The following is a 57,671-nucleotide window of genomic DNA, read 5'->3' on the forward strand; positions in this document are numbered from 1 at the left end:
ATCATCTCAGGTCGGGGGCGTTCGGTAGGCGTTCGTTGGTGGACAGACTGCGATTGCCTGCTGGAGCGCGCGAGAGTCGACTCCGTGAGGTACTTGTCTCACAGAAAACAGCTGTTGCGTGGTTCGTAGTTTGTGAACCGGGTTGGACTGTCCCTACAGAGTGACGTGGTGTTACGAATGTAGGCGTGTAACGGGGTGGGGGTTCAGCTGAACGTCGGGAACTCGTCGTCCGACTCTTCCATATTGACGTTCACCTCGATGACGTTCGCGGTGTTGACGACGCTCTCGATGAGTTTCTCGTGGTACTCTGGCTGCTTCATCCGGCGAACAGGCCCGGAGACGCTGATAGACCCGAGCACGCGGCCGTGTCGGTTCGTCACCGGGGCGCCGATTGCTTGCAGGCCTTTTATTTCCTCTTCGTCGTTGAGTGAGTATCCACACTCACGAATCGTCTCTAACTCGTCGAAGAGTTCGTCTCGGTCGGTTATCGTCTCCTCTGTCTTTGCCGGAAGTCCGTACTGGTCGATAATCCAGTCGACGCGTTCGCGTGGGAGGTGTGCCAAGATGGCTTTGCCCGTCGCCGAGAAGTGCAGGTAGTCTGCTCGTTGGAGTTTGTTCACCTGATAGTCGCTCCCGACGGCCGTCTCACCGCTCACCTTGTACAGGTTGATACCCAAGCCGTGCTGTTCGGTGGCCAGATGAGCGTACTCACCGGTCTTCTCGGCGAGTTCTTCGATCTCTGGCTTTCCGATACGGTAGAGGATGTTCTGGTACCGGACGTACTCGCCCACGAGGAGGAACTGGAGCGAGAGTTGATACGTGTCGCCTTCTTTGACGACGAACTTCTCCGCACGGAGCGTACTCAGGTAGTTGTACACGACGCTCTTCGAGAGGTCGAGGTGATTTGCTAACTCGGTCACCCTCGCGCCGTCTAACTCTTCGAGCGCCCGAACTACGTCGAACGCGCGAGACACCGTCTTGAGGGTCCGCGGCGAACCGTTCGTGCGTTCGTCGGTCATAGTTTCGGTCGTCGCCCCGAAACCATAGTTGTTTGTATTTCACGAACTCTTTACTACAGCGATGTGGCCTCTTACCCGCTGATTTGGTCATCTACAGGCCCTCAGTGAAACCTACAGAAGTGAAAACGAGCAGCTTGTGTCTTCTGACTGGTGCATGTTCCCGATACAGCATTCTGTTTTCATTCTGTAAACGAAGCCTTCTGAGTGCTCTCGTTACGACGTGCACTCCGACTCGGTGGGGACACTCTCGGGGCCGACGAACTCACACACCTCTCGTTCAGACAGGTGTGTCGAACACGGTCGATTCACGAACAGTCGAATCGCGAATGAACAGAAAAGTGGCGTGTGACAATCGGCAGCAGATGGTTGTGAGCGGTGTCGACAGCGAGCCGAGACTATTCGACTGTTCAGCTTCGCCAGTTATCCGACTATTCGGTCGCCAGTTTGGCGAGCGCACCTGCGAGGACCTGTGTCGCCTCGGCGCAGTCCTCCCAGTCGGTCCACTCGCGTGGGTTGTGAGAGATTCCATCTCGTGACGGTGCGAAGAGGAGCGCCGCATCGGTGACTTCTGCGACGTGCATCGTGTCGTGGCCCGCACCAGAGTGGAGGTCGAGTGTTTCGAGATTTGCGTCTGCACCGGCGTCGTGGAGCGCATCGCGACAGCGGTCACTCATCTCGACTGGCTGTCGGTCCCACGGATGTTCGAGCGTCGTCTCGACGGGGCGTTCGTCTTCGATACGGTCGAGGCTTGCCTGGGCTTCCTCGATGATGTACTCGATGGAGTCGTAGTCGACGTCGCGGATGTCGACTGTCAGTGTCACCTTCCCCGAGATGACGTTGGGCGCGTTCGGCGACACGTTGAGCTTTCCGACGGTACCGACTGCCGTTTCGGAGCGTTCGGTGCGCTCGTTCGTCGCCTGCTCGACGTCCAGGACGAATTCGCTGGCTGCGGCGAGGGCATCGGAGCGGTCACCCATGAGTGTCGACCCGGCGTGGTCGGCCTCACCGGTTATCTCGACGGAACATCGGGAGAGGCCGACGATGCTCGTAACGACTCCAGCGGGGACGTTCGCGTCTTCGAGTCGCTCCGATTGCTCGATGTGAAGTTCTATCCACGAATCCCACTCGGCGGCGTCGATTCGGTCTTCGCCTCGATATCCGATGTCTGCGAGTGCGTCGCCGAGGGGGATTCCGTCTGTATCTTCGATCGAGAGCGCTTCGTCGCTGTCCATCTCGCCGACGGCCACGGCCGACCCGATGAGCCCACCACCGAACCGCTGCCCCTCTTCTTCGGTGAAGTTGACGACTTCGACGGGTCGAACGGGTTCGACGCCCGCATCCTGCATCGCTCGGATACTTTCGAGGCCTGCGTAGACCCCGAGTGGACCATCGAAGATTCCTCCCTCTGGGACGGAGTCGAGGTGGCTTCCGGTCGCAACTGGTGCTGCATCCGGGTCTGCGCTTTCGGGGACCCAGCGACCAGCGATGTTTCCGACTTCGTCGATGTAAATAGAGAGACCAGCGTCTCGAAGTCGCTCACAGAAGAACTCTCTCGCTCGTCGGTCCGCTTCACTCCCAGTGAGTACCGTCCGCCCACGTCCTTCGCCCGTGGGGATGGCACCGAACTCCGCGTTCGACTCGATGTCACTGCGGAGTCGCTGCTGATTGACTCGCATACTGGCCGAGTCGTAACTAACCCTATTTACATATTTGGGAACTGGAAAAATGTGCGCAGTTACTCGGCGGGCCGTCCTCGACGAATTGAGGGGCGACTCGTCGTGAAGAATGGGCGCTGATTGGGGAGCCAGAGAAGTGTGCTGGAATCGGACAGAATTCCACATCTCTTTGACAATTGGCTGGAATGTATTCTCACTGAACAGTTCTGGCCGGGAATGGTCGAATACACCGCAGCAACCAAAATTTTTATCACACATTAGTGGATTTGGGGTTCTATATGCAAGAGAATGACAAGGGGACCGAATCTCCCGATAGCAGCGGCGATGGTTCGATCCGTGGCCGTTTCGACCGCCGTACCTTCCTCGGCGCAGCAGCGACGACGGGCGCTGCAGCACTCGCAGGATGTACCGGTGGCAGCGACGATGGCGGCGAATCCGGTGGAGACTCTGGCAGTTCGGGCGGCAGCGGAGGTTCCAGCGACGACGACACCGAAACGGCCGAGGCAAGTGGCGGCAAGCAAGGTGGCACGCTCCAGTGGGGCGGTGCAGTTCCGGTTCAGGGTCTCGACCCTCACATCGACACCTCCGCGGCGTCGAAGCGCGTCCTCGAGAACATCTACGAGGAAGTCGTCGCGCTGCAGGACGACTACTCCATCAAGCCGCATCTCGCGAAGTCGTTCGACCAGTCGGACGACAACACGCTCCTGACGTTCGAACTCCGTGAGGGTGTCAAATTCCACAACGGCAAGGAGATGACCTCCGAAGACGTGCTCGCGAGTTACGAGCGCGTTCAGAACGGCGACTACCTCGCCACGGGATTCTTCGAGTTCGTCGAGGAACTCCGCGCCCCCGACGACTACACCTTCGAGATTCAGCTCACCGAACCCTTCGCACCCTTCCTCGCGAAGATGGCGACGGCGGAACTCTCTGTCATGCCGGCCGAGAACGCCGCGAAGGACATGGTCGAGACTCCCATCGGAACGGGCCCGTACAAGTTCGATAGCCGTGAAATCGAGACCTCGTTCACGATGGTTCGCAACGAGGACTACTGGGGGACCTCCGACGAGGACGGCCCGTTCATCGAGGAAATCGTCAAGAGCGAGATTCCGGACCCGAGCGTCCGTCTCCAGTCGTTCCTCGCCGGCGAGTACGACTTCATCAACGGCATCGCGCCGAAGGACGTCTCTCGCGTCGAACAGGCACCTGACGTGCGCTTCGAGAAGCAGTTCCCCAAGTCGCTCGTCTACCTGGGAATGAACTGTGACGTGGCACCTTTCGACAACAAGGACGCCCGCATCGCACTCGACTACGCCATCGACAAGGAGAAGGTCGCCGAAGCGGCTCTCTACGGCACCGGTGAGACCACTGCGTCCCCTGCAGCACCCGGAAGCCCATGGGTCAACCCTGACGTCGAACCGCGTCCACGTGACCTCGAAAAGGCACAGGAACACCTCGACGCCGCCGGCATGTCTGACGGTTACACGGCGACGTTCAAGATTCCGCAGTCCTACCCGACGCAGGTGCAGGCCGCAGAGGTCATCGCGGCCGACGCCGCCGAAGTGGGAATCAATCTCGAAATCCAGCAGATCACGTGGAGTACGTGGCTCTCGGACGTCTACTCGAAGCGTGACTTCCAGGCGACGACGAGTTCCTACCTCGCACTGTGGTACCCCGACGTGTCGTTCTACAAGTTCCTGCACCCCAACGGTGCGTTCTTCTTCACCAACTGGGTGAACGAGGACTACAACGCACTCGTCGAGGAAGCGCGTACCATCTACGACGAAGACGAGCGCGCGGAGCTCTACCACGAGGCGACGCAGATTCTCCACGACGAACGTGCCGGTCACATGTTCCTGTGGTGGCAACCGAGCCTGTACGGTGCAGCCTCGCAGTACAAGGGTGACATCGGTGCACCCGACGGGTCGACGCTGCAGTTCTCCGACAACTGGCTCGACCGCTAACCCCGGTTCGACCCCACAATTTCAATACATAATTTCATACAATGTCGATGTACAACTACGTCTTCCGGCGCGTTGGCTTCATGGCGGTGACGCTGTTCTTCGTCACGCTCATCGCCTTCGCCGTCACCAACATCCTCCCTGGTGACGTGGCCCTCCTCATCTTGGGCCCCAACGCGACCGAGCAGTCGCTCGAAGCGCTCCAAACTCAACTGGGACTCAACCGCCCGCTGTACGTGCAGTACATCGACTGGGTCCTCGGGCTTCTTCAGGGGAACATGGGCGAATCACTGCGATTCGGCGAACCCGTGTCGGCGCTCATCGCCGAGCGCCTGCCCCGTTCGCTGATGCTGGCAGTCGCGGCGACGTTCGTCGCCGTCGTGCTGTCGATTCCGCTCGGCGTCTACGCCGCAATCAACCAGAACGAGGCGCCCGACGTGACCGCGTCGATGTTCGCCTTCGTCGGCATCTCGATGCCCATCTTCCTCTGGGGGCTGGTGTTCATCTTGGTGTTCGCCGTTTGGCTCAATCTCTTCCCGACCGGCGGGTATGTTTCACCGAGTGAGGACCTCGTCGGGTCGCTCACTCGACTCGTCCTCCCCGCGGGAGCGATGGGCTTCGCACTCACCGCGTACATCATGCGGATGACCCGGTCGTCGATGCTCGAAGTGTTGAGCGAGGAGTACATCAACCTCGCGCGTGCGAAGGGGATGAGCCAACGCGTCATCGTCCTTCGGCACGCACTCAAGAACGCTGTCATCCCCGTCATAACGGTCATCGCGTTCCAGTTCAGTTACGCGTTCGGCGGGGTCGTCGTGCTGGAAGAGGTGTTCTTCTGGCCCGGAATCGGCCGGTTGACGTTGACCGCAATTCAGAGCCGCGACATCCCCCTCATTCAGGGGTGTATCGTCGTGGTCGCACTCATCTACATGTTCTCGAACTTTGCCGCAGACTTGCTGTACGCGTACTTCGACCCGCGTATCCGCTACGGAGGTGACGACTAATGGCAACCGAACAAGAGACCGACGAAAGCAAGCCACTCATCTCGCAGTCGCAACGCGAACGAATGGCGCGCTTCGTCCGGAAGTTCCGGAGCAACACGAAGGCGATGCTCGGCTTTACCATCGTGGTGATGCTCGTGCTCGTCGCCATCTTCGCGCCCGTCATCGCTCCGTACTCGATAGAAGCGACGAACATCGAAGACCGGTCACAGCCCCCGTCGGTCGAACACCCGTTCGGAACCGACGACCTCGGACGTGACATATTCAGCCGCGTCGTCATGGGAAGTCGCATCTCGCTGTACGTTGGCTTCGGTGCCATCTCCGGTGCGCTCGCCGTCGGTGCCGTCATCGGTGTCGTCGCCGGGTACGCCGGGGGGTTGACAGACGAGATTCTGATGCGCGTCATGGACGCGGCGATGGCGTTCCCGCCGGTGCTCCTCGCACTGACGTTGCTCGTCGTGCTAGGTCCGGAGTTGAGTAACGTCATCATCGCGCTCGCGTTCGTCTATACACCGTACATCGCTCGCGTGTCGCGGAGTGCGGCGCTGGCCGAGCGCAACGAGGCGTACGTCGAGGCGGCCGTCGCCCGTGGCGAGAGCGACTCGCGCATCGTCTTCAGCGAGGTGTTCCCGAACTGTACGGCACCCATGCTGGTGCAGGGGTCGCTCAACATCTCGTTCGCCATTCTCGCGGAGGCGAGTCTGTCGTTCCTCGGTCTCGGTGCACAGCCACCGAAGCCCTCGTGGGGACTGATGATTAACACGGGCCGCGGTTTCATGGAGACTGCACCGTGGATGCTGCTGTTCCCCGCGCTGGCTATCGGTATCGCCGTCGTCGGATTCAACATGCTCGGTGACGGCCTGCGCGACGTTCTCGACCCCAAGGTGGAGGCGATAGAATGAGCACACACGCGACGACGACCGACCGCGAGGGTGACGACGGTCCCCTCCTCGACGTTCGCGGACTCAGAACAGAGTTCCGCACCGAAGAGGGGCCAATCGTCGCCTCGAACGAAGTGTCGTTCTCGCTCGACCGCGGTGAGACCATGGGTCTCGTCGGTGAGTCGGGCGCAGGGAAGTCCGTCACGGCGCGCTCGATAATGCGCCTCATCGACTCGCCGGGCAGAATCACCGGTGGTGAGGTGGTCTTCGACGGTGAGGACCTCCTCGAAAAGACGGACGCGGAGATGCGCGACATCCGCGGCAACCGCATCGCGATGATTCCGCAAGACCCGATGTCGTCGCTCAATCCAGTGATGACCGTCGGTGAGCAGATTATCGAGACGATTCGGCGCCACCAAGACGTCTCGAAAGACGAGGCACGGCGGCTCGCCATCGAGTCGATGGACGAAGTCGGTATCCCCGACGCGGCCGAACGCATTGACGACTACCCACACGAATTCTCCGGCGGGATGCGCCAGCGTGTCCTCGTCGCGATTGGCTTCTCGTGTGAACCAGACCTCATCATTGCGGACGAACCGACCACCGCGCTCGACGTCACGACGCAGGCGAAGATTCTCGACCTGCTCAACGAGATGCAAGAGCGCGAAGGGACGGCCGTCCTGATGATTACGCACAACCTCGGCGTCGTCGCACAGACGTGTGACCACGTCGGCGTGATGTACGCCGGGAACCTCGTCGAGACGGCGAGACTCGCGGACCTGTTCGACAGGCCGCGTCACCCCTACACGCGGGCGCTCATCGACTCGATTCCGGAGGTCGACACCGACTACGACGAACTGCCGACGCTCGACGGTGCGATGCCCGACCTCGGTAACCTTCCGAGCGGGTGTAACTTCGCACCCCGCTGTCCGAACGCGACCGATGCGTGCCGGTCCGGCGGTGACCCGACACTCGATAGCGTCGATAACTCCTCGTCACGTGCAGCGTGTATCCACGCTGAAGACCTCGACCTCTCCGAGAGTACGGTTCCCGAAGCAGGAGTCGGCAGAACGGAAATCGACCGCAGCGGCGAACCGCTGTTCGAGGTCAGCAACCTGAAGAAATACTTCAGCGCGGGCGAAGGCGTCTTCGGCAACGTTCACCTCTCGTTCGAGGGCGGTGGCCTGCCGACGATAGAACGTCGGTACGTCAAGGCCGTCGACGACGTGAGCTTCGACGTCTACCCCGGCGAAACCGTCGGTCTCGTGGGCGAGTCCGGGTGCGGGAAGTCGACCGTGGCCCGCACTGCGCTCCGACTCCTCGAACCAACAGAGGGCGAAGTCTACTTCGAGGGCCAACCACTCCACGAACTCGGCTCCTCGGAGGTTCGGAGTCTGCGCCGCGAGATGCAGATGATCTTCCAGGACCCACAGAGTTCGCTCAATCCGCGGAAGACGGTGGGACAAATCATCGGCCGGGCGATGGAGAAACACGACATCGCGACGGGCGAGGAGAAACGAGAGCGCGTGGGCGACCTGCTCGAACGCGTCGGCCTCTCGCGGCCAGCAGCGAGCAAGTACCCTCACGAGTTCTCTGGCGGGCAACAACAGCGCGTCGCCATCGCACACGCGCTCGCCGTCGAGCCGAAGCTCATCGTCTGTGACGAACCTGTCTCGGCGCTCGACGTGAGTGTCCAAGCGCAGATTCTCAATCTGCTCAACGAGATTCAGGCAGACGAGAACATCTCGTACCTGTTCATCTCGCACAACATCGGCGTCATCCGGCACATCTGTGACCGCGTCGCTGTGATGTACCTCGGGAAGATTGCGGAGTTCGGGGACATCGACGACGTGTTCTCGGCGCCGTTCCACCCCTACACCGAGAGTCTCCTGTCGGCGGTTCCGCACGCGAACCCTAACCGGCAGACTGACCGCATCCTCCTCGAAGGGAGCGTTCCGAGTCCCATCAACCCACCGTCGGGATGCCCCTTCCAGACGCGCTGTCCCAAGAAGATTGGCGACGTCTGTGAGCAGGAACACCCGGGACTCGAAGCGATGGACGACACCGACCACTACATCTCGTGTCACCTGTCGGAAGCAGAGATGAGTGAACGCGATTCGTTCATCACGCCGTCGAAACAGGCGGAGACCAGTCCGGCGGATTCGGACTGAGGCTCACGGGCACCCCTTCACTATCAGCGTACCGCCACACAACAGAGGCACCCACTACACGTCTACTCGTGTACAACGCTATTTTTCTGGTCGATTTTTGTCTGCTTCAGTACTTCACGCCGAAGTCGAGAATCTCGTCTGGATAGTGCTCGAAGAGCTCCTCGGTCTCCGACCGAATCTGTGGTTTCGCTCGACGGGCCTCGGCGAGTAGCGTTCGGAGGTCGCCGACTGGGTCGTCAGCGAGGTCGACGCGGAGGTTGTGGAAAAACTCCGGGGTAGGTGCATGGACGAGCAGTGCGGCGCTCATCTCTCCTCGGTCGTCACCGCCGGCGGCCTCGCCTGCTTCGAGTGCTGCAACCAGTTGTTCGGCCATGTCCCCGTCGGTGGACTCGAAGGCGTCGGCAGTAGCATCCACGACGTCACTTCCGGCGAGCATGTTCCCTGCGACGGTGTAGTTGTCCCCGACGCGGTGGCCTGCCCACTGGACACATTCGTCACCAGTGAAGACGTACTCGCTGTCCACTCCGACACCGTGGACTTGCCGGTAGGCAGCGTAGTCGTCGGCCGCGAGAAGGTCGGCAAACGCGTCGTCGATGCGTTCGCCAGCGTCGGCACGGGCGACGGCGTCTCGGCCGTGTTCTGTTTTGGTGTACGATTGTGTCACTGCTGCGCCGGTGGCGCTCACGTACGGGCAGGTTGCGCCCACGGAGACTGTTCCGGTGGTCACTGCTGCGCCGAAGGTGTTCGTGTCCGGGTCACGGGCCGCTATCGAGAAGGTTCCTGGGACGTGTCGCATGCTACTCTACTCGTTCGGCTGGTTGTCGGGGTGGAATAAATAAACTCCCTCCCCCTGCAGAGAGACAGGTCGCGGTTCGACGATTCACGACACTCTACAGAAATTGTCTCTTTAGTAGTACAGTACCGACTTTGTCAATTGTATCAAGAAAGTAATACTATCTAACCTAAATAAGAGAGAGAAACTCCAACTGTCTCTGATTCGGCCGTTCTAAACGCTCGAAATTGCACTATCTATCTGTTCGGTGACTGCATACTCCCGATAATGGCTAGTTACAGAATACTCTCGTTCAGCTGAAACGACCGGCTATGTCCCGTCGTCTGGTCGCTCACACGAGAGGTCCGCCTCACAGCACGCGGAGCGGTATGCCGACGGATTGCGAACGAGTTTGCAGTCTCGATACCGGTAGGCGACGTCGTCCCCACAGTCGGTACAGGTGAGGACGTATTTTGGGTCGGTGAATCGGCGGACGCGGACCGGTGCGTCGACGGCCGTCGCGCGTCGCTTGAATGCGGGGCCGTGGTCGGTCGCGCCGAACGCCTGAAACTGTTCGACGTGAACGAGTTCGTGTCTGAGTGTCGCGGCCCACTCGTCTCGCCCGAACGAGTCGAAGGCACGCCAAGAGAGTGACATCGTACAGGTCGGGACGGTTTCGTCGGGTGTCTGTGTCTCCCAGTCTATCGTCGTGCCAACCTTCGCATGTTCGATTTGAGGTGTTTTCACTGCTGCTGCGCGCCGCTTCGCGCGGGTGGACACCTCCCACTCGACTGAGTCGACGTCGACGGTGAAGCCGTACTGTTCGACGGCCCGAGTACAGTACGCCCGAGACCAGCGAATCAACTCTTCGTGTGTCCCGACAGCGTCGTACGCAGGTTCCAATTTGATGTCGTCGAGTGGCACAGTTTGGTCGGTGATTCGGAACAGAGGGTCATGGGTGTTGTGCTCACCGTGGAACTAACCACCTCGACTCCCAACGCTGGTCTCGTTCGCTATCCGGTTTGGACGTCGAGTTTTCGGGTTTCACGATGCGGTACACCACTACGCCTTCGTTGCCATAGACACGCCGGTAGCGGTTACTGTCGTCCAACGACATTCTGAGCTGTTCGGTCCGATCTTCCTCGAGGCCACGGACAGTGTACGTTCCAATGGGGACGTACAGGTAGTCGGGAGACGCTCCGACGGACTCCATCGACTCGGAGACGCAACTGGCGTTTTCGCAGGTACTCACCGACTTGAACGCCGATAACTGGCTGTAGTACTGGTCAGGACTCACCCATTCGACACCCCACGGTCCGACGAGAATCGTGCGCTTGGTGTAGTAGGGGAACCACTCGGCGGCGTCCGACAGAACCACGAACGAGGCGTTGGCTTCGGTGTGGTTTGCGGCCCACTTCATCGCCTGCCGATCGTCGTCGTCGAAGAACGGTGGCAGACTCGGACTGCCGTGGTGTGCATCCCCGATTTGACTCCCAGCGTAGAAGCCGCCGAGACTGACGCTGCAGATGATTGCGATGGCGAACGCCGCAGCGATTGTCTGTCGCGCATCGACGGTGTCACGTAGCGCGTCGGCCAGTTTTGGGACGACGAGTGCGAAGAACACCGTCGATATCATCATCGCCCCGGCGACGAACTGGAACCGCTCTTTTCCGAGGACGTACGCCGAGACGACGAGCCACACCGGAAGAATGTACTGTTTTCGGGATACGAGGACGACAGCAGCCGCGAAACTCGCGACGAAGAACACCGTCACGATCGTTGGGTCGAAGGGGTAGACGAACTGGTCGAGGAGGCGTTCGAGTCCACCTGCGATGCCACTGTGACTTCCAGCGGCCCCGGTGAACACGTCGACGCCGTGTGCCGAGATGACCCACAACCACCACGGTGACGCGATGATGACTCCGCCGACTGCGGCGACTGCACCGCTGACGAGTCCTTGAATCGTGCGGTCGAACGCCGCGTAGAGGAGGACCCAACTGACACCGAAGAAGACGGTGTAGACTGGATGTGAGAGGATGGTGAGCGCGAAACAGATGGTGCCGACACCGACCCACTGCCACTCCCGGTCGATGAAGACTCTCGTCCCCGCGTAGATGCCACAGAGTGCGAGCAAGAACGCCGAGGCACGGACGATACCACCCGCCGAGAGGTGCCATTGGAGGACAGGTGGACACACGGCGAGGATGACCGTTGCGAACCCAGCCTGTCGTCTCGTCGGGAGGAGTTGGGTGGCGATTCCGTAGTACGGTACGAGGTAGAGAATCGTCACGACGGCCGGGAGGTATCGACTGATAGCTAGCCCCGAGATACCGAGGTCGGTGAGGACTGCAACGACGTAGAACTGAAGCGGTGGGTACGCGAACGGAATCCCACCGGCGTAGTACGGAATCGTCGTCGGAAGTGCGTACCCATTGTCGCGAATCTGTGTTGCGATTTCGAGGTACAACCCTGCACCGAATGCTGGGTACTGGTGGGTCGAAACGTAGGTTACCGAGACGACGACGCCAGCGAGGAGCGCGATTGCGAACCAGAGGTGACTGTCACGACCGAACCCCGGAATCTCTGAAGCGACATCTGAGGAGTGTTCGGTTGCGACGGGACCGAGACCCACCGCGAGTCGTGCGTCTGTGTGGGCGGCCATCGTGGCAGTCCCGGATTGGACGTCCTCGGTCTGTCTGGTGTCCGGTTGTTCCCCGGTCATCGACGTCTGTGAATCGACAGCGGACTGTTCACTGAGAGACGGTAGGGAAGCCACCGGAGTTCGAGTACCACCCATCCGAGCGCGACCAGTATGGCGAGACAGGTCGCGAGGAGTGAGGTGGGTCCCATCCACTGCGGGAGGACGTAGTAAACGGCATTGACGACCGGTCCGGGAATGAACGACGATTGGGCAGCGTCGCCGCCACCACTCGTTATCCTGTTGACTGTGCGGTTTTCGAGGCCAAGTTCGTGTGCTGGCGGCCCTCCAGTGCTTTCGTCACCAGTTCCGAGGCGTTCTGCTTCGTATGGGAACGCGACAGGGATGCTCCAGACGACTTCACCCGTCTCGTCCAGTTCGAGGATACGATTTCCGTTCGAGTCGGTCACGAGTGTGTGACCATTCGGAAGCCGGTCGGCGTCTCGTGGCCACTGGAGCCGACGGTCTTGCCAGACCCACGAACGGGCCCACCCGTCTCCGGTCCAGCGATACTCGACGAGACGGTTGTTCTCAGAGTCGGCGACGAGGACAGCGTCGTCACCGTCCTCGTTGACGAGGTAATCCGGGTTGTGCTGTTCGTAAATAATGTCGTGAGACCCATTTCCGAGTGTTCGCTCGTGGACGAGGCCAGTCTCACGGTCGAGATAGACGATTCTGTCGTGATTTCGAAGACTGACCTGTATGTGGCCGTTTGGAAGCACTTCGACGTCGTTGAGATGCGTCCAATCTGAGGGGTACGGACCGCCCGTCGTCACGGTGTCGAAATCGGCCTGTGCCTCCCACGCCCACTCGACGAGTCCTGAGGTGGTGTTCACGATGAAGACGCGGTCTAGAGCGATGTCGGCGATTACGTACGAATCGTCGTCCAGTCGGTCACCATCGTGCCAGCGCGTAGAATGCTTTCCAGGAGTGATTCGACTGTAGATGTGTTCGACCTCTCCCGTCGTGAGGTTCACGCGTTCGATGCCGTTTCGAGTACAGACCTCTTCTCCGCCACACTGCTCGGGGGTGAGGTGGTCTGAGTAGAGGTACTCCACGGTCGCAGTCGTCCCCGGTACGGGGTCGACATCCCAGTAGCGAGTGTGTGACCCGTTGTAGTACGCGACGGTTCCGTCAGCAGCGAAGGCGATGAGTTCGGCGCTCGCGCGCGGACCGTCGCGTTCACGGCCGAGCCAGGTGTTCGAGTCGGTTGCGACGACGGTCATCCCGTCGGCTGGTGCGACACGGATGTCGTCGGCAGTCGCGTCGGTCACCGTCTGCGCTGACTGCGTAACTTGGGCACCACTGACGATGCCGATGCAAACGAGGAGGGCAACCGCTGCAGCGACTCGAACGTGAGTACGCTCGACCATCAGTTCATGGTCGTCTTCTGTTGGTCTAATTATCTGGATACTAACCCTGAGTCTCCTGTTGCCTGTCGAAACAGTGCGACGTCGGGCAACTTAATAACGGAATAATTACGGTCTTTGACCGGCTGAAGGGCGTAAGGATGCCACCTCGCGCTCGGCGGCTCGGGGGCCTCGTCGTCCTCGCTGTCTTCGTCATCCTGTCGATGTCTGCCGTGTCGTCAGTGAGCGCCATCGACCTGACACCGGCAGACCTCTTCGACGATGGCCGCGCCGAGCCGGATGGCGTCGAAGACGCTGAGGCAGTGCGTCTCGTCTCCGTCGGTCCCGAGCAAGACCGATTGTGGCCGTTCACCAGCAGGGGGAAGTCGTTCGACACGTTGACGCTTCCCATCAACGTGGTCGTCGAGGGTGACTCTGCACGAGTCCGTTCTCTCCTCGTCTACTCACAGGATGCGCGGTGGGACGAGACGAACGAGTCGTGGAAGGAGGTGCCTGGCGAACGGAACCTGTCGAGTGCGGATGGCTCCGTCTGGGGGCCAGCGACGGGTGCAGACCGATATACGTACGTCGACACTGATGCTCCTGGTGCGCTCTGGGTCGACGAATCGACGCAACTCCACGATGGGACGTACTTTGGCAGCCGGATTCACCTTCGCCTGTACGGTGTCGGCAGTCAGGGGAACTCGTGGACGGCGATTCAGGCCCACCGTGACTACTGGGATTGGTTCCGCCTGAGACATACGGTGACGGGGCTCGCTGGCCCCCAACACACTGTCGAGCGTGACTTGATGGACCAGCCGGCGGTCACCGAAGTCCGCCGAGTCCGATACGGAAACGGTGGAATCTTCGACGCCGATGGGTGGGTGACTGTGGTCGAACTCGCACCCCCGCAACTCGTCTCTGAGGAGTCGGTCGACGACCAACCAGTTTCCGACGACACCGCGTCGTCGACGAACAACGATGTGGACGACGCTGAACCCGAGCCCACGTCCTCGACGATCGAACTTACGGACAGTCTCGTGGTCCTCTCGCTCGTCGCCCTCGCCATTGCGGGTGTGGGAGGTCTCGCCACTTTCGCTCGTGACGGTGACCGTACCGGTGCACTCACCGAACGCTTCCACCGGTCGCGCCTCGGCGACCCGCGGGTCCAACGAGCAATCGCACTCTTTGCGACGCTAGTTCTGCTCCCGCTGTTCATCCGGTGGGTCGCCCTCGTTCTCGAAGGGTTCGCCCCGAACCATCCAAAAATCATCGCCGGTCTCCTCTACCCGGTGTTCGCACTTGGCCCGCCGGCCGTGGCACTGTGGCTTCCCCGTGGATACTCTTCGGAGCGCTGGTTTGGACTCGCGTTCCTCGGCTACGGGATTGGATTGGTCGTCGACTTCGGATTCGTCGGCGTCTCTGTCGTTCCCCTCGACCTCGTCCTCCATCGCTTCGTCGTGCTCGTTTCCCTCGGCCTCCTCGCCGTCGTTGGACACCGCCGGTCGGGGTTCGACGACGCGAACTCACTCGCGCTTCCTGCGACTATCGGCCTGTGGATTCTTCTCTTGCTCTGGCCGCTCTTCCTCGGGGTGTAATATAGTTAGGACCCGTGTAATAACGTCTGTAAATCGCTTCATTGGGACGTATAGGCATCCTGCCCTCCACGTGACGATGTCATCTTCCCGACTCAGTAGGCGGTCGTTTCTGGCGCTCTCAGGCGTCGGACTGACCAGCGGCTGCGTCAGGCAAATCGAGTCGACGTTCTCGCGTGATCACCAACGACCCCTCTCGTTTTCGATACTGACGGTTCCCGCCGATTCAGATGCAGTGGCGACGAAACTCGCTCGGTACCTCGCGATACAACTGCAACAAGTCGGTATCGATGCGTCTGTCGTTCCGGTGAGTCGGGAACAACTGCTCCGGTCCGTTCTCTTGAATCACGATTTCGACATCTACGTGTACCGGTTCCCGCTCCCGTGGGACCCGGATTTTCTCAGGCCACTGCTTCACTCTCGGTTCGCACCCGACATTGGCTGGCAAAATCCATTCGGATACGGGGACCTGTCGCTCGACTCGCTGCTCGAACGGCAACGAACTGAACGCGGGGGTGTGCGGAACTCCACGCTCTCAGATGCGCAGTACCGAATCGTCGAAAATCAGCCGTTCACACCAGTTGCAGTTCCACACACGGCCCGGGCGACACGCCCAGACCGAGTCGACTGGCCTGTCGGCGAACCATTACACAGTGTCGCAGCGTATCTCGGAGCGCGCCCGGTCGAAGCCGAGCGGGTTTCGTCCAGCGTGCCACCGACTGCTTCGCCCGCTGGGACACCGTCGAACGACTCGACACCGACGACGTCGACTGAAACTGTCTCTCAAGCGAATCGGCTTCGAATGACGGTAACCGACGCCCGCCCCACCGAGAACTTGAACCCGTTGTCGACGGCGTTTCGGTCCGACGGGACGTTTATTGGACTCATCTACGATTCGCTCGGCCGAGTACTTGATGACCAGATGCATCCGTGGATGGCTTCGTCGTGGTGGTGGATCGACGACGATCCGACGACGCTCTCGGTCAGACTTCGTGATGGTCTCGAATGGCACGATGGGACCGCTATCACTGCTGGTGACGTTGCGTTCACGTTCCGGTTCCTCACGGACACGTCGCTCGGAACGCTCGACCAACTCGTCCCGTCACCGCAGTACCGTGGCCGGGCGTCGCTGGTCGAATCGGTCTCGACAGAGTCCTCACGGGATGTTGTACTGCGTTTCGGTGATGTAGACCAAACTGTCGCACTGCGTGCGCTGTCTGTACCCATCCTTCCACAGCACGTCTGGGAGCGGTACGCCCGTGCGACGAGCGTGTCGTGGCTCGACGGTGGGCGTATCACAGAAGCGCTCGTTCGGAACAACCTCGACCCAGTCGGAAGCGGGCCGTTTCGCGTGACTGGAAGTGCTCTCAGGGAGTCACTGTCGATGGAACGGTTCGATGAGCACTTCTTGTCGACGCAAGAACTCGACGGTCCGGTTGCTCGATTCGAGGGTGGATTCGCGTTCGATGGACTGGAGTTCATCGTCGCTCCCTCCGGGAATGCTGCCGTCAAACTGCTCTCCGATGGTGCCGTGGACGCGACGGCTGACCTGCTTTCGTCGGATGCGGTACGGTCGGCACTGGCAACCCCGAACATCAGCGTGCGGACCGGAATGTCTCGGTGGTGTTATCACGTCGGCTACAACCTCAGGAAACCACCGTTTACCAACCCACGGTTTAGACGGGCCGTTGCCCGACTCATCTCTCGGCCGTTCCTCACGGAGACGGTGTTCGATGGACGTGCCCAGGGGGCGGTGTCTCCGCTTGCGACGACGCGGTATGCACCACAAGGACAGCAGTGGGACGACCTCCTCACTGAACTCGGATTCGTCGGCAACTTCCGAACTGGCAGCCTCGACGTCGACCGTGCCCGCTCGCTGTTCGTGGATGCAGGATACAGCTATTCGACCGGTGGTGACCTTCTGGTGCAAGAATGACCTTCTCGCCGCTCGTCTCGATACTGCTTAGCGTTCTCGGTGGCGGTGCAGTTGCGCTTCTAATCGCGACACTCGGTATCGTCGGCCCAGAGCGACTGCGGGCTGCATATGGGACGCTCGGAGAACGCGTTCGAGATTCCTCGAGATACCTCGGGTTGCTCGCCGTCGTTCTCGTCACGAACAAGGTTGCTCGCGACGTCGGACCGGAGGTCTCGTGGCTCATCGGGTGGAACGTGACGGGCCTCATCTACGCTGTGGAAGGCGACCTCGTCGAACACGTTCAATCACTCGCAACGCCGACGCTTACTGCCATCTTGTCGGCTGTCTACCTCTCGGGATACGTCTTCTTGCTCACGTTTCCATTCGTGGCGTATCTGGTCTCGACCGACCGGCGGCCGCTGAAGCTCACTGCCGTTGCGTACGCGGTCAACTACGGAATTGGGGTGTGCTGTTACATCCTGTTCATCTCCTACGGGCCGCGGAACCTTCTGCCGGGGCAGGTCGAGTCGCTCCTCTACGTGACCTACCCGCAGACGCAGATTCTCACTCGACAAGTGAACGTGAACACGAACGTATTCCCGTCGCTTCACACGTCGCTGTCGGTGACGGCTGCTCTCGTCGCGGTTCGGACACGTGCAGAGTACCCTGTGTGGGCCCTCGTCGCTCCGATTCTTGCGGGTGCTGTCGCCTTTTCGACCATGTATCTGGGTATCCACTGGGCTGTCGACGTCGTCGCTGGCGCGGTTCTCGGTGTCGCCAGTGTCTCCCTCGCAGATTGGTTCGTAGAGTACCGAACCGGGAGCACGTAGTCGCTCGGTTGTGCCACACGGTGGCATTTATCACTCGCCATCTCAAATCGTTCACATATGTCGTCAGAGACGATGGACACACGACGGTGGGACACTATCGAGACCGATATCGATGGCCACGTCGGGCGGATTACGCTTTCACGCCCGGAGTCGTTGAACACATTCAGCACCGCTCTCGCGACCGAACTCGACGAGGCCTTACGTGGACTCGACGAGATGGCGACGGTCAGAGCGGTCGTCGTCGATGGAGCAGGGAGAGCGTTTTCGGCTGGAATCGACTTGTCTGAACACGCTGACTTCGAGACGAAAGACGAGTACGAAGCGTGGGTCGCAGTGATGGAAGAGCCGTTCCGAACGCTCACGAAGATGCGAACGCCGGTTATCGCCGCTGTTCACGGCCACGCCGCAGCGAACGGAATTGGCCTCGTCGCTGCGTGTGACCTGGCAGTGGCCGCTGAAGGAACTCGGTTCGGAGCGACGGCACCCAAAGTCGGGTTGTTCTGTATGGGGCCTGCTGTCCCGTTACTGTCGTCGCTGACGCGTAAGCGCTGCCTCGAACTTCTCTTGACGGGTGAACTAATCGACGAAGAGACTGCACTCGAATGGGGGCTCGTCAATCGCGTCGTTCCCTCGGGTGAGCACACTGCTGCAGCGCTCGAACTTGCAGAGACGATTGCGTCGAAGAGTCCAGTGGCCGTCCAGATGGGGAAAGCGGCGTTCTACGAGATGGCAGCACTCGACTACGACGACGCGCTCGACTACTCCAACGAACAGTTCGGTGAACTCTGTACGACGGCAGACGCACACGAGGGTATCGCTGCGTTCCTCGATGGTGAACCGTTGAGTGCCGACGAGTGGCCAGAAGCGTGAGCGAGGTGTCGAAGTTAGTTCTCCGCAACGAGAATCCGGATGATTGCTGCTTGTTTTGGGCACGTAACTTCGTGAGCTGACCTGTGAGTCCTTCTGTGGGACCCGTTCTGGACCGATTCGCCGAACAAATTGAATAATTGACTTATTAGCTCACCTCGTTGTCCGTGGGAGACAACGATGTTTAGCAACTTTGTGCCGTTTTCTGCTGAACTACGAATAAATCGCATGCTGCTATACAGAATGCTATCCGGATTTCGGCACAGTTGCATGCGGCGTTCGATGACTCGACGGCGGGTCGTCTCAGCCCTGTCCTGGTAATCTGCATCCATCTGCTCTTGCGCGGCCAGCGTAGAGTGGCCACAGTCTGCGTTCGCGAGAGCTGTTTGAGGCCCCACCACCTGTGTGATAGTCTTGTGTTTCAGAGGTTCGGATCGAATGGCTGATACCCTGCCGATCTCAGCTGGAACTACTCGAGTGAGTGAACGTTAGGTGTTGTATTAATCAAAACATATTTTCTTTTGTATACTTCATTTTATGAAACTGTAGAATTGGGCGTCTCCGGTCGCTTCAGCTGTTGCCTGAGATTGTACTGCGCGTAGTCGCTTGATTTTCTCCGATAGTCTGTGTAAATGTGAGTTTAATCTTGAATTTCGAGTCAGTATTCGTGAATGAAGTGCGGTAAAATCACGCTATAAATTTTTGAATAGTACGTAAACTGATATACACGATTTCCTGATGCTCAGGGAACCGAGAATAAATTGCCACCAAAGGACTTATGTAATTATCTGGCTGTTAATCTGATGAATGGCTAGTAAGCAAGAGGAACAATCCGATACGGACGACAATATCAACTGGGATATGGTCAGTTACGCCATCAGCTCCCAGTACCGGCTGACCGTTCTCGAGCGACTCGCCGATGGGCCCGCCACGCCGACTCGAATTGCGTCTGACACGGACAGACACGTCGCGAACATCTCGCGGTCGATTCAACGACTGAGAAAGCGAGGACAAGTCGAACTCCTCGTCCCAGAAGACCGGAAGAAAGGTCGCGTATACGGACTCACCGAAGATGGTGAGCGTTCGTGGGACGTAATCCAATCACAGGACCTCGCGTAATTCGGCATCTAGGCTTCGAATCTCGGCCACTCGCGTGGTTGGTCGCTCAGCAGTATCGTAGTGTTTCAGGGTTAGGTAGGTTCTATACCGCGACCTGTTGGGTTCAGTGACTCAACAACAAAGTGTACTCTCTAGTATGACTAAGCATGGTAGAATTACCGATTGTCAAGAACAATGGGCTGTTGCGGGCCCTCGGTGACTTGCAGGTCGACGTAATTGCAGGGCTCGTAATACTCATTGGCGCTTCGATGTCGGTGTTGTACACGGACTCGACGGTCGTCAGAGCGGTGTTCGGTATCCCGCTTCTCGTCTTCCTTCCTGGATATGCCGTTCTCCTCGTCTTGTTCCCCCACACGTACACCGATACGCGAGTTGCCCGTCCTGCACTGGTCACGCTGAACCGCACTCGAACAGGGATAACGTTCGTCGAGCGGATGGTCCTCTCGTTCGGAATCAGTCTCGCGTTGATTCCCACACTCGGCATTCTCATCCTGTCGTTCGTTCCCCAGCCGACCACCGTACTCGTCGTCGGCGCCTTCACAACGATTATCGCAGCAGGTCTTCTCGCCGGTGAGTACCGGCGTCAGCAACTTGCAGAGACAGACCGATACGACGTTCCGGTCAAGAGTTGGTTCACGGCCGTCGTCGAATCGTTCACGACCGGAACGGCGAGGACTCGTCGACTGAACGTCGTCCTCGCCGCTGTCGTCGTGCTCTCTGTCGTGGGGTTCGGGTACGCGCTCACCGTTCCAAACTACGGTGAAGAGTATACGAACCTCTCGTTGCTCACCCAACAGTCGGACGGTGAGTTCGTCGCATCCGGATACCCCGAGACGCTGTCCTCCGGCGAGACGACTGAACTGTTTGCGAGCGTGACCAACAACGAACGTGAACTGATTCAATACACGCTCGTGGTCCAACTGCAGCGTGTCGACACCTCGGATGGGTCCGTCTCCGTAATCGAGTACGAAGAGTTGGCACGTGTCTCCCAAGAAGTTGCTCCCGGTGAAACGTGGGCCGCCAATCCTGAACTCACCCCCGAGATGACGGGCTCCGACCTCCGCCTTACGTATCTCTTGTACAAGGGTGACGCACCAGCGAACCCAGACACCGAAAGCGCATACCGGTCGACGTACATCTGGGTTAGCAACTAATCGAGACGGATACCCTGTTTTCAGACGTCGCGTTCGCTGTAACGAGAGCGACGCTCGAATTTCTGCTGAGGAGTCGACACCGCCGTTCGAGCCACTCTTCTTCGAACGACTGCGATGGTCCAGTCAGTCCCGAACACGAACAACTCGGGAGAACTGTGGTCGCTCTGTGATTATCCGCCGTGGCGAGGTCTGAACCGTACCGTACTTCACTACCGAACTGAGGCAACCGCTACGGGGAGCGCAGTGTCGAAGAGTGAGGATGCGACAGCGGTGGCCGCAAGAATAGACGTGAGTAGCGATACGCGAGAGGAAGAAAAAGCGAGGTGGCTGGGTTATGCGCGCTGACGGAGAGATTTGTAGAGGTGTGCGAGTGTACCCATTCCTGCCTCACTACGTTCGAGACTGTAGAAGGGGTGGAGAGATGGGTTGAACTTCGATTTGTAGCGGTTGATACGGCGGTTGTCTGCACCGACGAGGTCGTACGTCGTTCGCCCTCGCTCGATCGCATCGGACATCACCTGCCAGTCGAGCAGGTCGTTGACGGCGATGTCGACGTCGATGTCGGTCCGCACGCCACCGTGCCATCGGGACACCATGTCTTTGTAATCGGTGACCAGAATCCCACCGACGAAATCACCGTCGACGCGGAGAGCGTAGGGTCGAATCTGTCCCTCTGGGAGCGTGGTGTACAGTTCCTTCACGAACTCTGCCGTCGTACGGAAGGACACGCCCTGGTCTTCGTACCGCCCGGTGACCTGTTCGATGATGAGTTCTATCTCGTCGAGCCCGCCTTCTTCGATAGTGAACGAGTCTGCAGGCGCATTTCGAATGTTTGCCCGGGCGTCGCTGCTGAAGTTCATCAGCACCTCTTCTTCGCCGCCCGTGAGGTCGACGTGATAGGTGTACGATGGAGAGATCGTGAAATCGTTCCAGGTGAACGCCCGGAGGTCTTCGTAGGCACCGTCGAGGCGGATGTGCGTATACTGTGAACGGATTTCGTTTTGAATCCACTCGAAGCAGCCGTCGATGAACTCGTGGTGTCGACTCTCGCGTTTGCGCTGTTTCATGTGGTCCATATTGAGGAGCACAGGCCCGAGATATGCGACACGAAGTTCAGGTGGTGGTGAGAACACAGTTTGAATCGGTCCTTTCGAAATCTTGAACAGCGGAAAGAGACCGACGACTTCCTGGCCCTTGAACCCGATAAGTGGATACAGCTCCGAGTTAGAATGCTTTGCTTGAATCTCGAGGGCTGCGTACTGATGAAACAGATTTCCATGGGGTGACCTGGCCACGAACTGGTCCCATTGGTGGATGTCGTCTTCGGTTGCGTACCGTATTTCGATGCTCATTGTTCGTAATTTAAAGGGACTTTCTGGGCGCTTTGTTATAGTCTTCTTATAAGTCACGAAAGCTGATTATCTCCGTTTAGGGCGCTCTACCCAGTGTTCGGCTCCGTTGACAGTCCATCTCCGAACACGACGATTCTGGAACCAGACACGGGTTGGACACCCCTGTATTTGCATCGGTTTCCACATAACCAAGATACTGACACAGGCTCGCTCTCATCCGATATCTACAGTCTCCGACCGATTCTCCTCCATGCTGATTCCTGGCTACCGCCAGTTGGCAATCCATAACAATACTCCTAGATATCCTCAGTGAATCCAATGACGTCCTCTCGATTCGGACTCTGGAGCCAACTCGCTCTGATTGTCGGGTTCTCTGCGTTCGCCCTCGCAATCGGACAGGCATACCAGAACCCAGCAACTGCCTACGAACTGTCGATTTATTCGAGCACACCTGAACTGTTCTGGGCACTCATCGCCATCGCGGTCGTTCTTTCGCTCACCATCGCGGTGTTTGGTGACCAGCAGTTTCGGGCACTCTCGTTACTGCTGGGAGGGATGAGTGTATTCTCGATCGTCTCGTTGCCACTCATCCGTGGATACTACTTCATCGGTTCAGGTGACTCACTGACTCACCTCGGGTGGGTTCGAGACGTCATCGACGGTGAAACAGCGATCACCGAGCTGTTGTACCCCGGCATCCACTCGTTCGCAATCTTGCTCACCGACGTTACTGGATTCTCACCAGAGCGCTCACTGATGCTGGTCGTTCTCTCGTTCGTCGCGCTCACGTTCTTACTCATCCCGCTCATCGCGTTCGAAATTCTCCCACGTGAGGATACCATCGTCGTCGCGGCGTTCTCCGGATTGCTCCTGCTCCCGGTCAACACGATTAGCACGCACTTGGCCCCGCACACGTTCAGTCAGGCCATGTTGTTTTCCTCTCTCGGAATCTATCTGTTCCTCCTGTATCTTACGCGCGCGGACCCCTCTCAGTCACGACTTCGAATCACGTCGTTCGGGGTGCTGTTAGTCTTCGTCGGGGCGGCGACAGTCCTCTACCACCCGATGCAGGCGCTCAACCTGTTCGTTCTGCTCGTCCTCGCCTCGGCGATCCAGCTGCTCGCACGGTGGCGTGACTGGGACAGTGCGATTCGAAGCCACAAGACGATGTACGTCCAGACGGCAGTTCTCGGTGCAGTGTTCTTGGCGTGGACGAGTCGACGTCCCGCATTCTGGAGCACGATCGACGCAGTCTCTCGGGCAGCAGAAGGCTACGTCGGTGGGGCCCCACCAACTGCAGCGGGGAGTACGGCTTCACAGGGGGCATCCCTCCAAGCAATCGGTGCGAGCCTCCCCGAGATATTCGCAAAGCTGTTCATGGTTAGCTCACTCTACGTCGGCCTCATGGGGATTCTCGTCCTCGCGGTCCTGCTCCACCGTCTCGATGCGCTCCCGGAGACCGACGCAAAAGTTCGGTATCTCACTGTGGGCGCACTCGGCACGCTCCCGTTCGTCGTCGTCTACATCCTCGGCGACGTGGGCGAGCTCCACTTTAGGCTCCTCGGGTATCTCATGATCATCGCAACCGCCGTCGGCTCTGTCTCCCTCGTCCTCGGACTCCGCAAACTCGCGTCTGGTATCGGGGTCCGCTCGACGCATCTCGCGGTGGCAGTCGTGCTGTTGTTGTTACTCCCTGCTGCACTCATCACGGCGTACCCATCTCCGTACATCTACCAACCAAACCAGCACGTGACGCAGTCTGAGTTGGCTGGATACGAGCAAGCCTTCGAACTTCACGAGGATGGACTCACGGTGGCGGCCGTTCGCCAAGGGCCATGGCGGTACAACGACGCAGTCCTCGGAACGGACGAAACGCCGCGTGACGCGTACGACCGCTCGGTTCCGACTCGTGAGATAAACACGCTGAACTCCACGTTTGCAGGTGATGGCTACCTCGCAGTGACCGAGTACGACCGTCAACGCGAGATCAACGCGTACCAAGAACTTCGGTACACACAGGCTGGGTTCGAATCCCTCGATGCACGCCCGGGAATCAACCAGGTCATCTCGAACGGTGACTTCACGCTCTACTTCGTCGAAGAACGAGTCGTCGACCAAGACGCCGCGATGGCCGAAGCGGCCGCCTGAAACTCTGGAGTATGCGAATTATAACTATCCAGTAACGAAACGAATGACGCTCCAGAGCTATGACTGAGCGTCCAAATATCGTCTGGATTACACTAGAGAGTACGAGAGCGGACCACACCACGATGGGTGGGTACGACCGCGAGACGACACCGAACTTACAGCGAATCGCAGACAGCGACGGTGGCCGATATTTCTCTGAATGCTTCTCTCACGGTATCTGGACCCTCGCCTCCTCGGCGTCGATTCTCACTGCGACGTATCCTTCGCACCACGGCGCAGGAATGACTGGAGACGCGATTCCACCTGTACTCAAAACCGTCGCCGAACGGTTCCAACAGTCTGGTTACGACACGGCGTGTATCTCTCCCAACTCTCACCTGAGCGCAGCGACCGGACTCGACCGTGGGTTCGACGAGTTCGTCTGGCTCAGCAAGTCCACGCTCCGTGAGTCTGTTGGCCTCAAGACGATTCTCTCGTACGTTTGGAACATCCAGTCGCACGGTGGTGGACTGACCCTCGACACCCGAAAACACGGCACCGATTACATGCTCAACGAGTTGGCGCTCCGATGGCTTCGGGAGCGACAGACGAAGTCGGACCCGCTGTTTCTGTATCTCCACTACGGTGGACCGCACCACCCATACTCCCCGCCAGACCGCCACCTCGAGAAATTTGCACGTGACACTGGGATGTCGTTGAAGGAGATCAAAGAGATTGGATTGGACCACCACGAGAATCTCTACGAACACATGGCAGCGTCGACTCCCTTCTCCGACGAGGAGTGGCGTGCCTTGGCGGCGCTCTACGATGGTGAAATATCACACGTCGACGAACTCGTGGGCGAACTGTTCGACACGGTACAGTCACTCGATATCGGTGAGACGATTTTCGTCATCACTGCCGACCACGGTGAACTGTTCGGCGAGAGTGGACTCCTCGCCCATCAACTCGTCACGAACGACGCTGTCTCTCACGTCCCACTCATCACACACGGACTAAACGCTGCGCTCGCGTACGAAGGAGAACTAGTACAACACGCAGACGTGATGACGACGCTGCTGGGATTAGTCGACGCACCTACCGATGGGACGCAGGGTGTCGACCTTCGGATGGACCACCGCGACGTTGCAGTCGTCCAGCGCGGTGCAGACCGGTGCCAACAGAACGTCGACAAACTCGTCGAACTCAATCCCGCGTTCGACGCGTCGAGGTTCCCCAGTTCGACGCTTACGGCACTCTTCAGTTCGGAGTTCAAATACCAACACAGCGACGACGGTACAGAGCTGTTCCACCTCCCAGACGAGACGACTGACGTCTCCACCGAGTTCCCGACTGTCAAATCTGACTTCGACACCGCGTTTCACGAGTGGGTCGAGACGCAGGGTACTCCAGTGACCGACCAACGGCAAACAGGGCGCTTCACGGACGAGATGCGCGCCCAACTTGCCGACCTCGGATATCTCGTCGACTGAACGGTTCACGCGTCTCCCTGACCTCTCGTCGGCGTCGGTCTCGCTGGTCTCCCGTGGCCATCGTCTATCTGGTACAGAAGTGATTACAACATGTCTACAACAGCGGACAAGTTTTGGTACTTTCAAAAATATCTGACTATCTTCGAAATACACTGGTCAAAACCGGGTACTGTTCTAAAAAGACGAATTATATTGCGATGGGACGTGAGCACCTGATTAGTATCTGGTGCCCATGCTACACCATAAGGATAGCTTTCTGGTGGACAAATGATTGCCAAATAGCCTTAATTGAGACATAAATTTGGAGCAATTGCTTCAAATGTGGTCAAATATGTTATTTATTCAAGTTTCTTTGCACCGAGTATGCAGAAGGACCCCGACCAGAACGAACGCAACCAACTCCACGGTAAGCCTTCCAGCAAACCAACAAACCTGGGCCGCAGATCGTATCTGCGTATGGCCGGCGTTGCTCTTGGCAGCGTCGGTGCGACCAGCGCGGTCGTCGAAAACGCCTCCGCAGCCCAGTCGGTCCGTGGAATTACGTTCGACCGTGTACTCAACGCCGCTGATTTCTGTGACACCACGGGTCAGCGTGACTGTTCCAGCGCAATCGAAAGCCGTCTGACCGACGGGACGCTCATCAAGTTCCCCAAAGGGACGTACAAGATTGCCAACGACATCTACCCAGGTGGCCCCTCCAACGTTGGCCTGTACTCCGAAGAGGGTGCTGTGTTCAAGATTCCATCGAACCAGCACGTGACGGTGTTCCTCAACAAGGGCGGCCGGAACGTCCTCTTCGAAGGTATCGACATCGACCAGACCGCCGACGGCGCGTTCGGGAACATGAAAATCCTGTGCCGGGACAACGCGCAGATTCGGAACGTCGAGGTTATCGGTCGCGCACCGAACGCAGACGAGCGCCTCGACCAGCACATCCTCGCGGACGTCTACGATTCTGATGGGACGTCCATCATCCAGAACTTTAAGGCCGCCTACGGTGGGTATCTCGGTGCGTACCGTAACAGTGCCGGTGGTATCCAGGCGACACCCGGTCACCACGGGACGCTGAAAATCATCGACTGCCACCTCGAAGAGATGGCGAACAACGGTATCTACGCCACTCGGAACGATGGGAACATCCAAGTCGAGGGTGGTATCTACCGTAACAACGACGTCGCGCAGGTCCGCTTGATGGGCCCGAACTCGTACGTCAGAGACGCGCTCATCGAGATCGACATGAGCAAGTCCAACAACCCCGGCACGCCGCGGAAGATGCGGGGTATCTGGATAGAGACCAAGCAGTCGAAGTTCAGCGGGACGAAAAACGGTGCGTACATCGAAAACTGTACCATCATCGTCCGCGACTCGCCCAACAGTATCGAGGGAGTCGACCTCGACGAGACGGGCGGTTGGCTCGAAGTCAACGACTGTTACTTCGTCATCGACCGCAACAACACGCGTGCAATCACGGCGTACCGTCCCGAAGACAAGGCGTCGAACTACCCCAAGGCGCCGAGACCGTGGGACCTCAAAGTCACGAACTGTTCTATCACGGGCAGTGCGGCAAACCGTGAGAGCATCAAGATTATCGGCCGCCCGGACTCGGTCATCGAAAACACCTGTATCCAGCAGACTAACACGGACCGCGACGGTGTGACCGTCGTCAACGCGTCGGACTGTTTCGTTGGGAACTCGACCATCAACGTCGATGGACAGGAAGTTCGCGAGGTGGACACGAACGTCCAGACGACGAGCATCTCGACGTCCGGAAGCTGTCCGCTGCCCGGTGACTCGTCGAACGACTCCACGTCTGACTCGACTGACGATTCGACCGATTCGACCGACTCCACTGACTCGTCGTCTGGTTCGGTTTCGGACACGGCAAGCACACTCGAAGTCATCTCGACGGAAGACCCCTCGGAACTCACCTACGAGTTCACGACGAGCGGTGAGATTTCGAAGATCTTCGACGACACGAGGAACTCTGCCGAGGAGAACAACGACGACGTCTCGCAGAACTCTGACGGCACGTGGTCTGTACAGGGGTACACCGGCAACGGATACGGTGACTCGTACGCCTTCGAGGGCGAACTCCTCGAGTTCAGTCCCGCTACTGGACCGGTCAAACTCGTCGTCGACGGCCAGGAAGTCGACCCGACCACGCTCGATGACTCGACGGATTCGACGAGCGGCTCGACCGACTCCACCACGGATTCGACGTCTGATTCGACTGACTCGACCAGTGACTCCACGTCCGACACGACGACGACGCACGAAATCGTCATCGATGGTGAGGGTCGCTCCGAGCTGACGAACTACGAGTTCACGGTCAGTGGCTCGGTCGAACAGACCGACGACCCAGGTGAAGACAACGTCAGCGATACGACCGTCGTCGGCGCTGTCGGTGGTGGCATCGACAGCTTCGACTACACTGGCGATATCACTTCGTTCAGCATCGATGGGCCTGCAGCGGTCTTTGTCGACGAACAGGAAGTCGACCCGACCACGCTCGGTGGCTCGTCGGATTCCACCGGCGATTCGACGGATTCGTCCACCGACTCCACGTCAGACACGGCATCCACAGTCGAAGTCATCTCGACCGAAAACCCATCCGAGCTCACCTACGAGTTCACGGCAACGGGTGAGGTCACGAAGATTCTCAACGACACGAGGAACTCTGCCGAGGAGAACAACGACGACATCTCGCAGAACTCTGACGGCACGTGGTCTGTACAGGGGTACACCGGCAACGGATACGGTGACTCGTACACGGTCAAGGGCGAACTCACCGAGTTCAGCCCCGCCACTGGACCGGTCAAACTCGTCGTCGACGGGCAAGAAGTCGACCCGGCCACGCTCGGTGACGATGGTTCGAGCCAGACTGTCGAGACGGTCAGCAAACTCACCATCGACGGCATGGGTACTGACGAACTCGCTCACTACCGTTTCAGCGTCAGTGGCACGGTCAAGCAGATCGACGACCCCGGCGAAGACAACGTCAACAACCAGAAGGTCCGTGGTGCGACCCGTCGCGGTATCGACGAGTTCGAATTCACTGGCCAGATTACGTCGTTCGCCATCAAGGGACCGGCCCGTGTCTACCTCGACGACACGGTGGTCGACCCCGACACGCTCGGGTAACGGGTACCCCCTGAGCTAACACCTGGTTCCTTCTTCACTACTTTCGGATTCGATCGTCGAGAGCGACTGCTATCGCCCGAAACCAGCAGACTGCACAGTAGTCGTGGACTGTTTGGCGGGTAAGTTACCCATAACAAAGGCCTGAGGTAACCCTCGTTTTCATGAACGCGTTGTAAGAGCGAGGCGGCCGTCGAATCCTTCGTTTGGGGACAAAACGGCCGTCCGTCACGTCGGTTCGTGCGTTCGAGTACAACTCGACGCGACGACGAGGTAGCAAATTCATGGTGAAAAGTTCCATCATACGGGGTCTGAAGGCGATGTTTGCAGCACAGAGCGTCTCGCTTCTGTCGAAAGGACTGCTAATCGTTCTTCTCACCCGGTACTTCCTCACTGCAGAGGAGTACGGGCTCCTCTTCTTTGCAATCTCCATCCTCTCTGTCACACTGCTCTTCGCCAACCTCGGGCTTGCAAAGTCCGCGGCACGATATCTCGCCGAATATCGGAAGACCGACCCCTCGCAGGTACCGCACATCCTCTGGTCGACGCTGAAGTACAACCTCGTGACGATACTGTTCGTCTCGGCTGCGGTTGTGCTGTTTAGTGAACCCATCTCGCGGCTGCTCGCCGAGCCACGGGTCGCACCGCTCCTCGTCGCCGGTGTCGGGTACGTCGCATTTAGCTCGCTGAAGACGTTCCTCTCGCTGTCGTTCCAAGGACTGAACAGCGTCGATTGGAGCGCGAAGATCGACATCGTCGCCAACGCCGCCTTCCTCGTCTTTATCGTCGGATTTCTGTTATTGGGTCTTGGCCCATTGGGTGCGATATTGGGGTACACAGTTGGCTACGTGCTGGCCGTTATCGTCGGATTCGGCGTCCTGTACTACAAGTTCTACCGCCCACTGAACGAGGGGGCCGAGAAAGAGACGGGCCTCTCGAAGCGTATTCTTCGGTACAGTGCTCCACTGGCGGTCACCAGAGGTGCAGTGATGCTGGACAGTCGCGTCGATGCGATTCTGGTCGGCTACTTCCTGAACCCGGTCGCAGTGGGGTACTATATGCTCGGGAAGCAAATCACGGACTTCGTCATCGCGCCCGCGACCACGATTGGCTTCTCCATCTCGCCCACGTACGGTGAACAGAAGGTGACGGACAAACTCGAACGGGCGGCGAACCTGTACGAGACGACGTTCGAATACGTGGTTACGCTGTACGTCCCCGCCGCCGTCGGGATGGCCATCCTCGCCGAACCCACCGTCCGACTCATCTTCGGCGAGGGGTACCTCGGTGCAGTCCCTGTCGTGCAGGTGTTCAGCCTCTACGTCCTCCTCCGCGCGATAGACAAAATTACGAACGATAGCCTCGACTTTATCGGACTGGCGGGCTCACGGGCCTACGCGAAGTCGGCGACGGCAGTCGCGAACTTCGCCCTGAACATCGCACTCATCCCCGTCTTCGGTGTGGTCGGTGCCGCCCTCGCGACGGTCATCACGTACATCTTCCTCGTCGGGTACGAGGTGTACCTCATCTACACCGAGTTCTCGCTGTCGCTGACGCGACTCGCCCGGACGACAGCAATCGTCTGTCTCGTCACTCTCGGGATGGCGATTCCTGTCCTGGCGTTCGAACCCTTCATCTCCGGGATTGCGACGCTCGCCGTCGCGGTTGGACTGGGTATCGCCCTGTGGTCTGTGTTCGCCTCGGCAAGCGGCCTCTTCAGCTTCCGACGGGTCGTGTCGATGCTCCGGTAACCGCACGCAGTACATTTCTTTCGGCCATGTAGGAAAAGAATTTAACGCGCAAAGCTGACAGTGAAACACTATCGTGTCTCGACTTCATCGTCGACGTCTGCTTGCCGTAGCCAGTCTCGGATTGTCGTCTGTTCTCATCGACTGTCTCGGCGGTGGCAACCAATCAATTGACACGACCGGAAACACGACAGCCAGTTCGAGGGCATCTCCAGAAACGACGAGCCAGAACAGTTCACCCAGCAATCGGTCAGAGCTCCCAAAATACGATTGTGATGTTGCGTCTCGGCGAGCCCGTTTCTCTGGAGACTGATGACGACGATGTCGTTCAACCGCCCGCCTATCCACTCTGCCCGGTCTCGCTTACGGATACCGAGGCTGTTGTCGAGTACGTCGAGGCGTACAAGCGGGCCTATCGACAGAATGGACTAGTTGAACAGTACTGGTCTGACCTTGTTGGACACAGCATGTACGTGGAGGGTATTCGGACGTACGACGCACCCGACGGCGCTGCCCTCGTCCGACTTCAGTACACGAACTCGGAGACGGTGGAGCTATCGAGCGGACTCGCTATCGGAGACTCACCACGTACCTTCGTGACGTACTACGTCGATGACCCAGTCGTCATCCGCGCAGAGGACGAGTGTGCTCGGTCAGATACTGGGACGCTCGACCCAACCCGTGGGTGAGTGGTACCCCAGTCGAGTGTTTCGAGTGACTGCTAGTCTAAAACAGGTGAATCCGAAGGTTCTGAAGCAACGGTTGGAGGCTCGATACAGAGAAAATGAGTTGTCGGTCGTCTCGTCAGTTCTGTCGTGCAGCTTCACGAACTGCTTCGAGGAGGACCATCGTCCACATCGACTCTTCGATGGGGACGGGCATCGGGCGACCAGAGGCGATTGCCCGTGACTCGAGGTCGATTTGGTAGTAGTGGGGGTTCGTCTGCTTGAGGTTCTCCCAGCCATCGTCGTACTTCGTCTTGAGGACGGTACTGGCGTTTCCAACCACACCACCGATGAGGTCTGCGGAGCGTTCGACGTTGTAGCGAACCTTCGACAGCGAGGTACTCGTCGGGTCGTGAGCGACTTTCATCACGGTCTGGGAGACGAGGTCGGCCATCAACGACCGCTTCTCACCGTGGACGACGACGAGGCGCTGGGGAATCGCGCCGGAGATCATCTTCACGCTCACGAGACAGCCGCCGTTCGTCCGGTACTGTACGGAGGCGTTGTCGTAGGTGAAGTCGTGTTCGTAGTCGTTTGCGAGGCTGGTAATCGCGGAGATGGCGTCTTCGCTCTCTGGGTAGCCACCTGCAGTCAGTGCGAGATACAGGGGGTGGGGTAAGCCCTCTTCGAACTCGCCGCCATCGAGTTCCATGGTCCACGACCCGCGTTGTTCGAGGTCCGGCGGGGTGAGGCCGGTGAAGATGACTTCGACGCTCCGGATTCGTCCGAGGTCGCCGCGCTTCATCCGTTCGGTGACGACGCGCATCGCGGGGTCGAACGCGTGTTGGTGGACTTCAGAGAACCGAACGCCGCGTTCCTCGGCGTACTCTTGGAGTTCGAGGAACTCGTCGAGCGTCGTGGTGATTGGTTTCTCGATCATCACCGGGATGCCCTTGTCGATGACCTTCTTCGCCAACGAGACGTGGGTCTGGACCGACGTGCAGATGTGGACCCAGTCGAGGTCCTCTGCTTCGAGCATCTCGTCGATGTCGGTGTAGGCCTTGATGTCGTGTTTGGTGGCGACGTCGGTCGCCCGTCCCTCGTCGATGTCACAGATGGCGACGAGATTCGTGCGGGGATTTCGTTCGAGTGCAGATAGATGAGTACCGGAGACAACACCTGCACCGACGACTGCTGCGTTTAGTGTCATACGTGAGGCGATATGATTGAGAAGTGTATTGTTATACGCTCAATGACCACTGGACGGGAGTTGCTAACGTCTCTTCAGAACAGTGCTCATGTGGAAAAATCGACACCCCACTCCGACATTCGAGTGTGTTCTCGTGGGATTCACTGGGCGACGAATCGCAACCACTCGAGTTGCCCTTCACTCGTCCCCGTGATTGCGAGTGTGTTGTCGCCGTCGACCGTTGGAACGAAGTCGTCGACGCTCAAGCACTCGTCCGAACCGAGGACGCCGCCTCCGTCGACACGGAACTCGTTGTCTTCGATACTCACTGTATTCCCAGACCGGAACGGCCCACCGCTCCGTGGGGATTGTACTTCAGGAACCGACCCGAACTTCAGCAAACAGGCATCCGTTCCGTTCTCGCTGTCTACTCCAACGACGTACGGGTAACGCGTGGTCTTGACAGACCCGCCGTCGATGACCGTCGACAGCGAGTTCGTCAGGTAGACGCCGTCCCGGTCGGCTCCCGTCTGGTCGATGGTACAGTTTCGAATGACCGAGTCCGGTGCATCGTAGAGGATGACACCCGCAGCCCCTCTGGCACGGCCAGTGATTTCGACGTTTTCGAGTTTGACCCAGTGTGGTGCTTCTGCCGGTTCGTACTGACCTTGCGGTTCGAGAACGCTCCGATAGACTGCTGGGACGTCGTCGGCGTTCACCTCTATCTTCGTGTTCCGAACCGTCGTGGTTCGACCAGTTGGGAAGATGTATATGCCGCCTTTCGAGCGGGGAGTCTCTTCGATGACGATGGTACAGTCACGTATCTCCACACCAGGCGGTTTGTCTGCGGGACCTTGCTCGATGGCGATGCCGCGGGTGTTGAACTGGGAGTCGAGTTGGGTGAGTGGACCTGTGTAACTTCCGAGGTCGACTTCGATAGTCGCCCCAGTGACGTAGCTTCCGTTCCCCGAAATGCGAATGCTGGCGACGTTGTTGTTCCGGTACAACCCGCCGACGACTTCGACGTTACCCGACGTTCTGCTGGCGTAGATGCCGTTGTTTCCGAACTCTTCGAGGTGGCAGTCTTGGATACGGATCGTGCCGAAGTTCCACGGTCCGATGGATATTCCCGCTCGCCCGTCACCGTTCTTGTAGTGGCCGATTGCCGACCCTTTGATGGCACGGACGTTCCGAATGAGCCCCCGGCCAGATTCCTTCGTGAGGCCGACTAACATCGCGTGGACCACTCTCCTGTCGGAGTGTGTTCCCCGACCGATGAACTCGACGTCGTCGATTGTGAACGAGTCACGGCAGATGACCCGTACTCCCGCGGTGGTGTTCGATGCGGTGATGTCGATGTCGATGCCGCGCAAGAGGAACTGGTTCGTCTGTCCGACGTCTACGAGAACGGTGTTGAACCCCTTCGGTGGGACGAGTTTGACAGAGCCGTCTCCGATGAGTGCGATGCGACTGTATCCAGAGATGTCGAGACGGTCCTCGAATCGATAGGTCCCGGCGGGGAATTCGAGTGCGACACCGTTTGCGAGGCCGTTCTGTAGTTTCGATACGCACGGCTCTCCCCCAGTTGGGTCACATCCGAGGTCCTCGACGACGTCTATCCGCTCGAATTCGTTTATCGAAGGTGTCGGTGTCGCCGGTGTCGTCGGGGTCGATGATGGAGGCGTCGACGGCGTCTGTGTGTTGGTCGGGTCCTGCGTCGTACAGCCGGCTACGGACGCAACAGCCGCACCGACTAATCCAAGATACGCCCGTCTATCCATTATGTGTTGACTCGTGCTGAGTTGGTATCACAAGAATATAATTATGGAGCCCGAACTGTGCCGTTTCGACGCCGAGATGGCTGTTCGCTGCGTTCTCTCACGTGGTCACAACGCGTTGACAAACCGTTAGTTCCGAATTTACAATGCCAGTTCTACACCCATCATCATACCTGATGTACTCGTTATCACAGATTCGAACGGGGTTGAAAATTGGCCGTTCGAATCCAGCATTTTTCGGGCGTGAACTCAATCGTCTCTACTACAGTGGGCTCGGCCAGCAAAACTACAACCACGATGGTGTAGACGTCGTCGCCGAGGATTGGGACAATCTGCTAATCCTCGACGCCTGTCGGTACGACATGTTCGAAGCACAGAGCACGCTTCCGGGGCGACTCGAAAAGCGCGTCTCTCGTGGCTCACACACGGTCGAGTTCCTGCGCGGGAACTTCACCAACCGCGACCTGCAAGAGACGGTGTACATCAGTGCAAGCCCGCAACTCTACGCCCAACGTGAGGAACTCGACGCCACGTTCTACGACGTCATCAACGTCTGGATAGAAGATGGGTGGGACAAGTCGATCGGGACGGTCCTCCCCGAGACGATGACCAAGCGCGCGCTCGAAGTGAGCGAGCAGTATCCGAACAAACGGCTCATCGTCCACTACCTCCAACCACACTACCCGTTCATCGGCGCACCCGAGTTGAACGCTCGCTCGCCGTTCGAAGACGCACAGTCGAAAGCAGACATCTGGGGTGAGCTGATGGAGCGAAAGCGGAGCCTCTCGCCTGAAACCGTGTGGGCAGCCTACCGGGACAACCTCAGTATCGCGCTCCCGGCAGTCGAAGAACTGATGCGAGAACTTCCCGGACGGACCGTCGTCACGTCGGACCACGGAAACATGATTGGTGAGCGTGCTGCACCGATCCCAATTCGAGAGTGGGGTCACCCACCCGGAATCTACACCGAGGAACTCGTCTCTGTTCCGTGGCTCGTCTACGACAACGGTGACCGAAAAGAGATTATCACCGGCGAGTCGGTCGCCAAAGCCGACGAGGTCTCGTCAGACGTGGTCACAGAGCGTCTGGAGAACCTCGGATACGTCTAGCTTTCTGCAGGTTCAGACGGCTGTCGGTCGTTCTGGTTTTTCTGTCAATCACTACTCATTGAGTCTCTGGAAAACAGGTTATTCTCTTCCTAACGACTGACGGATGCGCTCGTAGTTGCCGGCGGGTTTCCACCATCTCACAAAAACAGGAACTCGGGAGCGTGCTTACTCGAGGTAGCCGAGATTGGCGAGTCGTTCTTCGACTTGACTGTCTGTCGTCGTACTGACTTCGGCCGGGTCGAACGCTGGATACGACCTCGTTCCGACTGCATCGACGATTGGGAGTACGCTCCCGTCCATTTGTTCGTCTGCTTCGACACCGAACGTCGCGAGAACCGTCGGTGCGATGTCGAAGAGATGTGCGCCATCGAGTGACGCATCCGTGTCGATATCGGCCCCGATCGCTGCAACGATGCCGAACAGTTTGTGGTTCCACGGCTCAGTTGGCTCTCCGAACACGTCCTCGGCGAGCATCGCAGAGAGGAACTGGTCGAAGTCGCGTGGGATGAGCACGATATCGACCGCATCCTCCTCTCTGGGTCCGTAGAAGTGCATCTCACGCGGCGACACCTCGTCGAAGACAGGATTGCCGTCAGGGTCAGTCGCGTTTCGTAACAGGTCGATAATCTCCTCGCGAATCGACTCGTATTCAGACGGGGCGACGACGCCGTGAGGCTCCCGCCCGACGAGATTTATCCTGACACCGAGTTCGGTGCGCGAGCGCATGTATGCGAGCGAGCGCTTGAAGTCCACTTGTTGAGTACCGGCACTGATGATGTCCGAACTGATTCGACTCGTGACGAACTCTTCGAGACCGAGGCGGCCGAGGACAGCGCCGATACGCTGACTCGTGAGGCCTGTTCGTGCGACTAACTGCATCGCTTTGGCTGGAAGACTCTCCTCGACGGTTTCGGCTTCGATACCGGCCACGAGCTTCGAATCTCGAACGGTTGCCCACGTCGGCATCCCCTGGCCACCGTTCATGGTTTTGACGAACCCATGTCGGCGAAGGAACTCGTTGACACGGAACTCGTACCCTGTGTACTCGCCCATTCCGTGGTCGCTCATGACGAGTACGTTCTCGGGATGGTATGCGTCGAGAATCGCCTCGAGTTGTCGGTCGACCTCGGCGTAGATATCACGGACTGAGTCGAGGTCACCCGGTCGCTCGTGGAAGACGGTGTCCGTCTGTTGGAACTGGATAAACCCGAAATCTGGATTGAATCTGTCGACCAGATACATGAACGCTTCTCCGCGCATGCGAATTAGCTCACAGTACCGGTCACTTGGGGCGTTATCGCTCGGCGAGGGTTCTCGTGGGTACACCCGGTAGTCGCCGATGGCGTTTCGAACGTCGGCTACGATTCCGTCTGGGTAGCCACGTGGGTTCTCCGGAGCAGTGTATCCGGGGAGCAGAGCACCGTCGAACGGACGCGATGGATGTGTTACTGGTGCGTTGACGACGACGCTCGAAAAGCCGTGGTAGTCTAACAGCTCCCAGAGGGTTCGTTCTCGGAGATGACTCCCGTTGACGACAGACCACCCATACCCGTCGAACGAAAGGAAATCGAAGACACCGTGCTTACCGGGGTTCATTCCAGTGTACGCCGAAGGCCACGCACTGGCCGTCCACGGGGGTATCTGTGATTCGAGTGAGCCGTGGACTCCCGACGTGAATATCGAGTGGAGCGTCGGTAGCTCTCCGTCGTCGAAGAGTGGTTGTAGTACCGGGAGACACGCTGAGTCGAGTCCAACGAGCAGCGTTTTCATTGCTCCCGTCCGATTCGTGGACATACTGAAAAAGTAGTGAGTATGGCGTTTTGTTATACGCGTACTTAGTTTCAAAAATGAGACGACATCGAAGGTTTGTGTATCACATGTGTACCGAGTAAATCGGCCAGACAACCAGAGACATTGGTCGCTCGAGTTATAGACTCGAACCCCTGCTAATTGACGCAAATACTCTCTTCGCTGTAGTGTCTCGGGCCTGCATAGGATACTCGTAACAAAGCCATCAAAGTCTGTCTTTCTGGATAGTAGCATGTCCCAGAATGGTTCACTTCTCTCCGCCCCCAAGCGTTCAGAAAACGGTCAGGAACGTCCTCCAGTCTCGTTTGGCGGTCAGCCACTGACGCAGATTCTCGCCGAGACGCTGGAGTACGCACGGACACGTGACTACAAAGGGTGGGATTACGGCGATGGTATGAGCAGTCGGTTGCTGCAGGCACTCCCGTTCGAAAACCGATGGGTGAATCTCGTCGTCCAGGAGCTGGTGAAACGTCCGCCAGTAAACGTGCGACCACTGTTCCTCGTCGAGAAGCGCCGAAACTACAAGGGGACGGCGTTGTTCACGCTCGCGAATCTGAACTACCACTACTACACGCAGGCGATGGGTGAGAAGCCAGCAGTCGACTACCTCGACGAAGCCCGGCAACTGGCAGACTGGCTCATCGAGAACCGAAGTATTGGCTACCACGGCTTCTGTGGCGGCCACAAACACGAGATTCAGCATCTCGAACAGAAGGGCGTGCCGAACGACCCAGACGTCGTCTCGACGTCGTTCGCCGTGAAAGCCCTCCTCACTGCCGCTCCGTACGACCCGGTGTACGCGCCGATTGCTCGGACTGCATCCGACTTCGTCGTCGAGGACCTCGATTACCGTGAAGTCGACGGTGGGGCGAAGATCAACTACCACATGAACCATCCAGACACGTACTACACGCTCAACTCTGGGGCACTCGGAGCGCGTCTCCTCGTCGACATCTATGGGCACTACGGTGACGAGTCAGACCTCGACCGTGCGACTGCGATTCTCGACTTCATCGCTGCGCAGCAGGCACCGATTGGAGGGTGGACCTACCGTGTTCCGGCATCGAGTTCTCACCTCTCGATGGACAACCATCACAACGGGTTCATCCTCGACGCGTTCCTCCGGTACAGAGACGTCTGTGGTTCGTCGAGATACGACGAAACCATCGAACGTGGCCTCGAATTTTACCGCAGTGACCTGTTCGACGCAGACGGCGCACCAAACTGGGACGAATCGAAATCGTATCCACGAGACATCCACGCCGCTGCAACTGCCATCGCCGTCTTCACTGCCGCTGGTGACCTTCAGATGGCCGGCCGAATCCTCGACTGGACGATCGAGAACCTCTATGCAGGTAACGGCCGATTCTACTACCGCAAGCACAAGTTGTACACGGTCAAGACGACGCTAATGCGCTGGGCACAAGCGTGGATGGCGTACGCGATGTCCGAGTACCTGAATGCCGTCGCACGTGAAGAGGGCTACCAACTCGGTGTCGACCGCCCCGTGTACGAACCGCCAGTATCGGCACGCTAGACGAAAAACAGATGCTGAATTCGGGTTAGATGCCCCCTGCTTCTGCGGCTTGTTCCATTTCGGCAGGGATGGTCATGTTTCGCGCGCTGTAGGCGAGCAGTGCCATCGAAACGCCGTTTACGAGCAGGTTTACTCCGAATAACAGACCAACGGCCCACAGTGCAGTCGATGGGAACCCTGCCCAGAGCATCACGGCGAGGAGGATCCCGATGACGCCACTCACGATGGCCAAGAACCAGTTCGGTTCACCACGGAGACGGAACCCCATCACGGTCTGAATCACTCCGCTAACCAGTAAGTACGCGATGACGAGGAGGGTCAGCGTCACCAGTCCGAAGACTGGGTTGAGAAGCAGAATCACGCCGGCGGCAAGCGTGACGACACCGAGGATGAGTTGCCAAACTGCGCCGGTCCACCTTCTCGCTCTGAATATCCCGACGAAGTCGAGAATCCCCGTTGCGATGAGGAAGAGACCGATGAGGAGCGATAGCGAGACGCCCGTCACGAACGGCGCGAACATCGCGAGGACGCCGATGAGGGCGATGACGGCGCCTGCGACGACCAGCCACCGCCAGTTCGTCTGTACCGTGTTCGGCATCGATTCTGCTGAGCCGGATGTTGGAGAGTCGGTCGTTTCAGAACTCATATCGACAGGATATTTCGCCGTATAGGAGAATAAACAATTTTCACGGGTGCTGTGAAATTCTCGGGGACAACGTAAGTCGTCTGGTTACGACGTTCCTGTTACTGTGGAGACGAGACGTTCAGAGACGGTTCGACCGAGGCCGAAAAACGGTGGTAGAACACTGTTCAGTCAGTGTAGCTATTCACGTGATATCGGCGCCACATAGCCGCTGTAATACGATTATGGTGATGGAGTGAACATACGACTCTGAACGAATATTCTGGGCCAAAGTATGATTCACTTATTATGAAATTCATGTAACACGTGAATGGTATTGATTATCCGTCACGTGGAATTGACGTTCGCAATGAGTAGTAGTTTGATAGTGCTCGCGTTTGACACTCTAGAAGGTGCCAAAGAGGCGCGTGACGAGTTGTACGACCTACAGAAGCAGGAACTAATTCAATTGGACGACGCGGCGGTCGTCGTCCGGAAAGAAAATGGGAAGGTGAAGGTAGACCAAGCAGTGAGTCTGGTTGGAACTGGTGCGCTCGGTGGAGCGTTCTGGGGGATGCTCATTGGCCTCCTCTTCCTCGCCCCGTGGCTTGGACTGGCAGTCGGTGCAGTAACAGGTGCGCTCTCCGGAAAATTTGCTGACTATGGTATCGACGACGACTTCATCAAAGAGGTAGGCGACACAATCGAACCCGGTCACTCTGCGTTGTTCCTCCTCGTTCGCAGTGCACAGGGTGAACGCGTCGTCCCCGAACTCGAATCGCTCGCGCCCAAGGTTCTCCGGACGAACCTCTCACCGGAACAAGAAGACCAGCTTCGCGAGGCGTTCGGTCAGGAACCAACCGCTGCATAATCGAGAACTAGTTCTCTTTTTGATGCCACTTACAATAGTCGTGAGTACCGTAATATTCCTGTGGACCCGCCGATGACCCGACGAGTCGTAGACCTGAGACTGTCCCGGGAACGAGCAGGCCTGTGGGCCCTCGTCTTGGTTCTGTTTGGGTTGGTCGTGTACGTCGGGTGGCGGTTCGTCGGCGCGTTCGTCCTCGGACTGTTCCTCTACTACGTGACGCGTCCGATTCACGTACGTATCAGTCACCGTGTCCCACAACGAACACTCTCTGTGACGTTGGCACTCGTCAGCGTTGCCATCCCTGTGTTAGCGTTGGTCGTGTGGACGGCCACTGTCGCGATTCGGGGGATTCGCGATTTGCTCGGGACGAACGGAACTGCACAACCAATCCCAGGGCTCGACACAGTCCCCACACTGGCAGACCTCACCGAATTCAGTGAAGAAACGCTCCGTGCACTCATCACCGACCCATCTGGGTTGTTGACAAATGGATTTGGACAGAGTCTCCTCGGCGTGTTGGATACCATCTCGGGTTCACTGGCAGTCGTGGTGAACGCCGGCCTCCAGATGTTCATCGCGCTCATCGTCGTGTTCTTCCTCCTTCGAGACGATTACCGAGTCGCGGCGTGGGCCCGTTCGACGTTGGTCAAAGACGGAAGCGTCATCGAATCGTATCTCAAGGCCGTCGACCGTGACCTCACGCAAGTGTACTTTGGGAACATCCTCAACGCCGTCATCACGGGTGCACTCGGCGCAGCAACGTACACCGTCCTCAATCTCGTCGCCCCAGAGACTGTCCGAATCCCCGAACCAGCACTGGTCGGGCTACTGACTGGTGTCGGGAGTCTCATTCCTGTCATCGGTATCAAAATCGTCTGGGTCCCAGTTGGGCTGATACTGCTGGCCGACGCGCTCATAACGGACCCGTCTGCGCTCTGGTTCGTCGCCTTGTTCGCCATCGTCTCTGTCGTCATCGTTGACACGCTGCCGGACCAACTCCTCCGACCGTACGTCTCAGGTCGGTCGCTTCACGTGGGTGCAGTCATGTTAGCGTACACGATTGGTCCACTCCTCTTCGGGTGGTACGGGGTGTTCTTAGGGCCGCTTCTGCTCATCGCCGTCGTCGAGTGTGCGCGGCACGTTCTCCCAGCAGTCGTCGGCGGAACGCCTGCTACGGGAGAGACGTTCGTGGAGCCGGAGGATTTAGACGAACTCACAGCGGAACCGACATCGAATCCCGACGAAAACGACGGTGGAAGTCCAACACGTTCGGGTGGCCCTGAAGACGACCAAGACGGGTCAGTCGTCTCAGACTAACGTGGCCAACTGAACTGTCGCAGTTGTGTTCTGTCTCTGTCGCACCGAGATGAGGATGCTTCAAAATACGATATATCCTGTAGAATCGTGGATATTGTCATCTAATAATTCAGAATTTGAATGTCAATCGATGTAGACTACAAACAAACGATGAATAAGTATTTGTACGACCCTCGTCCACGGGTTGGTATGTCACGACAAGCACCCCCAGAAGACCCCCGCGCTGAGACTCGTATCACGTGCGACCGTACAGAGGGGTACAACGTCAAACCGGGTGCTCACTACTACGAGTTCTGTCCGTTCTGTGGGCACCGGACTGACGAAGGTGAGAGCCACGAGATTCGGATTGACATCCGAAACTAACCGGGTACTCACCACGGGTACACACTCGTTTTATTTGGTGGACGTCTCAGCAGTTCTGAGCAGAGGCACTGACCACTCGCCGCCTCTTGAATCGTCCAGTTGGATGGACCGTCGTGAGAATTCGCTTACGTAGCTGAATCCGCCAGTTAGCGATAAGACTGGAATGATGCCTGTCTCCAGTGTCGAACAGCGTGCTTCATCCCTTCACACCTATCAGAAACTGTAGAATCGGTGACTGTCACTACCAGCACACATTCAGGATTACGCACGTATCGTTGTAATGGTGTGGGGTGTCGTCCGGCTGGGAATACTTCTGCACGAGAACACCGTACTGAACCGATGCGTATAGTCGTTCGAAGACTCAAACCGTGTCTCCTCACGGATGGTGCGCGAAAGCGTATGAAATCACACGTGTCATCTCTCTCCCAGATTTATTATCTCAGAGGTTGTATACGTTTCATGCGTCTCGTTCAGGTGTTGATACCCGAAGGTACACGAGAGAGCGTTCTCAACGCACTCGACGACCAGGGTGTCGACTACGCTGTCTTTCAGGAGGTCGGTCGAGGGGATTTCGAAGCGATGGTACAGTTCCCCGTCCCCCCCAGTGGTGTCGAAACGGTGATGGATAAACTGACCGAGGCCGGGATTCGAGAGGACTCCTACACGATCGTCCTCCCGACAGAGACCGTCGTCTCACAGCGACTCTCTGCGCTGGTCGAACGATTCCCCGGTCTACGAATCTCTCGTGAAGAACTATACGCGCGAGCACAGGACCTCGCACCGGCGAACTCGACTTTTTTCGCCTTCTTGATTCTGAGTACGATTATCGCGACAACGGGTCTCTTACTTGACTCCGCCGCGACTATCATCGGTGCGATGGTCGTTGCACCGTTGATGGGCCCCGCCATCTCTGCGAGTGTTGGGACGATTCTCAACGACCAGCAGATGACTCGCCGTGGGGTCACCCTTCAGGTAACGGGACTCCTCGCTGCCATCGCGACTGCCGCTATCATGGGCGTACTTCTCCAGCAAACGATTCTCATTCCACCTCAACTCGACATCACGTCGATTCCACAAGTCGCAGAGCGGACGAGTCCGAACTTCTTGTCGCTCTTCCTCGCGCTCGGTTCGGGATTCGCAGGGAGTATCAGCATCATGCGTGGGTCGGGGTCGACACTCGTCGGTGTCGCCATTGCAGTGGCACTCGTCCCGCCAGCAGCGACGTCCGGACTTGGACTTGCATTTGGATTGCCCGGTGTTGCGATTGCCGCAGCTGTGCTCGTCATCGTCAACCTCCTCGCAATCAACCTGTCTGCACTCATTCTCTTCTACTTGTCAGGTTTTAAACCACTCGAAGCCGGCACATACGAAGGCGTAAAATCGTCATTGTTCACTCGCATTGCCATCATCGCAGTCGGGATTGCCGTTCTCTCCATCGTCCTCGGTGCAGTCACCTTCACGACCTTCCAGACACAATCGTTCGAACGGCAAGTCCAAACCGAATTCCAACAAGGATTCGACGAGGCGAACATCCCGGGTGTCGAACTCGTCAGTGTGACCGTCGACTATGAGCCGGTAGACATTGTCCTTGGGAACGAACCAGAAGTCAACATTCTAATTGCCGTCCCGCGTGACCAAGAAATCCCACCGGACCTTGCCCAGCGATGGGACGATCAAATAACCGCAGACTTCAACCGTGATGTGTACGTGCGCGTCGGGTTCGTCGAAGCCCAACTCTCGGAGCGAGAAGAACCGAACCCCCCACTCGGATGGCCATCACTCGCCGCTCGAACTGGGAGTCAGATTCGGTACCCCGGACACATCGCTGGTTGATTCACCCTCCACCATTGGTGTCCACGATGCCTTCGTGTGAATCGAAATCCGAAGACGAGATGCAGAACCACGTGCCTCTAACTTTTTGGTCTCGGCGATAGTATCATTCAATCGAGGAATCGAATGTTTCAGTACCCGCGTCGCTTCGCCCAGATTGCACTCAGCTTTCTCCCGTTTTTCCTCGCATTCCTCCGTGACCGGCATCGTTTCATCGTCTTTGGCCGTTCACGACTGGTGACCGAGGCACAACACAAAGAACGGGCACAGAAACTTCGCGACACCTTGGTCGACCTCGGCCCGACGTTCATCAAGATTGGGCAGGTCCTCTCGACGCGGCCAGATATCGTTCCGCTCGTCTACGCTCAAGAGCTCATCACGCTTCAAGACACCGTGCCGCCCGGGCCGTTCGAAGAGATACAAGCCATCGTTGCGGCCGATGTCGGTGTGGATGCCTACGACGAATTCGACCCAGACGCAATCGCTGGCGGGTCACTCGCACAGGTACACGTAGCACGATACGAGGGACAGCGAGTTGCAGTGAAAGTTCGCCGCCCGAACGTTGTCGACGTGATCGAAGTCGACCTTCGCGTCGTTCGGCGACTCCTGCCAGTCGTCATCGCCATCGCACCGCGGCGCCATCACTTTTCGCTTCGTAACTTGGCGGACGACTTCGAGCGCGTCATCAGAGAGGAACTCGACTTCGACCGAGAAGGGCGGATGATGGAAGAAATCGGCGCCAACTTCGCTGACGTCGACGACGTAAAGATACCTTCGTTGTACTCCGAAGCATCGTCTGAACGGATTCTGACCATGGAGTTCGTCGAGAGTACCAAGATTACGGACGTGGGTGAACTTCGAACGGAAGGGTTCGACCCAGTCGAAATTGCGCACCACATCGCAGATACCTACTTCAAGATGGGAATCGTCGACGGCGTCTTCCATGGAGACCCACATCCCGGGAACCTCGGCATCGACAAGCGAGGACGAATCGTCTTCTACGACTTCGGCATGACGGGGCGGTTCACCCCTGAGATGCAAGAGGCGATCGTGAGCCTCTACTTAGCTGCTGCAGCACGAGACACAGAGCGGATGATCGACGTTCTCATCGACCTCGGCGTCCTCGACCGGAACGTCGACCGAGGAAGCATGAACCAGGTCCTCGACTTGGCCATCAAAAACCTCGAAGGAAAGGGAATCTCGGACTGGCGTGCTCTCATGCTCGAAGTGAATTCGATACTCCACGAGTTCCCGTTTCGAATCCCGCCGGACGTCATGCTTCTCATCCGTGTCGGGACCGTCAGCGAGGGAGTTCTTCGCCAACTCGACCCCGAATTCGATATCCTCTCAGCTGCACAGACGTTCCTCGTGGCACACGGCTACCGCAAACGTGGCGCAGAGACGTGGTTCGAAGGCGTCCGTGACGATGCGACGATGTCGGCACGCTCGACCGTTCGCATCCCCGCGAAACTCGAACGCGTTCTCGACACGGTTCAACGCGGTGAACTAGAGGTCGAAGGTCTACAGTTACAACAACCCCTAATTGCAATAGCCAGAGCGCTGGCGTACGCACTAATCACGGCGTCTTGGGTTATCGGGTCGGCAATCCTAACCAACACCAATCCAACGTTCGGTCTAATCGGGTGGCTGATTGCGTTGATAATGACAGTGATGTTCCTGATTGCGCTCCACAACACTCGAACGAGAGAGTGACGTTACTCCTCGTTCGTCAGATTTCGCAACACCCGGTCACCGAAGAGAACGACCAGAAACGCCCCGACGAGATTGAACACGAGGTCGAGAACCGTATCTGCTCTCCCGTATGAGACGAGAATCGGTTCGATTCCGAGCCGGTCGGCAGCAGAGTGGATACCGTACTCGGCCAGTTCCCAGATGATACCGGTGCAGACGATCGTCGCGACAACTCGTGAGTCCGGGTCACGGCCACGGCGATGAGAGACAACGTGGACCAGTCCACCGACGATAGTAGCCGTGTGAGCGTGGGTCAGGTGGTCCCACCACCACACGTCGTCGTAAGGGCCGAGCATTCCGAGTGAGTGAGTGAGCATTGCGGACTCGACGTACACACGTTGCCACGGTCGGAATTCGACACCGAACACGCGTTCGAATAACTCGGGGACGAACGTCCCCACGAGTGAGAAGATGGCGTTTACCATCGCACCAGGTGCTCGACGACGAACTCCCTCGATAAACACGGCGACGATGGCCCATCGAATCCCACGCTCGACGACTCTTGTATCTGATTGTTTCATCGAATCTGTCACACGCTTCGTCCTCGCTACGTATTGGTGTGTTAGAATAAATATATTGACACACTGATTCACGAGTGGAGTGTCGTCTTCATCTAACAGTGGTGGTGGAAAGAGAGTCAATACAACTTTTGCTAATGAAATCAGAGTTGAATTCATGCACACACCATCGACCACTCGCGCTCGCAGGGAAACTGATGACTGACACGCCAGAACCCGACCCGGAGTCGGTTCGGAAGAATACACCCGGGCGTGGGATTCGCCCAGAAGCGACAGCCATAGACCCTGCTGCACCCGACGAGTTTGGGCTCGTACAGGTCTGGTGGGGCGACGGGAAGGGGAAGACCACCGCCGCGTTGGGTATGGGTTTCCGCGCTGCTGGTCACGGGTATCGCGTTCACATGCTTCAGTTCATGAAGGGTGGTGCCGACTCTGTCGAAGCAGTCCGCGGCGAGTACAACGCGATTGCGGCGATGCCTGGGTTCTCGTATGAGAATCTCGGCCACTACGGGTGGGCGGGGTTAGCCGACGGGAGTAACGACGCCGACCACGCCGAAAAGGCCGCCGCGGGGTTTGAACGAGCGAAAGAACTCATCGACGCAGCAGCGAATGCAGACCTTACGTCACCGCTCGACCTCGACGGGCGACCAGATGAAGGCGTCCACCTCCTCATCTTCGACGAGATTCTCTACGCTGTCGCAATGGGACTTCTCGACGAGTCTGCGGTCCTCGAACTCGTCGAGCGGAAGCCTGAACACCTCGAACTCGTACTGACTGGCAGCCACGACGACCCGACGTATCTACACGACGTGGCAGACCTCGTCACGAACGTTCGGAAGGTAAAACATCCCCTCGAGAGCGGTCAGCGGGCACGAAAGGGAACCGAATACTGACAGCCATCCCGGTCGCTGTTGCTCGCGGCGTCACTCCTCGTCTTCTGGTGCCATCGTGATGACTGGCACCGGTGCATCTCTGACTGTCGCCGCGGCGACGCTCCCGAGAAGTATCCGGTCGATGCCGCTTCTCCCTGTCGTCCCCATCACGACGGCGTCGATTCCCTCGGTTTCGATGCACGAGAGAATTTGTTCGCTTGGCTTGCCGTGCTCGACGTGTTTGACGACGTTCGAAACACCGAGTTCGTCTGCTTCGGCGGCGATAGCATCGATGGCTTCAGTGGCACCCTGTTCGAACTTCGTGCCGGACAACATCGACCGAACGTCGGGGCCAAGCGACGAATCGTCGACGACCGAGAGAATGTGAAGTGTGGCACCGACTGTTGCTGCGAGTTCGATACCGTGTATCGCGGCACGATTCGCAGATGGACTGCCGTCGGTCGGGACGAGAATGTCCTCGTACGGGAACGTCAACTCGTCACTCGAGACCATCCGAGCAGTGAGCACTGGCCGATTCGATAGCTGAACGACTTTTTCCGTGACACTGCCCATCAACCGTCGCGAGAGTCCATGGCGCGCGTGCGTAGGCATCGCGATGAGGTCGTAGTCGTACGTGTCAGCGTACTCTGCAATCGTTGGTGCCGGATTACCCTGCACGACGTCGGTTCCGTACTCGACACCAAGTGTGTCGAGGATCTCGCCCGCTTCTTCCACGACGGAGTGGCCCTTCCGTTCGAGGGCATCGACGACTTCGTTATCGATCAGCGTGACGCTGTTACGATCGGTGTCTGCCACGTACAACAGGAGAATCTCTCCGTCCGCCCAATGTGAAATCTCACTGGCGTGGTGGAGTATCGCACTCGACTCGGTAGTCTCGTCTACGGGGAAGAGGATACGCTCGTACATACAGTACATGTAGGTTGGCCCGCAGATAAGTATGTCCGAGGGTCGTCCTGCCACTGCTCGTGGTACTGCCGACTGCGTAGTCTGCAAAGAAGAGACGCCGAACGTCGTGTGAGCGCTCAGTTGGCGTCGACGATTTCGATGTCGAAGATGAGCGTCTCGCCTGCGAGCTGGTGATTGAAGTCGATTCGAACGATTTCGTCGTCCGCGTGGACGATTTCGCCGAGTCCACCCTGCTGGGTCTGGACGTACATGCCGACTTCGGGGTCGTCACCGAGGATTTCACGGAGTTGTGCGGTCTCGTGCTCGCGGATGCGGTCTTCCGATGGCTGACCGTACGCTTTCTCCGGCGGAATCTCGATAGACTCCTCGTCACCGACGTCCATGCCGACGAGTGCCTCGTCGAGACCCTCGATGACCGTTCCGGCACCGACTTCGACGGTGAGCGGTTCGTACTCTCGGTCCTGTCCCTCTGCGAGGCCTTCTGCTTCGGCAACCTCCGGCCGGGAGGTGTCGAAGACCGTTCCATCGGGAAGCTTTCCAACGTATTCCAGTGAGACTGCGTCGCCAGTTTCGATCGTCATACTCTCTCTTCTCTGCTGGACACGGATAAATGGCCGTATGTAACTGAGATATGCGTTCACGGAAACTGGCTCTGGACAGAGCACTGTCGGGGGCGACTCACCCCAACTCTCTTCTCTCAGAAGAACCGCCACAGCAACGACCGTATCTTGTAGGTGAGTGACCCGTTCTGGTAGCCGTTCCACCCGCTCATCCCACCGGCGAGCGTCGTCGCATCGTACCCTTCCGACTGAAGGATGCTCGTCGCCCGTTTCGCGACGATGCCCATCTTACAGACGACGACCACGTCCCTCTCGCGTGGAATGTCGTCGAGGTGGCGACGAAGCGAACTCTCGTCACCCGAACGGACGTCTTCGTAGACCGGCGCGTTGTAACTCCCTTCGATTGCACCACGTCGGTAGTGGTCTTTGGGGCGGATGTCGAGCACGAATGGTGCTGTGCCGGCGTCCAGTCGGTCGTCGAGTTCGTCTGGTCGAATCTTCGCCATGACTGTCTCCGAACAGTGCGAACAGCAAAGCGTTGGTGTTTCGAGACGTACGTTCAACACACGGGCGTCCGTAGTCGGTGCATGGACAAATGGGACGAGCGGTTCAGTGAAGGGACGTACCCAACCGACCCAGAACCGTCTCCGGTGTTGCGTGCCTACATCGAGACCTTCCCAGAGGGGAGGGCACTCGATGTGGCAGCAGGTACTGGTAGAAACGCAATCTTCCTCGCGGAGGAAGGGTACGACGTGGATGCCCTCGACCAGTCGTCTGCGGGCCTCGAAATCATCCGCGAACGCGCTGTCGAAGCAGGTGTTGAAGATTCTATCCAGACGATTCAGGCAGACGCCACCGAGTACGAGTACCCAGTCGCGGAATACGACGTGATTACGCTGAGTTTCTTTCGAATCCTCGACCGCTTCGGAGACATCAAGACCGCACTGAAACCAGGAGGAGTCCTCTTCTATCAGCACCATCTCCAGTCGTCGTCGCCAGCGACGATTGGACCCAGCACCGACCGGTACCGATTTCAGTCGAACGAACTCCTCCGTGCGTGTCTGGATATGACTGTGCTGTACTACGAAGAGTCGACCGAGGAGCGAGACGACCGGACGTCCGCGACGGCGACGATTGTCGCTCGCAACACACACGGGGGGACGCAGTCGTACCCGAGGAGGCACTGGGATATCGATTCGCCATAATCTATCTGAAATGGTGTTATAAATTATTTCTGATAAGTGCAAGAGGTAGAAGAAACATCAAACAAGAACAAGTCAAAAACAGTAGGATGTAACAGCTTTCGCGCAAAACAGATTGTTTTGAATTATTATCTGGTATTACAACACACGAATTGAATTAAAATCAGTATATCCAGAATGTTCGATAATTTTATACTACAATTATCTATCTAGTTTTATTATGTTTCTACTGAGCATATCAGTGGTGACCAACACAGTTCCCCTAAGAAGTTTGGCTGGTAGTTTAGGACGGAGACGATAGAAACACAGTACGCGTCGGCCGCCATCACCGTCACACCCACCCATCCCTCTCTTAGTCTGTGAGTATGCCCGTTCGATTTTTGTCGTCACGCGACTGTCGTCTACCAATGTCCGTGAGAGACTCGCTCGACGAGCCGCGCATCATCGACACGCATGCACACCAACCGACGGCGGAGTTCCTCCGGGACGCAGGTGGTGAGATGATGCAAGACGCGGCGAAGAAGTTCGGCACCGAGATGGAGACGTGGGACTACGAGGCGATGATAGAGGAGTACCACGAGTACGGGATCGGGAAGGCAATCCTCCTCGGGTGGGACGCCGAGACGAACACGGGCAACCCGCCAGTGCCGAACGACTACGTCGCCGAGGTCCGTGACGAGTATCCCGACTTCTTCATCGGATTCGGGAGCGTCGACCCCCTGAAGGATGACTGCGTCGATGAAGCCATCCGCTGTGTCGAGGACCTGAGTCTCTCCGGGTTCAAGTTCCAACAGATTGCACAGGGGTTCGACCCGAGTGACGACGCTCACACCCAACTCTTCGACACGATAGAAGACCTCGGCGTCCCCGTCATCTTCCACGGTGGGAACTCGACGCTCGGGGCGGGGTCGCCCGGTGGTCGTGGACTGAAAATCAAGTACGGCAATCCGATGCTCATCGACGACGTGGCAGCAGAGCACCCCGACCTCCAGATTCTCATCGCACACCCGGCGTTCCCGTGGGAGAAAGAACAACTCGCCATCTGCCAGCAGAAGGGCAACGTCTACATGGACTTCTCCGGGTGGCTTCCAAAGTACATCGACGACCAGGTCCTCCACTACGCGAAGACCGTGCTGCAGGACAAGGTGATGTTCGGGACGGACTACCCGATGATTCGTCCGGAGCGGTGGTTCGAGTCATTCGACGAACACTTCGACGCCTCCGACGAGGTCAAGCGGAAGGTTCTCTGGGAGAACGCCGAGCGGTTCCTCGGACTCGACTGACCGTCAGTCGAAATTCGGCCGTCGCTTCTCTAAGAACGCTGAAACTCCTTCTTCGTGGGCCTCAGTATCGTACGCGAGTGTCTGTGCCTGTGCTTCTCGTTCGAGGCCGTCTCGCCACGGACGCCCGAGATTGGCGTGGATTGCTTCTTTCGCGAGCGCAAGTGTTTCGGTCGGCCGCGAGGCGAGCGTCTGAACCATCTCGTCGACGACATCGTCGAGCTCGTCTGCATCGACGACTTCGTTTACCAAGTCGAGTTCGGCGGCGCGTTCGGCAGAGATGAGTTTACCAGTGAACGCCAACTCTTTCGCCGCGCGAAGTCCGACGAGTTCGGGAAGCGTCACGGTTGCTCCGGCGTCGGGGACGAGCCCAACGTTGACGAACGATGCAGCGAACCGCGCGTCTGGGACGGCGTACGCGAAGTCACAGGCGGCGACGACGGACATGCCAGCACCGACGGCATCACCGTTGACGCGTGCGACCACAGGAACCGGTGCAGTGAGAATCGCCTCCGCAACTCGACCGAGTGTGTCACGGACGCGCTGGTACGCCTCACGCGCAGTCTCGTCACGTTCAGCCATTGCCTCGATATCTCCACCCGCGCTGAACGCGTCACCGTCACCCGTCAACACGACGGCGTCGAAGTTGTCCGACGTTACCGATTCGAGCGCTGCGGAGAGTTCACGTGCCACATCGGCAGTGAACGCATTTTTCACCTCGGGGCGGTCGAACGTCACTGTCCGAACGCCATCTTCGTCTTCGACTCGCATACGTTCGCTACACGGACACCGGATAAATAGCCACCCTGAAATTCGTGGCGGGTACGACTAACCAAGCGCCCCAGCCTATCCGAACAACACGCCGAACAACGACCGCTGAGCGCGTCGAAGTCGCTCGAGGAACGCCGACTTGCTGATGCCGAGTTCCTCGGCTACGTCCGCTGCGGTAATCGTTCGTGGGAGGTCGAAGTAGCCCATCTCGTAGGCGACGTGGAGGCTCTCTTCTTGTGCCGGTGTGAGGTCCCATGCACGACCAATCGCCGACTCGTCGTCGGTTCGGAGTGGGTAGACGCGCTGAAGTTGGATACCGACAGTCTGTGCTGCCTTCTCCATCACACCGCGGAGCACCTCGTTCCCGACGACGGCGCCTCGCATCGTCGCGCCACCGTTGCTGTACTCCATCGATTCGACGAGGAACCCCACGTCTACGAGCTCGTGGACGACACACGGGTGTTTCGCGAGACATCGGTAGGTGTAGCCGCCATCGGTATGAGTGACGTGAAGATACCGGATGCTCTCGTCCTCGTCGAGAACTGCTGAAAGCCGGTCGTCCGCTGGCCCCGAAAAGTGGAGGAGGACGTTTCCATCGGCACGAAGTTGGGGAGCATTCGCTTCGATGGTGACTGGGACACGCGTGGTCGCTCTCGCGAGTGGACAATCGTCCCCGTCGATGCGGAACTCTGCAACGAGACACTCATCTATCACCGATGAATCAACTCGGTCAGTTCTACACACCGAGGGTATAAAAAGGCAGTCTATAGACTGGCCAATTCGTAAGTGGTTATCCGTGATAGTTCTGTGTATACCGATGGACCTCGAAACTGTCAAACAACGGGCTGGACCGCGCGAGTTCTCCCCGAAGGACGATATGCCGGAGGAGTATCGCAAGGCTGCGACCCGGATGATACAGTTCCACGCGAACAGTGAAATCATGGGTGCGTACCTCGAACGACCGTTCATCCGCCAGGCACCGAGTCTCGAACGCAAGCTCGCGTTCTCGGCGAAGACGCAAGACGAGATTGGACACGGCCAACTGCTCTACCGTGCCGCCGAGAGTCTCGGCATCAAGACGCGCGACGAGATGCTCGACGAACTGGCGAACGGTGAAGGGAAGTTCCTCAACTGCTTCCACTACCCGATGGAGTCGTGGGTCGAGACGCCCATGATTGCGTTCTTCGTCGACGGCGCGGCGATGCGACGGCAGGCGACGCTCAAGAGCACCTCCTGGGAACCGTACGCCCACGCGATGGACAAGGTGTGTTTCGAAGAGGGCTTCCACGTCAAGCACGGTGAGGCAATCCTCCACGAACTGATGACCGGGTCGAAGAAAGAACAGGAGATGACCCAAGAGGCCTTCAACACGTGGTGGCCACGTATCATCCAGTTCTTCGGTCCGACCGACAAGCAGTCGACGCACCACGGATTCGCGAGTGAAGTCGGCCTCAAGCAGAAGTCCAACGACGAACTTCGCCGTGCGTTCCTCAACACGTACATCCCGAAAGCCGAGAAGTACGGCCTCGAGATTCCGGACACGCCGCGCATCGAGAAGAACGACGATGGGACCTACAACGTCCACGAAGAGGACCTCGACTGGGACGAGTTCTTCCAGATCGCGAAGAACGAGTACGAACCCGGACGCGGTCAAATCGACGCCCGCAAGGCTGGTCAGGAAGCAGTCGCGTGGGTTCGTGAATCGATGGACAACCACGAACAGCGCCTGTATGGCAGTACGACCCAGCAGGCGGCAGACTGAGAGGTGATTCGATGATTTGGGAAGTTTTCCGACAAAAGAAAGCAGGCGACTATCACACGCATTGCGGCAACGTCCACGCACCCGACCGCGAGATGGCGTTGCTGTTCGCAGAGATACAGCACGGCCGACGCATGCCCACCAACAGTCTGTGGGTCGTCCCACAGCGAGAGATTGGCGAGGTCGACACTGAAGACGTCGCGTTCGGCGGAACGACGGACAAGTCGTACCGCTGGGCGATGACGTACCAGTTCGAGGCCGCGGCCGAAGAAGTGGCCGAATCCGAGGACGAACAGGCAGAGGCAGAACGACAGCGGCGTGCCGTCGTGGACGGTGACGACTAATGGCAGCAGCAAAACAACTTCCAGGCCCACAAGAGCTCTCTGACGAGGAGCGCGAAGCCGTCGAGATGCTCCTGTACAGACTGGCGGACGACGAGTTCGTCATCGCCGACCGATACACTGAGTGGCAGGTCTACGCTCCGACGCTGGAGTCGGACCTCGCACTCGCGAACATCGCACAGGACGAACTCGGTCACGCGCGACTCTGGTACGACCTCTTGGAGGACTTCGGGTACGACGAGCCCGACCTCATCTGGGAGCGCGACCCAGCCGCGTGGCGCCACAGCACACTCTGTGAACTCCCCTTCGCAGACGGTGACTGGGCAGACGTCATCGTGCGGTCGTACCTCTACGACGAAGCAGAGTTCATCAGACTCCAGGCGCTCGAAGACTCGTCGTACCCACGACTCCGTGACCGCGTGGAGAAAGTCCTCTCCGAAGAGCGGTACCACCGTGAACACGCCCGAAGTTGGCTCGAACGTCTCTGTGAAGACGACGACACGCGAGCACGGATGCAGGACGCCGTCGACAGACTCCTCCCGTACGCGTTGACGCTGTTCGCACCAACTGACGAAGAGGTAGAAGACCGTATCGACGACCTCGGCCTGCGCACCGAGAACCTCCTCTCGATGCGTGAAGCGTGGTTGGACGAAGTCGTCCCGACGCTCGAAGCAAACGGTCTCCACGTGGAGGAAGCACAACTTCCAGAACAGTACGACGTGCACCACGCAGACCTCGACCTTCCCGACGAAGTTGGGCGTGACACGTCACACACCGACGCCTGGTTCGAACTGCACGAAGACTTCACGCGCAGTTACCGTGAACTCGGCCGCCACAAGGCAGCGAAGATAATGAAGGACCCAGACGATGAGTAGTAACCTCGACTCCGACCCGACCGACGCGCAGTACTGCGCGCACACAGACTACACGGAAGGCCCCGTCCACGACGAACTTCCGGCGACCGGCGACGGTGCAGTCGGCCTCGAACGAGACGTCTGGGACGCGCTCTACTCGGTCGAAGACCCGGAGATGCCCATCAGCATCGTCGACCTGGGTCTCATCTATGCGGTCGGAGTCGATGCCGAATCTGGCGAGGCACGAATCGACATGACCCTCACGTACACTGGCTGTCCGGCCCGAAACATGCTGCAAGACGACATCCGGAACGCTGTCGCCGCCGTCGACGGCGTCGAGGACGTGCTCGTCAACCTCATGTGGAGTCCGGCGTGGTCCATCTCGATGGTGACCGAGCAGGGCAAAAAAGACCTCCGTGACTTCGGGCTGAGTGTGTAACCATGCGACGTTCACTCGACCCAAGCGTCACGACGTCAGGCGAGACGAAGGCTGCACAGTGTCCGTACTGTGACGGCACGAACACCGTTCGAGAGCATCCGAAAGGTCCCTCACTCTGCCGGTCGATGCACTTCTGCAACGACTGTCAGGAGCCGTTCGAGAAGTTCGGCTAATCACCGCCTCTCCACCGTCGGAGACACTGCTTTTTCGTACACTACCACTGAGTACTGGCTAGTCTGGCACCGCAATTCGTCAACCACAATTCGTCAGCCTGCCGAGTCAGGGCGTTCTCAGGTTCGTCTCTCGGCGAGAAGGGGGTAACCTCGAATGTCGAGTTCTCCAGCTCCTCCTTGGTTATTCGGTACGTGACATTGTACGAGAACGTCGGTGAGTGGAAAATTCGATAGACGTCCCGTCTCTCGACTCGGTAGCAACGTACTCGAAGAGTCAGCTACCCGGTCTTGTACACGCCTCGTGCAGTGGCGATGAGCGTGTCGTCCGTCGTCGCATACACGTCGACGTCGACAGTCCCAACGTCGCCTCCGAGACGGACGACGTCCGCCTCTGCTCGAAGGTCACCGGTTCCCGCCGCGAGATAGTCGATTCGCATGTCGATGGTGGGTACGGGTTGGTCGACCCGGCTCACGAGCGCTGCACCGCCGACAGTGTCCGCGAGGGTGAACGTGACGCCGCCGTGTGCCATTACTCGGTCGGCGTTCCACGACAACTCCTCGCGCATCTCGATGTATCCCTCTGCGTGTCCATCATCGACTTCGGTAATCTCTACGCCGAGCAACTGGGCGAACGGCATGCTCTCGAAGAATTCCTCTATGTCCATAGCTGTCTATCTCAGGTGTATGTTAAGTTGGTTTCGTCGTCTGTGGGGTGATTCATCTCGGGAAGCCTCACCGGTGGTCGTAGACGCGCTTTACTTTCCCGACCTTCGTGCGCTCGATGCCACCTGGGTCGACGAGCGTCACGCTGTCTGGAGTAAACGAGAGTACGTTCGAGAGTCGGGAGCGGATGCGACGTTCGAGGTCCGCTCGTGAGCCATCGAATGTTTCGGTGAGTTCGACCGTTAGGTCGAGTCGGTCGAGCGAGTTCTCTCGCCGAAGGTCGATTCGGTAGTATGGGGCGACCTCGTCGAATTCGAGGACGACCGCCTCGACTTCACTCGGATAGAGGTTCACTCCCCGAACGATGAGCAAGTCGTCTGCCCTCCCTGTGACGGAGTCCATACGGACGGCGGTGCGACCACATGCACACGTCTCGTCGTCGAGGGTCGTCAGGTCACCCGTGCGGTAGCGAAGCACCGGGAGGGCGTGCTTGGTGAGCGTCGTCAACACGAGCTCTCCTTCCTCACCGTAGCCGACTGGTTCACCGGTGTCGGGGTCGATGACCTCCGGGTAGAAGTGGTCCTCCCAGATGTGCATCCCGGACTGTTCGAGGCACTCGACAGCGACACCCGGCCCAATTATCTCCGAGAGGCCGTAGTTCTCGATGCCCGTCGCGTCGAACGCCGCCTCTATCTCCTGCCGCATCTGTTCAGTACACGGCTCTGCACCGTAGAGAATCGTCGACAGCGGGAGGTCGACAGGGTCGTGTCCCATGTCTTCGGCGACCTCCGCGAGGTAGAGTGCGTACGACGGCGTGAGGCAGATAGAATCGACGTCGAGGTCCACGAGCATCTCGACCTGTCGTTGGGTGTTTCCACCGCCCGTTGGAATCACGGTCATACCCATCTCTGTCGCGCCGTCGTGGAACCCGAAGCCACCAGTGAAGAGGCCGTAACTGTACGCATTCTGTAACGAGTCGGCGCTCGTCAGTCCCGCTCCACGCAAGCCACGTGAGATGACCTCACGCCACACGTCGAGGTCGGCTTGGGTGTAGCCGACGATTTTCGGCTTTCCGGTCGTCCCAGAGGAGGCGTGGATACGCACGACATCCTCCATGTCGACGGCGAACATGCCCGTTGGGTACTCGTCCCGGAAGTCCTCTTTCGTCGTGAACGGGAGTTTCGAGAGGTCCTCGACGCCCTCGATATCGGTTGGATACACACCAACTGCGTCGAGCCTGTTTCGGTAGAACTCGACGTTCTCGTAGGCGTGTTCCACGACGTGGCGTACTCGTTCGTCCTGTAGCCGACGTAACTCCGACCGCGGAAGTCGTGTCACGTCGGCCTCGTCACTGACACCCATCGTTCAGTTGTCCTCCGTACTATCACAAAAAATTATGTGCGACCAAACTATTCGGCTGCAGAGACGCCGAGGTAGCGGTCGAGAATCTCGTCGTCTGCGGCAATCTCGTCGGCGGGCCCCTCGTGGACGACCTGTCCCTTGTCGAGGATGTAGACGTAGTCGGCGGCGTCGAGTGCCACCTGTACGTTTTGCTCGACGAGGAGAATCGTGACGCCCTCGTCGTTCAACTGTGTGATCTTGCGCTG

General features: G+C 58.3%; 50 protein-coding genes (1 of these 50 cut by a window edge). 30 read left to right on the forward strand and 20 right to left on the reverse strand.

Going from position 1 to position 57,671, the window contains the following annotated elements; all coding sequences use genetic code 11:
• Positions 1-203: 203 nt before the first annotated feature.
• Both GJR98_RS16580 and GJR98_RS16585 read right to left on the reverse strand, forming a co-directional pair.
• Positions 204-1,019, reverse strand: a complete 816-nt coding sequence (locus tag GJR98_RS16580; RefSeq protein ID WP_151139852.1) for an IclR family transcriptional regulator — start codon at positions 1,017-1,019, stop codon at positions 204-206.
• Between the two features lie 428 nt (positions 1,020-1,447).
• Positions 1,448-2,695: a Zn-dependent hydrolase gene (locus GJR98_RS16585; protein WP_151139853.1), complete on the reverse strand. Its 1,248-nt coding sequence runs from the start codon at positions 2,693-2,695 to the stop codon at positions 1,448-1,450.
• 278 nt (positions 2,696-2,973) lie between these two features.
• Between GJR98_RS16585 and GJR98_RS16590 the strand changes: the two genes are divergently transcribed.
• From GJR98_RS16590 to GJR98_RS16605, 4 genes are read left to right on the forward strand one after another with little or no spacing between them, the layout of a single operon-like run.
• Positions 2,974-4,656, forward strand: a complete 1,683-nt coding sequence (locus GJR98_RS16590; RefSeq protein ID WP_151139854.1) for an ABC transporter substrate-binding protein — start codon at positions 2,974-2,976, stop codon at positions 4,654-4,656.
• A 41-nt stretch (positions 4,657-4,697) separates the two neighbouring features.
• A complete protein-coding gene (locus tag GJR98_RS16595) occupies positions 4,698-5,657 on the forward strand; it encodes an ABC transporter permease (RefSeq protein WP_151139855.1) in 960 nt (319 codons plus the stop codon).
• Positions 5,657-6,556, forward strand: coding sequence for an ABC transporter permease (locus tag GJR98_RS16600; protein WP_151139856.1), 900 nt, complete (start codon positions 5,657-5,659; stop codon positions 6,554-6,556). Before GJR98_RS16595 ends, GJR98_RS16600 begins: the two co-directional genes overlap by 1 nt.
• Positions 6,553-8,706 carry an ABC transporter ATP-binding protein gene (locus tag GJR98_RS16605; RefSeq protein ID WP_151139857.1) on the forward strand — a complete coding sequence of 718 codons (2,154 nt, stop codon included), beginning with the start codon at positions 6,553-6,555 and terminating at the stop codon, positions 8,704-8,706. Before GJR98_RS16600 ends, GJR98_RS16605 begins: the two co-directional genes overlap by 4 nt.
• A gap of 106 nt (positions 8,707-8,812) precedes the next feature.
• On the opposite strand, the gene GJR98_RS16610 is transcribed toward GJR98_RS16605, so the two are convergent.
• The 4 genes from GJR98_RS16610 to GJR98_RS16625 form a co-directional block, all read right to left on the reverse strand.
• Positions 8,813-9,502, reverse strand: a complete 690-nt coding sequence (locus tag GJR98_RS16610) for a DUF1028 domain-containing protein (protein WP_151139858.1) — start codon at positions 9,500-9,502, stop codon at positions 8,813-8,815.
• A 306-nt stretch (positions 9,503-9,808) separates the two neighbouring features.
• Entirely contained in the window at positions 9,809-10,402 is a 594-nt protein-coding gene (locus GJR98_RS16615) for a SprT-like domain-containing protein (RefSeq protein ID WP_151139859.1), read from the reverse strand.
• A 43-nt stretch (positions 10,403-10,445) separates the two neighbouring features.
• Positions 10,446-12,200: an ArnT family glycosyltransferase gene (locus tag GJR98_RS16620; RefSeq protein ID WP_225316454.1), complete on the reverse strand. Its 1,755-nt coding sequence runs from the start codon at positions 12,198-12,200 to the stop codon at positions 10,446-10,448.
• Positions 12,197-13,549: an arylsulfotransferase (asst) gene (locus GJR98_RS16625; RefSeq protein WP_151139860.1), complete on the reverse strand. Its 1,353-nt coding sequence runs from the start codon at positions 13,547-13,549 to the stop codon at positions 12,197-12,199. The genes GJR98_RS16620 and GJR98_RS16625 overlap by 4 nt, the downstream gene beginning before the upstream one ends.
• Positions 13,550-13,686: 137 nt before the next feature.
• On the opposite strand from GJR98_RS16625, the gene GJR98_RS16630 reads away from it, so the two are divergent.
• From GJR98_RS16630 to GJR98_RS16655, 6 genes are all read left to right on the forward strand, one after another.
• Positions 13,687-15,123 carry a hypothetical protein gene (locus tag GJR98_RS16630; protein ID WP_151139861.1) on the forward strand — a complete coding sequence of 479 codons (1,437 nt, stop codon included), beginning with the start codon at positions 13,687-13,689 and terminating at the stop codon, positions 15,121-15,123.
• 76 nt (positions 15,124-15,199) lie between these two features.
• A complete protein-coding gene (locus tag GJR98_RS16635) occupies positions 15,200-17,056 on the forward strand; it encodes an ABC transporter substrate-binding protein (RefSeq protein WP_225316455.1) in 1,857 nt (618 codons plus the stop codon).
• Complete coding sequence (locus GJR98_RS16640) at positions 17,053-17,865, forward strand: phosphatase PAP2 family protein (RefSeq protein ID WP_151139862.1); 813 nt, start codon at positions 17,053-17,055, stop codon at positions 17,863-17,865. Before GJR98_RS16635 ends, GJR98_RS16640 begins: the two co-directional genes overlap by 4 nt.
• Before the next feature lie 57 nt (positions 17,866-17,922).
• Complete coding sequence (locus tag GJR98_RS16645; protein WP_151139863.1) at positions 17,923-18,735, forward strand: enoyl-CoA hydratase/isomerase family protein; 813 nt, start codon at positions 17,923-17,925, stop codon at positions 18,733-18,735.
• A gap of 804 nt (positions 18,736-19,539) precedes the next feature.
• The gene (locus GJR98_RS16650; protein WP_151139864.1) at positions 19,540-19,851 is read left to right on the forward strand and encodes a winged helix-turn-helix domain-containing protein; all 312 of its coding nucleotides are present in this window, start codon (positions 19,540-19,542) and stop codon (positions 19,849-19,851) included.
• Positions 19,852-19,997: 146 nt separating this feature from the next.
• A complete protein-coding gene (locus GJR98_RS16655) occupies positions 19,998-21,005 on the forward strand; it encodes a DUF1616 domain-containing protein (RefSeq protein ID WP_151139865.1) in 1,008 nt (335 codons plus the stop codon).
• 332 nt (positions 21,006-21,337) lie between these two features.
• Here GJR98_RS16655 and GJR98_RS16660 read toward each other — a convergent pair whose 3' ends face one another.
• On the reverse strand, positions 21,338-22,357 hold the full coding sequence (locus GJR98_RS16660; RefSeq protein WP_151139866.1) for a lipid II:glycine glycyltransferase FemX: 1,020 nt from the start codon (positions 22,355-22,357) through the stop codon (positions 21,338-21,340).
• A gap of 318 nt (positions 22,358-22,675) precedes the next feature.
• On the opposite strand from GJR98_RS16660, the gene GJR98_RS16665 reads away from it, so the two are divergent.
• The 5 genes from GJR98_RS16665 (at position 22,676) to GJR98_RS16685 (ending at position 31,552) form a co-directional block, all read left to right on the forward strand.
• Complete coding sequence (locus GJR98_RS16665; RefSeq protein ID WP_151139867.1) at positions 22,676-24,505, forward strand: hypothetical protein; 1,830 nt, start codon at positions 22,676-22,678, stop codon at positions 24,503-24,505.
• Positions 24,506-24,564: 59 nt separating this feature from the next.
• Positions 24,565-25,977 carry a sulfatase gene (locus GJR98_RS16670; RefSeq protein WP_151139868.1) on the forward strand — a complete coding sequence of 471 codons (1,413 nt, stop codon included), beginning with the start codon at positions 24,565-24,567 and terminating at the stop codon, positions 25,975-25,977.
• A 456-nt stretch (positions 25,978-26,433) separates the two neighbouring features.
• Complete coding sequence (locus GJR98_RS16675) at positions 26,434-29,118, forward strand: hypothetical protein (RefSeq protein WP_151139869.1); 2,685 nt, start codon at positions 26,434-26,436, stop codon at positions 29,116-29,118.
• 281 nt (positions 29,119-29,399) lie between these two features.
• Positions 29,400-30,866 (forward strand): flippase, encoded by a 1,467-nt coding sequence (locus GJR98_RS16680; protein WP_151139870.1) that lies wholly within the window; start codon positions 29,400-29,402, stop codon positions 30,864-30,866.
• 464 nt (positions 30,867-31,330) lie between these two features.
• Positions 31,331-31,552: a hypothetical protein gene (locus GJR98_RS16685; RefSeq protein ID WP_151139871.1), complete on the forward strand. Its 222-nt coding sequence runs from the start codon at positions 31,331-31,333 to the stop codon at positions 31,550-31,552.
• Between the two features lie 115 nt (positions 31,553-31,667).
• Here GJR98_RS16685 and GJR98_RS16690 read toward each other — a convergent pair whose 3' ends face one another.
• Together GJR98_RS16690 and GJR98_RS16695 are read right to left on the reverse strand one after the other, a co-directional pair.
• Complete coding sequence (locus GJR98_RS16690; RefSeq protein WP_151139872.1) at positions 31,668-32,738, reverse strand: Gfo/Idh/MocA family protein; 1,071 nt, start codon at positions 32,736-32,738, stop codon at positions 31,668-31,670.
• Between the two features lie 140 nt (positions 32,739-32,878).
• Entirely contained in the window at positions 32,879-34,498 is a 1,620-nt protein-coding gene (locus tag GJR98_RS16695; protein WP_151139873.1) for a hypothetical protein, read from the reverse strand.
• Between the two features lie 173 nt (positions 34,499-34,671).
• Here GJR98_RS16695 and GJR98_RS16700 point away from each other — a divergent pair, with 173 nt between their 5' ends.
• Positions 34,672-35,604 carry a hypothetical protein gene (locus GJR98_RS16700; protein WP_151139874.1) on the forward strand — a complete coding sequence of 311 codons (933 nt, stop codon included), beginning with the start codon at positions 34,672-34,674 and terminating at the stop codon, positions 35,602-35,604.
• Between the two features lie 165 nt (positions 35,605-35,769).
• On the opposite strand, the gene GJR98_RS16705 is transcribed toward GJR98_RS16700, so the two are convergent.
• Positions 35,770-37,374 (reverse strand): alkaline phosphatase family protein, encoded by a 1,605-nt coding sequence (locus GJR98_RS16705; protein ID WP_151139875.1) that lies wholly within the window; start codon positions 37,372-37,374, stop codon positions 35,770-35,772.
• Positions 37,375-37,645: 271 nt separating this feature from the next.
• Between GJR98_RS16705 and GJR98_RS16710 the strand changes: the two genes are divergently transcribed.
• Positions 37,646-38,950 carry an antibiotic ABC transporter permease gene (locus tag GJR98_RS16710; protein ID WP_151139876.1) on the forward strand — a complete coding sequence of 435 codons (1,305 nt, stop codon included), beginning with the start codon at positions 37,646-37,648 and terminating at the stop codon, positions 38,948-38,950.
• Between the two features lie 25 nt (positions 38,951-38,975).
• Here the strand turns inward: GJR98_RS16710 and GJR98_RS16715 are convergent, their stop codons facing one another.
• Complete coding sequence (locus GJR98_RS16715; protein WP_151139877.1) at positions 38,976-39,596, reverse strand: HdeD family acid-resistance protein; 621 nt, start codon at positions 39,594-39,596, stop codon at positions 38,976-38,978.
• A 346-nt stretch (positions 39,597-39,942) separates the two neighbouring features.
• Here GJR98_RS16715 and GJR98_RS16720 point away from each other — a divergent pair, with 346 nt between their 5' ends.
• The 5 genes from GJR98_RS16720 to GJR98_RS16740 all read left to right on the forward strand — a co-directional run bounded on the left by GJR98_RS16720 (position 39,943) and on the right by GJR98_RS16740 (position 45,666).
• Positions 39,943-40,443, forward strand: coding sequence for a DUF1269 domain-containing protein (locus tag GJR98_RS16720; protein WP_151139878.1), 501 nt, complete (start codon positions 39,943-39,945; stop codon positions 40,441-40,443).
• Positions 40,444-40,515: 72 nt separating this feature from the next.
• On the forward strand, positions 40,516-41,760 hold the full coding sequence (locus tag GJR98_RS16725; RefSeq protein ID WP_151139879.1) for an AI-2E family transporter: 1,245 nt from the start codon (positions 40,516-40,518) through the stop codon (positions 41,758-41,760).
• A 189-nt stretch (positions 41,761-41,949) separates the two neighbouring features.
• On the forward strand, positions 41,950-42,123 hold the full coding sequence (locus tag GJR98_RS16730; RefSeq protein WP_154269881.1) for a hypothetical protein: 174 nt from the start codon (positions 41,950-41,952) through the stop codon (positions 42,121-42,123).
• Positions 42,124-42,582: 459 nt separating this feature from the next.
• Positions 42,583-43,956 (forward strand): TIGR00341 family protein, encoded by a 1,374-nt coding sequence (locus GJR98_RS16735; RefSeq protein ID WP_151139880.1) that lies wholly within the window; start codon positions 42,583-42,585, stop codon positions 43,954-43,956.
• Positions 43,957-44,079: 123 nt separating this feature from the next.
• Positions 44,080-45,666: an ABC1 kinase family protein gene (locus tag GJR98_RS16740; RefSeq protein ID WP_151139881.1), complete on the forward strand. Its 1,587-nt coding sequence runs from the start codon at positions 44,080-44,082 to the stop codon at positions 45,664-45,666.
• Positions 45,667-45,668: 2 nt separating this feature from the next.
• On the opposite strand, the gene GJR98_RS16745 is transcribed toward GJR98_RS16740, so the two are convergent.
• Positions 45,669-46,226, reverse strand: coding sequence for a hypothetical protein (locus tag GJR98_RS16745; RefSeq protein ID WP_151139882.1), 558 nt, complete (start codon positions 46,224-46,226; stop codon positions 45,669-45,671).
• Between the two features lie 194 nt (positions 46,227-46,420).
• Here GJR98_RS16745 and GJR98_RS16750 point away from each other — a divergent pair, with 194 nt between their 5' ends.
• The gene (locus tag GJR98_RS16750) at positions 46,421-47,116 is read left to right on the forward strand and encodes a cob(I)yrinic acid a,c-diamide adenosyltransferase (RefSeq protein WP_151139883.1); all 696 of its coding nucleotides are present in this window, start codon (positions 46,421-46,423) and stop codon (positions 47,114-47,116) included.
• A gap of 30 nt (positions 47,117-47,146) precedes the next feature.
• Here GJR98_RS16750 and GJR98_RS16755 read toward each other — a convergent pair whose 3' ends face one another.
• The 3 genes from GJR98_RS16755 to GJR98_RS16765 all read right to left on the reverse strand — a co-directional run bounded on the left by GJR98_RS16755 (position 47,147) and on the right by GJR98_RS16765 (position 49,088).
• On the reverse strand, positions 47,147-48,022 hold the full coding sequence (locus tag GJR98_RS16755) for a universal stress protein (protein ID WP_151139884.1): 876 nt from the start codon (positions 48,020-48,022) through the stop codon (positions 47,147-47,149).
• Positions 48,023-48,138: 116 nt separating this feature from the next.
• Entirely contained in the window at positions 48,139-48,603 is a 465-nt protein-coding gene (locus GJR98_RS16760) for an FKBP-type peptidyl-prolyl cis-trans isomerase (RefSeq protein WP_151139885.1), read from the reverse strand.
• Between the two features lie 116 nt (positions 48,604-48,719).
• Positions 48,720-49,088, reverse strand: coding sequence for a rhodanese-like domain-containing protein (locus GJR98_RS16765; RefSeq protein WP_151139886.1), 369 nt, complete (start codon positions 49,086-49,088; stop codon positions 48,720-48,722).
• A gap of 81 nt (positions 49,089-49,169) precedes the next feature.
• On the opposite strand from GJR98_RS16765, the gene GJR98_RS16770 reads away from it, so the two are divergent.
• Positions 49,170-49,787: a class I SAM-dependent methyltransferase gene (locus tag GJR98_RS16770; RefSeq protein WP_151139887.1), complete on the forward strand. Its 618-nt coding sequence runs from the start codon at positions 49,170-49,172 to the stop codon at positions 49,785-49,787.
• Between the two features lie 404 nt (positions 49,788-50,191).
• Positions 50,192-51,067 carry an amidohydrolase family protein gene (locus GJR98_RS16775; RefSeq protein ID WP_151139888.1) on the forward strand — a complete coding sequence of 292 codons (876 nt, stop codon included), beginning with the start codon at positions 50,192-50,194 and terminating at the stop codon, positions 51,065-51,067.
• 3 nt (positions 51,068-51,070) lie between these two features.
• Here GJR98_RS16775 and GJR98_RS16780 read toward each other — a convergent pair whose 3' ends face one another.
• Together GJR98_RS16780 and GJR98_RS16785 are read right to left on the reverse strand one after the other, a co-directional pair.
• Complete coding sequence (locus GJR98_RS16780; protein WP_151139889.1) at positions 51,071-51,835, reverse strand: enoyl-CoA hydratase/isomerase family protein; 765 nt, start codon at positions 51,833-51,835, stop codon at positions 51,071-51,073.
• A 75-nt stretch (positions 51,836-51,910) separates the two neighbouring features.
• Complete coding sequence (locus tag GJR98_RS16785) at positions 51,911-52,549, reverse strand: helix-turn-helix domain-containing protein (RefSeq protein WP_151139890.1); 639 nt, start codon at positions 52,547-52,549, stop codon at positions 51,911-51,913.
• Positions 52,550-52,652: 103 nt separating this feature from the next.
• Here GJR98_RS16785 and paaA point away from each other — a divergent pair, with 103 nt between their 5' ends.
• The 5 genes from paaA to paaE are packed head-to-tail and all read left to right on the forward strand — an operon-like array spanning position 52,653 to position 55,401.
• Positions 52,653-53,597 carry a 1,2-phenylacetyl-CoA epoxidase subunit PaaA gene (gene paaA / locus GJR98_RS16790; protein WP_151139891.1) on the forward strand — a complete coding sequence of 315 codons (945 nt, stop codon included), beginning with the start codon at positions 52,653-52,655 and terminating at the stop codon, positions 53,595-53,597.
• 11 nt (positions 53,598-53,608) lie between these two features.
• Complete coding sequence (gene paaB / locus GJR98_RS16795; RefSeq protein ID WP_151139892.1) at positions 53,609-53,938, forward strand: 1,2-phenylacetyl-CoA epoxidase subunit PaaB; 330 nt, start codon at positions 53,609-53,611, stop codon at positions 53,936-53,938.
• A complete protein-coding gene (gene paaC, locus GJR98_RS16800; RefSeq protein ID WP_151139893.1) occupies positions 53,938-54,810 on the forward strand; it encodes a 1,2-phenylacetyl-CoA epoxidase subunit PaaC in 873 nt (290 codons plus the stop codon). The genes paaB and paaC overlap by 1 nt, the downstream gene beginning before the upstream one ends.
• Positions 54,803-55,228, forward strand: a complete 426-nt coding sequence (paaD, locus tag GJR98_RS16805; RefSeq protein WP_151139894.1) for a 1,2-phenylacetyl-CoA epoxidase subunit PaaD — start codon at positions 54,803-54,805, stop codon at positions 55,226-55,228. Before paaC ends, paaD begins: the two co-directional genes overlap by 8 nt.
• Positions 55,229-55,230: 2 nt before the next feature.
• Positions 55,231-55,401, forward strand: a complete 171-nt coding sequence (paaE, locus tag GJR98_RS17570) for a 1,2-phenylacetyl-CoA epoxidase subunit PaaE (protein WP_191965517.1) — start codon at positions 55,231-55,233, stop codon at positions 55,399-55,401.
• Between the two features lie 278 nt (positions 55,402-55,679).
• Here the strand turns inward: paaE and GJR98_RS16810 are convergent, their stop codons facing one another.
• From GJR98_RS16810 to GJR98_RS16820, 3 genes are all read right to left on the reverse strand, one after another.
• Positions 55,680-56,066, reverse strand: coding sequence for a PaaI family thioesterase (locus GJR98_RS16810; RefSeq protein WP_151139895.1), 387 nt, complete (start codon positions 56,064-56,066; stop codon positions 55,680-55,682).
• 67 nt (positions 56,067-56,133) lie between these two features.
• Complete coding sequence (gene paaK, locus GJR98_RS16815; protein ID WP_151139896.1) at positions 56,134-57,426, reverse strand: phenylacetate--CoA ligase PaaK; 1,293 nt, start codon at positions 57,424-57,426, stop codon at positions 56,134-56,136.
• 47 nt (positions 57,427-57,473) lie between these two features.
• Positions 57,474-57,671, reverse strand: partial view of an ABC transporter ATP-binding protein gene (locus GJR98_RS16820; RefSeq protein WP_151139897.1) — the end only. The gene runs 534 nt beyond the window's last position; only the last 198 of its 732 coding nucleotides appear in the window; its start codon lies beyond the right edge, outside the window; its stop codon occupies positions 57,474-57,476.

Source organism: Haloferax marinisediminis, from assembly GCF_009674585.1.
GTDB classification, from domain to species: domain Archaea; phylum Halobacteriota; class Halobacteria; order Halobacteriales; family Haloferacaceae; genus Haloferax; species Haloferax marinisediminis.

Excerpts from the sequence above, each read along its gene's own strand:
- GJR98_RS16605 (WP_151139857.1), top strand. The coding sequence starts at position 6,553 with ATGAGCACACACGCGACGACGACCGACCGCGAGGGTGACGACGGTCCC.
- GJR98_RS16620 (WP_225316454.1), bottom strand. The coding sequence starts at position 12,200 with ATGACCGGGGAACAACCGGACACCAGACAGACCGAGGACGTCCAATCC.
- paaE (WP_191965517.1), top strand. The coding sequence starts at position 55,231 with ATGCGACGTTCACTCGACCCAAGCGTCACGACGTCAGGCGAGACGAAG.
- GJR98_RS16625 (WP_151139860.1), bottom strand. The coding sequence starts at position 13,549 with ATGGTCGAGCGTACTCACGTTCGAGTCGCTGCAGCGGTTGCCCTCCTC.
- GJR98_RS16725 (WP_151139879.1), top strand. The coding sequence starts at position 40,516 with ATGACCCGACGAGTCGTAGACCTGAGACTGTCCCGGGAACGAGCAGGC.
- GJR98_RS16695 (WP_151139873.1), bottom strand. The coding sequence starts at position 34,498 with ATGGATAGACGGGCGTATCTTGGATTAGTCGGTGCGGCTGTTGCGTCC.
- GJR98_RS16590 (WP_151139854.1), top strand. The coding sequence starts at position 2,974 with ATGCAAGAGAATGACAAGGGGACCGAATCTCCCGATAGCAGCGGCGAT.
- GJR98_RS16740 (WP_151139881.1), top strand. The coding sequence starts at position 44,080 with ATGTTTCAGTACCCGCGTCGCTTCGCCCAGATTGCACTCAGCTTTCTC.
- paaA (WP_151139891.1), top strand. The coding sequence starts at position 52,653 with ATGGACCTCGAAACTGTCAAACAACGGGCTGGACCGCGCGAGTTCTCC.
- GJR98_RS16650 (WP_151139864.1), top strand. The coding sequence starts at position 19,540 with ATGGCTAGTAAGCAAGAGGAACAATCCGATACGGACGACAATATCAAC.
- paaD (WP_151139894.1), top strand. The coding sequence starts at position 54,803 with ATGAGTAGTAACCTCGACTCCGACCCGACCGACGCGCAGTACTGCGCG.
- GJR98_RS16705 (WP_151139875.1), bottom strand. The coding sequence starts at position 37,374 with ATGAAAACGCTGCTCGTTGGACTCGACTCAGCGTGTCTCCCGGTACTA.
- GJR98_RS16610 (WP_151139858.1), bottom strand. The coding sequence starts at position 9,502 with ATGCGACACGTCCCAGGAACCTTCTCGATAGCGGCCCGTGACCCGGAC.
- GJR98_RS16655 (WP_151139865.1), top strand. The coding sequence starts at position 19,998 with ATGGTAGAATTACCGATTGTCAAGAACAATGGGCTGTTGCGGGCCCTC.
- paaC (WP_151139893.1), top strand. The coding sequence starts at position 53,938 with ATGGCAGCAGCAAAACAACTTCCAGGCCCACAAGAGCTCTCTGACGAG.
- GJR98_RS16630 (WP_151139861.1), top strand. The coding sequence starts at position 13,687 with ATGCCACCTCGCGCTCGGCGGCTCGGGGGCCTCGTCGTCCTCGCTGTC.
- GJR98_RS16755 (WP_151139884.1), bottom strand. The coding sequence starts at position 48,022 with ATGTACGAGCGTATCCTCTTCCCCGTAGACGAGACTACCGAGTCGAGT.
- GJR98_RS16745 (WP_151139882.1), bottom strand. The coding sequence starts at position 46,226 with ATGAAACAATCAGATACAAGAGTCGTCGAGCGTGGGATTCGATGGGCC.
- GJR98_RS16775 (WP_151139888.1), top strand. The coding sequence starts at position 50,192 with ATGTCCGTGAGAGACTCGCTCGACGAGCCGCGCATCATCGACACGCAT.
- GJR98_RS16665 (WP_151139867.1), top strand. The coding sequence starts at position 22,676 with ATGACGTCCTCTCGATTCGGACTCTGGAGCCAACTCGCTCTGATTGTC.
- GJR98_RS16595 (WP_151139855.1), top strand. The coding sequence starts at position 4,698 with ATGTCGATGTACAACTACGTCTTCCGGCGCGTTGGCTTCATGGCGGTG.
- GJR98_RS16660 (WP_151139866.1), bottom strand. The coding sequence starts at position 22,357 with ATGAGCATCGAAATACGGTACGCAACCGAAGACGACATCCACCAATGG.
- GJR98_RS16685 (WP_151139871.1), top strand. The coding sequence starts at position 31,331 with ATGTACGTGGAGGGTATTCGGACGTACGACGCACCCGACGGCGCTGCC.
- GJR98_RS16720 (WP_151139878.1), top strand. The coding sequence starts at position 39,943 with ATGAGTAGTAGTTTGATAGTGCTCGCGTTTGACACTCTAGAAGGTGCC.
- GJR98_RS16645 (WP_151139863.1), top strand. The coding sequence starts at position 17,923 with ATGTCGTCAGAGACGATGGACACACGACGGTGGGACACTATCGAGACC.
- GJR98_RS16710 (WP_151139876.1), top strand. The coding sequence starts at position 37,646 with ATGTCCCAGAATGGTTCACTTCTCTCCGCCCCCAAGCGTTCAGAAAAC.
- GJR98_RS16780 (WP_151139889.1), bottom strand. The coding sequence starts at position 51,835 with ATGCGAGTCGAAGACGAAGATGGCGTTCGGACAGTGACGTTCGACCGC.
- GJR98_RS16600 (WP_151139856.1), top strand. The coding sequence starts at position 5,657 with ATGGCAACCGAACAAGAGACCGACGAAAGCAAGCCACTCATCTCGCAG.
- GJR98_RS16690 (WP_151139872.1), bottom strand. The coding sequence starts at position 32,738 with ATGACACTAAACGCAGCAGTCGTCGGTGCAGGTGTTGTCTCCGGTACT.
- GJR98_RS16715 (WP_151139877.1), bottom strand. The coding sequence starts at position 39,596 with ATGAGTTCTGAAACGACCGACTCTCCAACATCCGGCTCAGCAGAATCG.
- GJR98_RS16675 (WP_151139869.1), top strand. The coding sequence starts at position 26,434 with ATGGCCGGCGTTGCTCTTGGCAGCGTCGGTGCGACCAGCGCGGTCGTC.
- GJR98_RS16670 (WP_151139868.1), top strand. The coding sequence starts at position 24,565 with ATGACTGAGCGTCCAAATATCGTCTGGATTACACTAGAGAGTACGAGA.
- paaB (WP_151139892.1), top strand. The coding sequence starts at position 53,609 with ATGATTTGGGAAGTTTTCCGACAAAAGAAAGCAGGCGACTATCACACG.
- GJR98_RS16700 (WP_151139874.1), top strand. The coding sequence starts at position 34,672 with ATGTACTCGTTATCACAGATTCGAACGGGGTTGAAAATTGGCCGTTCG.
- GJR98_RS16765 (WP_151139886.1), bottom strand. The coding sequence starts at position 49,088 with ATGGCGAAGATTCGACCAGACGAACTCGACGACCGACTGGACGCCGGC.
- GJR98_RS16735 (WP_151139880.1), top strand. The coding sequence starts at position 42,583 with ATGCGTCTCGTTCAGGTGTTGATACCCGAAGGTACACGAGAGAGCGTT.
- paaK (WP_151139896.1), bottom strand. The coding sequence starts at position 57,426 with ATGGGTGTCAGTGACGAGGCCGACGTGACACGACTTCCGCGGTCGGAG.
- GJR98_RS16680 (WP_151139870.1), top strand. The coding sequence starts at position 29,400 with ATGGTGAAAAGTTCCATCATACGGGGTCTGAAGGCGATGTTTGCAGCA.
- GJR98_RS16640 (WP_151139862.1), top strand. The coding sequence starts at position 17,053 with ATGACCTTCTCGCCGCTCGTCTCGATACTGCTTAGCGTTCTCGGTGGC.
- GJR98_RS16580 (WP_151139852.1), bottom strand. The coding sequence starts at position 1,019 with ATGACCGACGAACGCACGAACGGTTCGCCGCGGACCCTCAAGACGGTG.
- GJR98_RS16635 (WP_225316455.1), top strand. The coding sequence starts at position 15,200 with ATGTCATCTTCCCGACTCAGTAGGCGGTCGTTTCTGGCGCTCTCAGGC.
- GJR98_RS16810 (WP_151139895.1), bottom strand. The coding sequence starts at position 56,066 with ATGGACATAGAGGAATTCTTCGAGAGCATGCCGTTCGCCCAGTTGCTC.
- GJR98_RS16770 (WP_151139887.1), top strand. The coding sequence starts at position 49,170 with ATGGACAAATGGGACGAGCGGTTCAGTGAAGGGACGTACCCAACCGAC.
- GJR98_RS16585 (WP_151139853.1), bottom strand. The coding sequence starts at position 2,695 with ATGCGAGTCAATCAGCAGCGACTCCGCAGTGACATCGAGTCGAACGCG.
- GJR98_RS16760 (WP_151139885.1), bottom strand. The coding sequence starts at position 48,603 with ATGACGATCGAAACTGGCGACGCAGTCTCACTGGAATACGTTGGAAAG.
- GJR98_RS16730 (WP_154269881.1), top strand. The coding sequence starts at position 41,950 with ATGTCACGACAAGCACCCCCAGAAGACCCCCGCGCTGAGACTCGTATC.
- GJR98_RS16750 (WP_151139883.1), top strand. The coding sequence starts at position 46,421 with ATGACTGACACGCCAGAACCCGACCCGGAGTCGGTTCGGAAGAATACA.